A 57,671-nucleotide genomic window follows, 5' to 3' on the forward strand; every position below is an offset into this window, starting at 1 on the left:
TCGCCCTCGCTCGATAAGAAAACCAGTGTCGTCAGTTTAGTCTACGAATCGTGGCTGAGGTTAGGTGGTAATCAGGTGGCGTTTTGGAAGAGGTGCGCCGACAAAGTTTGCAGGGGAGTGAAATGGTTTATCGTAAGAGTTGTGGAGGTCTTCTATGCCGAGAGTCTTTCGATAATCTACATCAAGCTGGAACCCCTTTTCTTGCTCTACCTCATCATGATTTGCATCAGATACTGGAAAGAAAAGTTAGGCAAGTGCCTGTTCATAGAGGGTGTACGATACAACAGTTTCAGCTGGACTCTCGAGGTGTCGATGTAGTGCTGAATAACGGTGAAAAGTGGCATGGAGATTTGTTGTTGGCTTGTGATGGTATTCATTCACAAATCAGGCAAACGATTTATCCAGATATAACCCTGTCAGACTTGGGGCTGTTTTGCTGGCGATTTATAACTGAAAAGCCAGAAGGTATTCAAACGGATCCACAACTGTTTTTTGGACGAAACTCTGCCTTTTTGATTTACCCGATGATTAATAATCGTGTTTACTGCTATGGCCATATAGCTGATAGCTGCACGAAATCCCTTCCTGATGATAAGGCGAGAGAAGAATTACAGTCACGCTTTGACGGTTACTACTCTCCTGTTCGGTCTGTGTTAACAAACTTACCTCCAAGTATTCGCTTAATTTGTGGCCGTATGCAGGTAATGCCAAAATCTGTGTGGGGTGGGGAAAGAGCTTTGATTCTAGGGGATGCTGCTCACGGATGTGGTCCAATTCTGCAACAGGGTGTGGCTCAAGGGCTGGAAGATGCATCTCTACTGACTGAAGAGCTTAATAAAACTGAAGATCTTAATCAGGCTTTGCATAGCTTTATTTTCCGAAGAAGTGCCCGGGTTAACTGGGTCGGGAATTACTCAAATACTAAGCTTAAAGATTTGTCTTCAACAGAAGAGATAAGCAGAAATGAGTCGTTAAAACAGAATGGCCCTATTCATACATGTGGTTGGAAGCAGTTATTTGCAATGCCTTTATGAATTTAATCAGAGGTAGTTTTGTTTTGTCTTCGGTGGGCGCTTATTACGGGAAGTTCTCGATGTCGTCTTTTTTGCGGCTTTGGGGAAAAGAGTTTTATTTAACTCGTATACGGTTTGCAGATAATTTTCTATCGCTTTGGACAACCCGGGTATAGCTGTATCAAGGATAGCGACAAGGTTTTCAGTTTTGCCCTCACTTTTTTCAATGGCGTTTTCTATAGTGTGTTCAAAGCTTAAATCATCAACCACCAGTGCATTGATTTTTTTCTGCGCATTCTCTGCTTTTAAGGCTAAATAGCTGGCATCTTCCAGGCGTTCTTCTGGCCCTTTCTTTGTTGTTATTTCTTGTTGTAATAACCCTTCCATACCCAAAAGCGAAGCAAGAGCTCTAGCTTGTTTGAAATGGTTGGTCAATTGCTGACGAAGTGGGCTGTTTGAGGACATAATAAAGTTTAAAATATTTTTTTGAAGAATTTTTTAACTTTGTTTACTGGCTTGTGAATAACTTCATTTGCCACCTTTTCTGCGGTTTTCTCGGTCTCTTTCGCTACGTCCTTGGCAACATCCTTAATCTTTCCCTCAGCCTTTTTGGCAGCCTGTTCTACTGTATTAAACGTGTCTTTTATATCATTATGTAGTGATTTAAAGGAGGAGAAAATATCATCCTTGAAGAAATCTTCGACCTCCTCTGCACCTTCTTTTATGCCATAACCAACCATTGTTGCACTGTTTTTTAAACTATCTCCGGCTTTGGAGAATGCGTTGCCTATTTCTTGGCCAGCATCTTTGAAGGAATTCCCAACCTTTTGACCAGTTTCTGAAAATGCGTTGCCTACAGTATTTACTGATTGATTCACGCCGTTTTCAACATGAGAGTCAAACTGGGTGAAGTTTTCTTTAAGGCTATGGCCGATATTTTCAAACCCTTGTTTATAGTGATTTCCAACAGTTTTAATGCCTTCCAGAGAAGATTGTGCTGCATCGTTAAAAACTTTCTTAGTTTCATGGCTTATTTTCGAGAATCCTTGTGCAGCCAAATACAGGGCTACTTCTCCAAGACCAGGTTCTTCCGTTTGCACACCTTCTTCTGTATCGACTGACGTGCTGGGAGACGGTGATGATTGTGGACTCAGCTCTTCGCTGACGGCGGTAAACGTTTGGGACAGAGTATTACCTGTCTGGGTGTGACCGTTGCTTATCACTTGGGCTGAAGACTCCACACTGCTTCCTAGATCATTGATCCATGATTCAAAATCATTCCAGGAATTTTCATTGACCAGAGTTTGCGGTTGTTGCAGAGCCTGATTGATTTTTTCTCCAGTTTGGCGAGTTGTTTCAGCTAGAGAAGACATGTCTTTTTCAATCGCAAGCCCGCTCTGGCGAAAGCCATTTTCAACCTGAACCGCTACTTTTGAAACTTTTTCGCCAATGCTTGGTTGATCCTGAGCTATTGTCTGCGCGGCTTGCTCTATACCTTTACGCACATCATTGCCAGCCACCTTCAGGCCAGCATTCATCACGCGACTAGAGCTTTCGAAACCATCTGCCAGAGTTGTTGCCACAGCTCCAAACCTACCTTTTTCCACCTCTTTAGATACTTGACTGAGAGTAGTACTCATGATGTCAGCGGCTCGTTCAGCCGCTTTTTCCATTTTGTCGCCTGCCTTATGAAACCCCCCTTCTATTTGGCGAATTACCGTTTTCGGAGTGGCTTTAATGCTTTTGGGGGAGGCTCCTTGTGCGGAAGCCGTTTCCTGGGTTTTATTTTCCTCTGGCACTGATGCAGTGGCTTTTGCTTCTGCCCTCGCCGCAAACTGAGCCTGGGCTTCTTTAATATCTTTAAGAACCGGTTGGTATTTGAATGATCGGATTTGACTAAATGGCGTCAGGAAAGCCCGGAATGTGGCTTTCAGTGTGGAAGTGGTTTTCTCAGGGGATTCGGTATTCAGAACACGGGCTGAGAGGCTGGGGTTTATGCCCGATGCTCCCCGCGATGAACCGATATCCATGCTGCGCTTCCTTTGTCTGTACCCATTTTCAGGTTAGTACATTGAGCTATATGACTCTAACTTTTTAAGCCAAACCGAAAGATTCATCTAGACTTTCAAAGGTTGTAGGGCGCATCTCATTAAAGCAGAGCTGAGAACGCATGGTTTTGTTATGTGGATCCGCAATGCCTGTCGAAAACATAATCTTTCACTGAAATTTTTTATCAGTGCTTCCGGGGAGACGAATATGCAGGTGGAACCCGCTGTTCTCATTACATTTCTGGTGTATTTTCTGGGGATGCTTGGCTTGGGATTATTGGCCTGGCACAGAACCAATACCAGTGAAGATTACTTTCTTGGCGGGCGTTCACTAGGGCCATGGACAACAGCTTTAAGTGCCAGTGCTTCCGATATGAGTGGTTGGCTGTTACTCGGTTTGCCTGGGTATGCTTTTGCGGCAGGCATGGAAGCATTCTGGTTAGCGGGGGGGATTCTGTTGGGAACCTGGGCAAACTGGTCACTGGTTGCCCGCCGCCTTCGTGTTTTCAGTGAAGCCGCGGGTAATGCTCTCACTCTGCCAGAGTATTTTTCTAATCGGTTCCATGATAAAGGCCGTGCTCTGCAGGTCATTTCTGCGGGTTTCATTATTCTCTTTTTCCTGTTTTATACCAGTGCAGGACTGGTTGCCGGAGGCAAACTGTTCGAAACAGCGTTTGGGTTGGATTACCGCATAGCCGTTATCGTTGGGGCTATCAGCGTGATTTCCTACACGCTTTTTGGTGGTTACCTTGCGGTGTGCTGGACGGACTTTGTTCAGGGTTTGATGATGGCTGCGGCTCTGGTTGCGGTTCCTCTGGTTGTAATCGATCAGGTTGGCGGTTTTCAACAGATGGTGCAAACTCTGGATGACCATAATCCTGCACTGCTAAATCCCTTTACCGACAAAGCCGGTGAACCTCTGGATATGATTCTGGTTTTATCTCTCCTTGGGTGGGGGCTTGGGTATTTTGGTCAGCCTCATATTCTTGCTCGTTTCAAAGGAATTCGAAGCCAGAAGGATCTTCCCGTAGCCCGTGCTATAGCCGTGGGCTGGAGTGGGGTATGTCTTGTAGCAGCGCTGATGGTTGGTCTGGCAGGGCTGGTCTACCACCTTAACACTGGGGTCACCGTCAGTGATCCTGAGCAAATTTTTATGGTGCTTGTGGGGACCCTGTTTAATCCGGTGGTGGCCGGTATTCTGCTGGCAGCTATATTGGCAGCTGTAATGAGTACAGCTGATTCCCAGTTGCTGGTTTGCTCAACGGCTTTCGCGGAAGATTTTTATAAAGATGTTTTCCATCCAGAGGCTGATCAGCAACGAGTGCTCTGGGTGGGGCGGTTAGCCGTTGTGGGAATTGCGGCGATTGCCACAGCTCTGGCACTGGACCCAGAGAGCAGTGTTTTGGGAATGGTGGCTTATGCATGGGCTGGGTTTGGCGCTGCTTTTGGCCCGGCTCTTGTTATCAGTCTGTTCTGGGACAAAATGACCCGCAATGGTGCTCTGGCCGGAATTGTGTCCGGAGGCCTGACCGTTGTTATCTGGAATCAATTCAATGGTGGCATTTTTGAGTTGTATGAACTGATTCCCGGGTTTGTTGTATCCTGTCTGTCCATAGCTGTAGTCAGCCTGGCGGATCAGACACCATCGTCTGAGGCACAGAGCATCTTTACAAAAATAAAACAGCATTTGGAAACTGTTGATGCTTAAGGTATTGACCATTATTAGTAGTCTTGATACTTAATAGGCAACACCATGCCCGAGCGTCTGTTCGGGCTTCTTCATAAGAGAATGATAATACCGGCGCTCGTTGATGATGGCAGGCACCACAAGTGTCGCTGTGTCACAGGTAGCCAGACGGAGGAGTTATGACTGAGTATTCTTCATCTGAACTGATGGAACTTGAGCATAAATATGGCGCCCATAATTATCACCCTTTGCCGGTTGTTCTAGATAAGGGAAAGGGAGCCAAAGTCTGGGATGTTGAAGGGCGAGAGTATTTCGATTTCCTTTCTGCATATTCGGCTGTTAACCAAGGACATTGTCATCCAAAAATTATTCAGGCGATGACAGAGCAGGCTGAACGCCTGACACTGACCTCTCGAGCCTTCCACAGCAGTGCCCTCGGTGTTTTTGAGAAATACATGGCGGAGTATTTTGGCTTCGATAAGGTTTTGGCTATGAATACCGGAGCTGAAGCTGTAGAAACAGCAATTAAGCTGTGCCGGAAATGGGCATATCAGAAAAAAGGCATTGAGCCCCATAAGGCCAGAATCCTGGTCTGTGACGGCAACTTCCACGGTCGTACTACCACCATTATTTCCTTCTCTAACGATGAAGAAGCCAGGGCGGATTATGGTCCATACACTCCCGGCTTTACCCACGTCCCGTACAATGATCTGGCAGCCATGGAAGAAGCTATGCAGGCACCAGATATTGCCGGTGTTCTGGTAGAGCCTATTCAAGGGGAGGCAGGGGTTATCATTCCGGATGATGGTTTCCTGAAGGGCATTCGGGAATTATGCACTAAACATAATGCGCTGATGCTGGCCGATGAGGTGCAAACCGGGATTGCCAGAACCGGTAAATTGCTAGCTGTGAACCATGAAAATGTGCGTCCGGATGTTCTGATTCTGGGAAAAGCAGTATCTGGTGGTGTGTACCCGGTTTCCGCAGTACTGGCTGATGACGACATTATGCTCTGCATCAAGCCTGGGCAGCACGGTTCTACTTATGGCGGTAATCCCATGGCTTGCCAGGTTGCTATGGCAGCGCTGGATGTTGTTCGCGATGAACAACTTGCCGAAAATGCTGAAATTCAGGGGGCAGCTTTGCGAGCCGGGCTCAGGGAAATCCCCCATCCACTCCTGAAAACCGTTCGTGGTCGCGGTCTGCTTAATGCTATTGATATTGAGCCTGCTAACGGCATTGACGGTTGGCAGGTGTGTCTGAAGTTGGCGGAAAATGGCTTACTGGCTAAACCGACTCACGAACATACCATCCGTTTCTCCCCACCTCTGGTCATTTCCAGTGAAGAGGTTCAGGAGTGTATTGGTATTTTGAAAAAAACCTTCGCGGAGCTGTAAGAGCCTCTTTTTGAGCAGATAAGAGAAAAGGCCTCGATTGAAATGATCGAGGCCTTTATTTTTCTGGCTGGTTCTCCGTTACTCAAGAAGCATGTAGAAAGGCCAGTACAAAGCTCCTGCAACGAATACCCACAGGGCGACATCACCAATAACTTTCTCCATTTTCAAGAGACGACGGGATTGCTTCCGGTTCACAACGGCTTCCTTGCTGAATAAGTGAAATTTAAGGTTGATGGGAAGCCGCTTCAGAACGCCTGTCGGGCCGCCACAAACTTCATTTAAGACGACCCCTCAGGAATTGCGACCAGAAATTCATAATCATTTCTTATTGTTTTGAGCGTGATTATTACTTTCCTTGGGAAATACCCAAATTACAGGGGAGCTAACCAGTTTGGGTTGGAGAGCGGGCAAACGGGTTGGTTATCGTTGAGGAGTAGCCAGCCAGAATCACTCCCGGATGCCGAAACTGAATTTTTCTGCGAATCTGGGAAACCTTTCGCCGGGGTAGGTCAACCAGAACCAGGCAGGCTCCGGAATCAATATCTTTCTGAAACCGGGCAATATGGTAATTCAGGCGAGATATACCCATCAGGCCACCAGACCAAGCTCCAAATAGCGTGAAGACAAGAGTTGTAAAAACTACTTCAGCAATGCCGAAGCTGTTTGGGATCAATTGAAGTACGTGAACCACATATGACCACACCAGGCTGATGCAAAGACCAATAATGGCGCCACGTTCGCCAAGGTGAATGAGGTCATAGCGCTGGAAGAAATGGGCGGGATGAATATGGTGGTGATAGAGGCCAGCATCGTCAGTGCTGAGCCCGTGAATGTGCCATTCTCCAACACCAGCCCGGCGCAGATCACTGACCAGACAATCTGCTTCGTCAACAGAGTGAGTAAGATAGTAGAGCCGCTTCATTATCTGACCCCCGAACAGGAAGTGCATTCAGTATATGAAGCGTTCACGGAAGCAATAAACGGATTTGCTCTTTCTATATGTCTTTTGCTTATCAGGCGAGGGTGTGTTTCTTTTTCAATAGGGCCTTAAAGCGAGCCTGTTTTTCTTCTTCACTCAAAACCTCAGCGGGAGGTAGGTCAGGAACCAGCGGGCTGGTATCCAGTGAAGAGGGTGTAGTGTTTTCAGGTTCGCTGGTTTTGCCTTTTTCCATCCACTCATCCATCACATCCAGTGCTTCCAGAAACCCGGCTTCATCGGGGTGTTCTTCTGGCATAGCATCCAACTTGGTTGCTATGGCTGTTCGAATACGAAGCAGTTCTTCCTGAGAGGCAGTGCTTCCATTGTCAGCGAGCCACTGACGGGCCGATTCACCATTGGTGGCCATGTATCTACAAATCCTTGATCTTTTCAGGCGGGGAATTCTACCACAGCACCTGAAAGGTGCCTGCTGTTTCTCAACCTGTTACTACCGTTTATCGCTGTTTCGGTATATACCAGCCTGTGATCTGATCTCTGGCATCCTAAAATAGTGGCTCATCCTAGTCATGACGGATCATGAACGTAAACGCACATCAGTTTCCATCGGTTTTCACGATGGCTCGGGATCTTTTGGTCGAAAAAATTATCGACATTGAGCCAGGTACCGGCTGGCACAGGCTGGAACAGCAGGTTGATTGTCTAGTCAGTAACAACTGCATCGAACAGTTGGCCTGGCTTGCAGCCGGACGTGGCGTGCGTACTTTCTGGGCGAACAGGAAGAGTTCCCTGATCTCAGCCGGCCAGGGCGTAGCTCTTTCGATCCGTATTGGCGACACCGTTCCACCCTCGCAGGTTTTGCGTGAGAGTGAGCCTTTGATGCGGGAAGTTCTTGCTGCGTGCCCAAATGCCCGCTTTTACGGAGGAATGGCGTTTTCTGAGCAGGCTGGTGATCACTGGTCAGGTTTTGGTGGTGGACAAATCCTGCTGCCACGCTTTGAGTTACTCAGTTATCAAGGGCAACTGATTTTAGCTTGTAACCTCCAGCTTCCTCTAGGCTCTCAGGGTGTTGCTCTTAAAAAGCAGATAGCGATAGAGGCTCAGACTTTGGCCGTGATCGAAGATCTGAATCGGTTCCCTAAAACCCTGCCAGTTGCCACTGTTACGGGCAATATTCCTGTCTGGGCGACTTGGGAAGCTCAGGTTGATACGGTTCTTGAGGCTCTTGAAAAAAGGAACCTGGCTAAGGTGGTTTTATCCCGGGAGCAGACTCTCTCCATCGATGGCGAGTTGTGCCCCTGGTCAATGTTGATGCGCTGGCAAGCCATGACCCCGGAAACCTACCGTTTCGCGCTCTGGAACAATCACAACGAATGTTTTTTCGGAGCGTCTCCGGAGAGTCTTTATCACCGGCACAAACAGAACCTCGACAGTGAGGCTCTGGCCGGAACCGCACCAAGAGGCAGGACTCCTGTTCAGGATCGTAAACTGGCTGCCAATCTTTTAGCGGATGATAAAAATCGCCGGGAGAATTCGCTGGTTATGCGGGCTATTACCGATGCGTTGTCTGAATGCAGTGAGAGTGTGGAGTTCACCGCTGATACCAATCTGGTTAAGCTGCGCAGTGTTCAGCACTTGCGGAAAAAAGTGCGAGCCTATCTGAAACCGGATACCACCGATGCCGAGCTTATCGAGCGTTTACATCCAACACCTGCGATGGGTGGGGCACCTAAAGCGGAAGCGCTCTCGCTGATCCAGCGACTGGAAACGCACCAGCGGGGCTGGTACTCCGGGCCGTTCGGCATGATTGAGAAGGATGGGGCGGATATTTCTGTTGCCATTCGGTGTGCTCTGCTTCAGGGGCAAAGTCTGCGTCTCTACTCTGGCGTTGGCCTGGTTCCTGGTTCGCATGCGGATGAGGAATGGGCAGAACTTGATAGCAAGTTGAAAACCGTACAATCCCTGCTGAATGTTAAGTTGTGAGCACCTGATGCAAGAAGAAAAAGATTTTACCAGTGTGTGGTGCGATCTACTGTTTGAAGAACTGTATCGCAATGGTATTCGGCAGGTTTGCCTTGCTCCAGGCTCCCGTAGTGCACCGTTGACTCTGGCTGCTGACCGTCATAATGGTCTGACCTGCCACTGCCATTATGATGAGCGGGGGCTGGGATTTCTTGCTCTGGGAATAGCAAGAGCACTCGGAGAGCCGGTTGTTGTTATTACTACGTCAGGCACTGCAGTAGCCAACCTTTCCCCGGCTCTTCATGAAGCTCGGGAAGCAGGCGTTCCTCTGTTAACATTAACTGCTGATCGACCGCCGGAATTGCTGGGTTGTGGTGCCAACCAGACTCTGAATCAACAGGGAATCTTTGGCTCTTGCCCAGTGCACAGTGTTTACCTTCCCAATCCAGAACCATCTTTACCTGCTCGCTGGCTGCTCTCCACCATTGATGAAGCGGTTGCTGTGCTAAAACGGCCGAATGGTGGGTGTGTACATATTAATCAGCAGTTAAGGGAACCTCTCTACGGCAACGGGGTGAAGTTTGATCCGTTTTCCTGGCTTTTACCTGTTAAATACTGGTGCGAAGGGGATTCCCCTGTTTGTGAATGGCCTCTTCAGCCAGATCTAGTCACTGAGGATCTTGGGGGGCATAACAAGGTAGTCATTATTGCTGGTGTTTTATCTCCAGCAGAAAGCCAGTCGGTCAAGTGCTTGATAGAAAGAACAGGTGCTGTTCTGATCGCGGATATTCAGTCTGGGCTTCATGGGCACTCTCGGGCCTTAACCTGTTCTGATCTTCTGTTGGCTAACGAAACTATTCAGAAAGAGCTGCAACAAGCTGCATTAGTTATTCAATTCGGGCGACGTTTTGTTAGCAAGCACCTTGGGCTGTGGTTGACAGAATGGCAGGGCGAACATTGGTATATTGACCCTCGACAGGATCGTCATGATCCCTTTGGTTCTGTCACCCGCAGAGTGAGCAGTTCCATTGAAAGTTTTTGTCAGAATCTCAATGTGGACACTCAAGATAAAGAATGGGCCGACTCTTTGGTTCATTGTGGGCAAAAGCTTGGTGGTTATGTTGATACAGCCATCAGTACTGAGGGGGGGGTAACGGAACCCTGGGTCGTCAGGGAAATAAAAACTGCGCTGGATCAGCAGCAACTGTTTCTTGGAAGCAGTATGCCCATTCGGCTGTTCGACAGTCTGACAACCCAACCGCTGAATACCCATGTCGTCGCCAATAGAGGTGTCAGTGGTATTGATGGTTTGGTGGCTTCCGCAGCAGGACATGCCATTGGGGCTGGCCAGAAAACAGTTCTGGTGATTGGTGACCTGTCACTGCTCCATGACCTGAATTCCCTGCATCTGGCTGCTAAACATGGCTTGCTAGTGGTTGTTCTGAATAACAGCGGCGGTAGTATTTTTAATATTTTCCCTGTTTCCAGCGCTAATGCCCGATCACAGTATTTTCAGGTTGAACATGATCTGCAGTTTACCGGGGCTGCAAATATGTTTGGCCTTAATCATTACCGACCGGAGACGCGCGCGCGTTTCAAGGCGCAGCTCTATGAAACGCTGAAAAGTTCACAGGGTGCTCTGATTGAAGTGTGCACTCCTCCTTCTGAAGCCACTGATATGTTTGCTGGTTTTCAAACCCATGCCCGGGACATGTTATGGGATTAAATTGTATCGATCACGGAGGGCAGGGCCGTGCTCTGGTGATGATCCATGGTTTTTTGGGTTCAGGAGAAGACTGGTTGCCGGTAGTGCCTTCTTTGAAAGAGCACTTTCACTGTTACACCATCGACCTGCCTGGCCACGGAAAGAGTGATGGGATTAAAAGCCCAACAGTGAACAGAGTTGCAGATGTTGTTTACTGCACATTGAAGAATCACAACCTTCTTCCATCCATACTTGTGGGCTATTCCCTTGGTGGCCGGGTTGCTATGGCTCTGGCGAATCGTTGGGGCGAAGAACTCTCCGGTCTTGTTTTGGAAGGTGCTCATCCGGGCTTGACATCCTTCGAAGAAAAAGAGCAAAGGCTGGTGAGTGACAGGTGCTGGGCTGAAAGGTTTAAAGCCGAAGCTGCAGAGACTGTTTTGAAGGACTGGTATTGCCAGTCCGTGTTCAGTTCTCTATCGAGTGAGGAACGAGCGCTTCTAGTACAGAAACGCTGCACTCAAAATAGCGGTACTGAGTTAGCAGATATGCTGATGGGGTGCAGTCTGGGAGCGCAGGAAAATCTATGGTCGTTCTTTGAAAAGGCTTCCTGCCCGGTTGGCTATCTGGTTGGTGAATATGATCGAAAGTTTTCAGCACTGAAAGAACAGTTGAGTCACCTTGCAGATATTCGTACGGCAACAGTGATGGGGGCAGGCCATAATACCCATCGTGATAACCCTGAGGAGTTTACTGCTGCGCTTTTGGCATTGGGCTTTGTTATTGAGTTTTGTCAATAACAGGGATGAATACCGATAAGCCATTTCCTAAAGAGCCTGTTACTAGGTTTTTTAGGAAATTGTTGTTATCCCACCTGAAGTAAACTGAAGATAGATTTATGACCACATCTCCTGTTCGTGATGCTCTTGCCTGGAACTGCTGCACTGAAGACTATGAAGATATTCTTTACCACAAGGCAGAAGGCATTGCCCGAATCACCATTAACCGCCCACGGGTACATAATGCGTTCCGTCCGTTGACTGTTATGGAAATGCAGAAAGCACTGGACGACGCTCGTCGTGATAGTGATGTCGGCGTTATCATTCTCTGCGGTGCAGGTGGTAAAGCTTTTTGTTCCGGTGGAGATCAGAGGATTCGTGGTGATTCCGGCTACAAAGATGATAAGGGTGTTCATCACCTGAATGTTCTGGATTTTCAGCGTCAGATTCGCACCTGTCCTAAGCCTGTAGTGGCCATGGTTGCTGGTTATTCCATTGGTGGCGGCCATGTTCTGCATATGATCTGTGATTTAACCATTGCGGCTGAGAATGCTGTTTTTGGACAGACCGGTCCGAAGGTTGGGTCTTTTGATGGCGGTTATGGCGCCAGCTATATGGCTCGTTTGGTTGGTCAGAAGAAAGCCCGTGAAATCTGGTTCCTGTGTCGCCAGTATTCTGCCCAGGACGCACTGGATATGGGGCTGGTCAACACTGTTGTTCCTCTGGAAGAGCTGGAAGAAGTGACCGTGGAATGGTGTCGTGAGATGCTGCGTAATTCTCCACTGGCGCTGCGTTGCCTGAAATCTGCCCTGAACGCTGACTGTGATGGTCAGGCAGGGCTTCAGGAACTGGCCGGTAATGCAACCATGCTGTTTTACATGACTGCGGAAGGTCAGGAAGGTCGTAACGCGTTCGTTGAAAAGCGTGATCCCGACTTCAGCCGCTTTCAGCGCAATCCTTAATGACTGTTGGTATGCAAAGCTTTGACATGAAAGTGTCGGTATACCAATGGTCCCTGCCGCTGTCTGGTTCCCTGCCTGGGTGCCCAGACGGTGAGCGGCAGGGTCTGCTTCTGTGGCTGGAAAAAGATGAAGGTGATGGTCTCGGAGATTGTGCGCCATTGCCTGGTTTTAGTCAGGAAACTCTGACAGAAGCAAAGGATGCTTTGGTTACCTGTGCTCGCTTGCTCGCTGAAAATCCTGCGATGTTTAAGGATATAAGCGAGCATGGATTACAGAACACGATTGCAGATTCTTTAATGTGGCCGTCATCGGTTATTTTTGCAGTTGAGTCTGCGGTTGACGAACTTGATTTCACCGAGTCCAATAGTTTATATCACCCAGAACCGTCGGTTTGTCGGTTGCTTGCAGGGGATAATCAACAGGTTCTGTCTGTCGCGAAGTCTGTAGAGTCGGAAACAAAACTGGTTAAAGTAAAAGTATCCCGTCAGTCTGTCACCGACGACATAGCACTGGTTGAACAGTTGGATAGCTGTTTGCCTGATGATGTGGAAATCAGACTTGATGGAAACCGACGCTGGAATCTGAATCAGGCTTTGGAGTTTTCCAAAGCTATACCTCGCAACCGAATAAGCTTTATTGAAGAACCTTTGGCTGAGGTTGAGCAACTTCCAGAATATGTTTCCAAGGGGGGGCTGCCAGTTGCTCTGGATGAAAGTCTTCACACAGGAAATATCTGGGGTACGGGTTGCCCTGGCGTTTTCGATGGGTTAGCGGCACTTGTTGTAAAGCCAACACTGGCTGGTGGCGTTTATCGTTGTCGACAGCTTGCTGAGTTTGCCAGAATGCATAAACTTGAACTGGTTATCAGCTCATCCTATGAAAGTAATATCGGAATAGGTACCCTTGTTCGTCTGGCTGAAAGTGTGGCTCCATGCACAGCTTCTGGCCTCGATACACTGAGTGTTTTTCAAAAGCGGCTTGTACACGGATCTCAGGGGCCTTGTTCTGAAACAGCGCCATTGCTACTCCGTGAGCAACAAGAATTCTATGAGAAAGTAGTCCTTCGTGAACAACTGCAACTTATCTGGTCCAGCTATAACCCCTGAAGGGTGTCCACTTGCACGGCAGGTTTCCAAAAATCCTGATGCTGTCGCTATTATGGCCGGGGAGTTGTACTGGACATGGCAGGAACTGGATCACCGTGTGCAGGATATGGCCTGTGGCCTCATTGAAGCAGGAGTTGAGAGTGGTCAGGTTTTGGCTGTTTCATCGGCAAACAGCCCAATGCTGGTGGTTTTGACCCTGGCTTGTCTTCGGGCCGGCATTATTATTCTGCCTCTGAACCCTCGTTTTCCTGAAGACAAAATCCAGAACATTGCTGAACATGCAGGAGTTTCAGCCTTCTGGAGTGATGATAATGTCATGAAAGAGAGCTGGTCAGAAATTATGCTCCCTGACAACCTTCATAATCTGAAAGGTAAGGACCAGACATTTCAGTGGGATGATAATCGCGTATCCACTCTGGTTATGACATCCGGCAGTAGCGGATTGTCTAAAGCTGTTGCCCACAATTTTTCCTGTCACAGAGTCAGTGCACAAGCTTCTCAAGCGATTATTCCGTTAACTGAGAATGACAGCTGGCTGCTGTCATTGCCCTTGTATCATATTGGTGGCCTGGCGCTTTTGTTTCGTTGCCTGTTGTCTGGCGCTTCTATTGTATTTCCTGATCATCGTTCTGATCTCGCGCAGACTCTTATCAAGCGACGGGTAACCCATGTTTCCATGGTAAATACCCAGCTTTATCGTTTGCTCAATGATGACAGTTTTGCTTTCGGGAAAAGTGAAGTGAGTACATTGTTAATGGGAGGCGGATATGTTTCCGGTGCCCTTGCGGAGCAGGCTCAGGCTCACGGTGTGAAGGTTCTGACCACTTATGGCATGACAGAAATGGGCTCTCAGATTTGCACTGGACAACCGTCATTTCTTGCTTCAGGAGCTTTAACCTCTGGTTCTCCTCTTCCTCATTGTGAGGTGAATATTTCAGGGCGTGGAGAGATTCGTGTACGTGGTGCATCACTGTTTCTTGGCTACTGGCACAGAGGGGTATTGAATCGTCCGATAACAGACGATGGCTGGTTTTGTACCGGAGATACTGGTATCTGGTTTGGTGACCAGATACAAATTAATGGTCGTATTGATAACCAGTTTATTTCCGGAGGCGAAAATATTCAGCCGGAAACTATTGAGCGTGTGTTGCTGGAAATGTCTGATATAGAACAGGCCATAGTGGTTCCTGTTTCTAATCTGGAGTATGGTCGTCGCCCGGTTGCTTTTGTACAGAGCAAAAACAAACCTGAAAACGAAGTGTGGCGGTTATATCTGAAACGCCGGTTACCGGGCTTTATGGTGCCCGATCAATTTTTACCCTGGCCAGATTGTAAGGGTGATATGAAAAATTCTTCCCAGCTGAAAGTGAATAGGCGTAAGTTGGAAAAACTGGCTGAAAAATTGTCGTGTCATGAAAAATATCAAAGGTCATCTCAGCCTGTGTCGGAGCAAACTATGATGGAGGATTCTGATAACGCAGTGTCTGCCTCTGTTGATTTGCCAAAGAACGCAGCCCCAGTTACCCGTGCGTTTATTGCCTATATGTTGCCCCTTGATCTGGCGGCAGCTGTGCATAAAAAAGTGAGACGGTTCGGGCCGGCAGGTGATAATCGCCGTGTACGATGGACACCGCCTCAGAACTACCATCTTACGCTGCGCTTTTTAGGGGACAGCTCTCCTGAACAGTTGCATGCTGTTGCAGAACAGTTGCGCCAGCGTTTGACAGATTTCCAGCCTTTTGTCTGTATGAGCGGGGGAGTCGATTATCTTCCCAGCCACAATCATCCGCGGGTGATGACTCTCAAAATTCACTCCGGTCGGCGGATGGAAGACTTACATTCCCTTTGTGAAGACATTGCCTTGAAAGTAGGCTTCGGGCCGGATAAACGCCTGTTTCGCCCCCATGTGACTCTAGCACGTACTGGTGGTATTGAACGTAGTCATCTCGGAAGTTCTGCTTTCAGCATACCCTGGAGGTTACCGGGGTATCGCTTGCAGGTTGGCGAGGTTGCACTGGTTTCCAGTGAGTTGAGCAGGGATGGAAGCCGCTACAAAATACTGGAGTCTTTCCCTCTGGCTTAGGTTCTGTTGACGTTAGGTTATCGATCCCAGCATTCCCGAGCGTGTTTACAGCTAGGCGCAGCTCCGCTGGAATGCTGGCCCCTTTCAAGGGCTGCAACGACTCTGTAAATTCATGTAGGTTTTGGTGCGCTTGTTTCGGTTTCTACGCTTGTTTCGGTTTCTACAAGTGTTGACTGCTATCAATACTATAAAACTCCATAGCAGGTAAAGTGCTTTTTACTTATGCACTGAAATCTGGGGTTGCTCATGGAGTTAGTTTGTCCCGCGGGTAGTCTCCCGGCATTAAAGGCTGCTGTTGATCATGGGGCTGATGCGGTTTACATCGGCTTTCGCGATGATACTAATGCCCGCCATTTCGCGGGGCTGAATTTTAATGAGGCCAAAGCCCGCAAGGCACTGCAATACGCCCGGGATAAAGGCGTGAAAGTGCTGGTGGCGATTAACACTTTCCCCCATCCCGCTGGCTGGTCTCGCTGGACCTCTTCTGTCGATGCTGCCGCAGACCTTGGGGTGCATGCCATCATTGCCGCCGATCCGGGAGTGCTTGGTTACGCACGGGATAAACACCCTGAGATGCGGCGGCATCTCTCAGTGCAGGCTTCGGCCACAAATCTTGGCGCGTTGGCGTTTTATCACGAGAGATTTGATGTTACCCGTGCCGTATTGCCTCGGGTGTTATCGCTTTCTCAGGTGCAGGCTCTTGCTGAAAAAAGCCCTGTAGAGCTTGAAGTCTTTGCCTTCGGCAGTTTGTGCATTATGGCCGAAGGCCGCTGTTGGTTGTCTTCCTATCTCACCTCAGAGTCACCTAACACAGTGGGTGCCTGCTCGCCGGCGCGGTATGTACGCTGGGAGGAACAGGGAGCTTCCATGGATACCCGGTTAAATGGTGTGTTAATTGATCGTTTCGACCCTGAAGAACGGGCAGGGTATCCAACTCTTTGTAAAGGGCGTTATCAGGTTAAAGGGGAAACCCTGCACGCTCTGGAAGAGCCAACAAGTTTGAACACTCTTGGGCTCATTCCAGAGCTGGAGCGGGCAGGTATTACTGCGGTAAAGATTGAAGGGCGACAGCGTAGCCCAGCTTACACAGCAGAGGTGACGCAGGTATGGCGTGAAGCGCTTGATGCTTATAAAGCGAACCCTGAAACTTTCTCTCCCCAAGCCAGCTGGCAAAAATCTCTGGCTGGGTTGTCGGAAGGATGTCAAACAACGCTGGGTGCCTATCACCGGGCCTGGCAGTAGCTCAAAGGATTATACTTATGGAAATTACTCTTGGGCCACTGCTGTATTTCTGGCCGAAAGATCGTGTTATTTCTTTTTATCGGGATGTGTGTGAGTGGCCGGTTAACCGTGTTTATCTCGGAGAGACTGTTTGTAATAAACGCCGTCAGATGAAGCTGGGTGATTGGCTAGCCATCGGTGAGGAGCTCCAAAGCGCAGGGAAAACAGTTGTGCTTTCCACTCTGGCTCTGCTTGAAGCTGCCTCGGACCTGGCGGCTCTGAAAAAAGTCTGCGATAACGATCGCTTCCACGTGGAAGCGAATGATATGGCAGCTGTTCATAAACTCTCACAAGCAGGCATCCCCTTTACTACCGGACCATTGTTTAATATCTACAACGCTTACACTCTGAAAGAGTTGATTGATTGTGGATTGGAACGGTGGACGTTACCCCTTGAACTGTCGGCCACTGATTTGTATTGCATTCTTGGACAGGCTGATGAGCTGGGATTAACCGATAAGTTTTCTACAGAAGTGTTTGTCTGGGGCATGATGCCTTTAGCGGTGTCGGCCCGTTGCTTTACTGCCCGTGCTCACGATTTACCGAAAGATGATTGTCAGTTTGTCTGTATGCAGTACCCGGAAGGGTTGCCTGTATACAGTCAAGAAAACGACAGGGTGTTTACTTTAAATGGTATTCAAACCCAGTCAGGCCGTTGTCTGAATCTGCTTGGTGACGTACCGGCTATGGCCGCTAGCGGTGTTGATGCCGTACGTGTTTCTCCTCAGCCTGATGGTACCAAAGAGGTTGTACTATCTCTGGTAGACCAGGTTTCTGGTGTTGGTGAGCATGAATTGGTTCACCCTGCCGGCTGCTGTCAAGGGTATTGGCATGGTAAAGCTGGAATGGTGCCAATGGTTGATATCACACCGTAAAATACTTTTCTCCGGGCATTAAAAAGCCCCAACTTTCGTTGGGGCTACATACTCAATCGCATTCGAGTACGGAGATATGCAAAGCACTGTAAAGAAATAGCGGGCTACGACCCCCGGTCTTTCAATCTGTCGTAAGACAGTCTCCTTGGTTGCTTATCCTATCTTCAAAGAGATTCATTACAATAGCATTGTTGTATTTCAGAAATTCAGCTGGTGTATTTCTTGGCTACATTCTCCACCGACCAACTTGACCTGAATCTCCTACGCACTCTTATCGTGCTTCTGGAAGAAAAAAATACCCACCGGGTTGCAGAACGACTGGATATTAGTCAACCGAGCGTTAGTCGCGCTTTGGCTAAATTGCGAGAGCAGCTTAATGATCCTCTGTTCTTTAGAGAGAAAAGGGGGTTGCGACTGTCTGCCAGGGCAGAAAGCCTTGCTCACTCGCTGCCCGAGGCTTTTGATGCGCTGTTACAGACCCTTGAACCAGAGCATTTTGATCCGGGAATGTATCAGGGCAATCTTAAAATTGTTGTAAACACTTTCCTTGCAGAAACCTATGGTCGCAACCTCTATCAAAAACTGAAACAACAAGCTCCCGGAGCTGAGCTGGAACTGTTCAGCTGGGGAGATGATACCTGTGGCCTGATTGAATCCGGGCAGATTCACGCAGCCCTCAGTTACACCGCTATGAACCTGCCGCAGACATTTGTCCAGTGCCGGGTAGGGCGTGATCTGTTTGGTTTGATGGGCAGAAAAGAGTTGAGCATTCTGCAGAGAGAGGTGGAAGATCATGATCTAAGCCGTTACCCCGTTGCCGGCTTGATTAACCCGCCGGTTAATTCCCGGACTATGCCGTTGAGAAAATCTTTGGCCAAGCGTGGCATTCATATGAATGTTGCCATTCGAAGCCAGCACCTTCGTCCACTGTTGGAAGTGATTGAAGAAGAGGATGTACTTATGCTGGCACCGGAAAAGCTGGCAGAAAAGCTGGGGGAGCGGTTTGCTTTCGCCAGGTTTCGCAGCGAGCCGGAAGCCTCATTTGCGGATATCTGCATGATTTACAGTGGCAGAAATCGCTATTCCCCTATGTTTGAATGGCTGGAAAAGAATTTTATTGAGCTTTTTTCATAACGAAACTAATAAGTAAGGAACTGTTTGAGAGGTGCGCCGTCTAACGGCGCGTTGTGTCTGTCTGTCACAGGTTCCTTATGATATTTGTCAGATCGTTTCCCAAAATGACACTGGCTCCGGCCCTTACTATTTCAGTGTTATTTTTTGTGCCTTCCATTTCAGCGCAAACTGAGGAAATAAAACAGGATGAATGGTACGCCAGCCAGCATGGTGGCGTAGTGTCCTGTTATAACCTCAGTGCTGAAGTGGGTGGCAGTTTTCATTTAGATCGCTATTTGCTGATTCCTTCTGGCGGAGCAAAAGGTGGATCGCAATCATTTCTGGGAGCAGAAGAGAGTGCGACCACAGCGCTGCAGCGCAAAGGTGAGCTGCAGCGGGGCAATATTCCTTTCTACTATGAGCGATACCATCTGGATAACCAGTTCCATATTTTGAATGGACGGTTAATCAGTGGATCATTCAGCCAGAATGGCAGCTTGAGAGGGCTGGGCAAGGTTGAGCTATGCCAGTTTGTAGATGAGAAGCTTGATAATCTCAGTCAGCTTGAGCACTGTAACAGTTTTACTGCTCATGGTGTAGTAGTCGATGCCATAGGGGATGTGAACGGGCCTGGCCAGAAAGGTTCGTGCGAGCAGTTTGTTAATGTGCCCACAGATACGGCTCCATTGGTTTTGATTGCCCATGATACGGCGAAACACTATCGCCATGTTTATGACCCTATGCATCGCCTTTATCGGCACACCTTATTCAGTACCATTGATTTCGGCCATTACAACAATGCGGGAGCATCGGCGTCCATAGCAGTTGCTGGTGGGTCGGCCTTATTGACAGCCGCTGCACTGCCAGTGGCTCTCTTTTCAGCACCTCTGGCGTTGCCAATGGCGGGAATTGGTTTGGCGGGAATATTGGCCAGTACTTACTGGTTACGTGATTACTACGACAGCCCTTTACAAAAAGCACAAACTCGAAGTAAAGATCTTTCTTCAGAACGATCCGAGGTAGTGCGGAATATAAATACAGCGCGCGCGCGAACAGAGACTACCCAGAGAATGCTTTTTGATCGCTATGGCATTCAGGGGAGTTCTGAACAGCTGCGTGCTTACCTGACGGATTATGGTCAGCGTACTGACCGACATCGCCTCAATACCCTGACAGAGCGTTCTGATCTGGAAAGGTTTAGAGGAAAACTTCAGGATGCAGAAAGAAAACTCAAAGAGATTAATGGGAAAGATAAGCAGATTGCTGACCTGAACACTCACCTGCAGGATATCGACGGTAGAATTGCTCGAGTAGAGAGGAGTCTGTCCAGAGACATCGGCTTTGCAGATGCTCCGGCTCCTTCAGAAGGGCTGCCTTATCCAGATATGCCATCCCCTGGTGGCCCAGTACCTTCCGCGCCACCGCTTTCTGAAGTGAATGCTGAGAACCGCTTGCCTTATCCTGAAGTAGATAGAATGCCCTTGGCTAATGACCCCTATCCTTACGCGCCGCCTCAATCGGTGGGTCAGGTGAGCCCTCCAGTTTCCAAGTCTAAAGTGACTTCAACAGCAAGGCCGGAAGATCACCATGCGTCCACAAAGCTGAAGCGCTTGCAGGGAGAACGGCAGGAGATTGTTTCTGAAAGAGGTCGTTTGTTGCGGGAAAATAAGAACGCTTTTTACGAGCGGGAGCAGACGCAGGGAACAATTTTACATCTTGAACAACGTATTCAGGCTGTCCGTGAATCCCTGGATAGAAAGGATGCGATCTTTGAGCGGGAGGTTGGTGAGCCTAAACGTTTGCTGGAAAGCTATTTCGACGCTCAGAGTCTTGTTACGGTGAATCAGAACCATCGTGACAAACTTGATGCGAAGATTTCAGAAGTGACATTGCATAAGGAACTTATGGCTTTGGTCAGTCAATATCAGAATGCCCAGTGTCAGTCCCGTTAGTACTCGGTCGTAAATAACTTGGCGGACTTTTCGTTGCTCAGCACCGACCTGCAGTTGGGTAGGTCGATGCTGCACTCGTGGGGGGGCAATAAAGCGAAGTAAAGCCCGACAATTCTTTTTCAAGGGCCTTTTTAATCGGATGTTTTTGCCAGCGGGGAGTGTGTTTTCCAAAGCTGCTGAAATTCTTCTGTTCGGTTAACTGCCCACTGCAAAGCTTTGGGTAACTGGTCCAGCTCCAGGCTGTCCAACATGTTTTTTACCCCAAGTCCCAGTTCGGTATCACCTTCAATAGCAAGCTTTCTGTTAAAGAACAGTGTATCTGGATCTTCCTGCCGAGTTGCCAGCGTCAGAAAGCTGGTGCTTTCTCCCCGGAACGTCACATCGCAGGAGCGAGGGCCAGACATCACCATTTTGCGATCTGAAACGGTGACATAAAAATCCAGCTGCAGGTCAGACACAGTCACTTTTAGCCAGCGGCCTTCCAGTGCATCAAACTCATCCTCTTCAAGTGGTTGCTGAAAAGCGTGATTCAGTGCCAGTTCCAGAGGCTTATTGCGTATTTCCCAGGGAAGAATGCGGATGGGGTGGAACAACCAGGAACTGGGTGGGAGAGACAGTCGACTCAGGGTGTTGGCTAATCCCATTGTGAAACGTCCATGCGTAGATGTTGATCCAGTGTTTCCGGTGTGAGGTTGTAAAGCTCGTCCAGAATATTAAGTTGCAGGCTTCCAGGCCCCCGGCTGGTGTTGCTGGCGAGTTCTCCAGCAACACCCAAACAGGCGAGGGCTGTTGCTGCGGCAAGTAAAGGGTCCTCTACACCAAGGAATGCTCCAACAAGTGCCGAAGACGTACAACCTGTTCCGGTTACCCGAGCCATCATGGGATGGCCATTGCTCAAGCTGATGACTTGGCGGCCATCGGTAATAATGTCTGTGGCGCCCGTTATCGCAATAACGGTATTGTGCTGGCGAGCGGCATTCACTGCTTCTTCAATAATGGCCTGACTTTCCGTGAGGCTGTCCACCCCACGACCGCCAGACTCCCCTACGAACAGTGCAAGAATTTCAGAAGCATTGCCCCGGACAACAGAAGGATTATATTCCAGAAGCTGTTTGGCTGTATCTAAACGGAATTGTGTGGCTCCAGCACCAACAGGATCAAGAATCCATGGTTTACCAATTGCTTTTGCGTGGTTGGCTGCATCGTTCATTGTCATTGTTGTGCGCCCGGTCAGGGTACCAATGTTAATAACCAGACTATTGGTAATGCCGGTCATGGAAGAGATTTCTTCTGCCGCATCCGACATGATTGGTGAAGCGCCAATAGCCAGCAGGGCGTTGGCGGTATTGTTCATGACTACCGAGTTGGTAATGTTGTGAACCAGTGGGGTTGTCTGGTGTAGTTTTGCCAGACTATTTAACAGATTTTTTTTCAGAAGCATTATTGAGGATCCATTTACTCCGTGAGGATTGTAGCAGTCGTGATTGAGGGCTTTTTTTGATATGGGTCAGAGATGATCTTTTTTGTTCGAAAATATGAGAAATTAGTATTGTTTTTGATTGGTGATAATTCCTGTCCGTTGTCTTTTTTTGGTTTTAAAATGCATGTTTTTCATCTTGTTTGGTTGTAAATACTTTATTTGGTTTGTGCGGTAATTAATATACCTTCCACTGTTGTTAGGGCTGTTGGTTGCTTGTAAAGTGCCTCGCACTAGCACTGATAATGCCTGTTCTGGCTTATTTTTTTGCCTGTTCTTGTTGAGTTGACCTGTTCCCAAGTTAATTGGGCAGGGAAGTATTGTTCTGATTTTATTATAAAATGGTGGTTGCGGTGTCTGCTTCCAAGCGTATTATTGCTGCGGATATCTTTTCTCTGATTCTTTTTGGCTTTGTTGTTGGCGGTTCTGTTGAGCTTTTGATGGGGTTGACGATTCCCCAGAGTTTGCAGTCGAGGCTATTAAGTATTCCGGTGAATCTGGTTATTGCCCGTCCTTACGGCGTATTTCGAGACTGGGTACTGGATAAAGGCAATGCCGAAAAAGCTGGGCAATTCCACAGAACCCTGTTGGATATTCTCGCTTTTATAGTGTTTCAGATGCCAGTTTATATGGCCATTCTTGCGACAACAGGTGCAGACATCGAAACGATTCTGGCCTCGGCCGTTGGGCAGATTGGTGCGATGGTATTTATGGCTCGCCCTTATGGACTCTGGATGCAGTTTTGCCGTAACCGGTTTGTCCCCGAATTCCGCTTTGCTTGATACAACTGTTATGTCATGCAGGTGTTGCGTCATGCAGGCCCCTGAATTGTTAAATTTCCGGAGGTTCAGGGTGCCTGCTTGGTTGAGTTTTAACGTTTTAGTTTATCAATAATAAATTTTACAAAGGTGATGAAACCATAAACAGCAATACTTGTACCAGCAGCAACACTTGTATCAGCGACCGTTCCCACGATCACACCACTCCCAGCTGCGCCTGCTGTACCCGCCAAAAACAGGGCTTTACCACTGTAGCCCTGATTAACAGTTAATGCCGTAATGTAAAAATCTCCAGAGGGAAAGCGAAGAGAGCCATTTTCGCTGGGTATCACGCATTCTCCAGTTTCTCTGCTGATAACACCAGGTTGAACCTTTTTCCCGCAATATGGGCTACAGAAAATCGGCCTGTTTGCCAGTTGGTCACTTTTTTCTGGTAGTGAAAAAAACTGCATGTTTGTTGATGTCTTAGTGTTTTTAACCCAAGACAGAGCCATGACATCGGATGGAAGCAGCACAACTGGTATCCGGCAGTTGTCTTCTACTTTTGTAAAGGCTGATGCGGTGTCAGTCCATATCCAGCAGGACTCCGGTGAGGTACCAATTTTGATACCTGGCAGCGATACCTTTTCTTCAGTTTCATCTGAATAGGCGAGGCAGAAAGGCAAAAAGACTCCTCTTTTTCTGTTTTCCAGAGAATACCTCCAGAACTGTATTCAGGAATTGTTTCAGAAGAATTTGTAGTAGGCACAAAGAAATGGAAGAATGCCACTAATGTTGTAGATAGGAATTTTTTTATGTCTCTGTGTTTTGTAAGTAATTGATATAGAAGAGGAAAGGTAGATTTCCGAAGCGACTTTTTTTTCTGGTATAGTCAAAAAAAGATCGTGTTTAGATGAAAAGCCTGCATTTTGTATCGTTCTAAATAAATAAAAGCATGAAACGACTGTGGGGCAGGAAATAGAGCTTTTCGGTCGTTTTTTTATTGAATTAGCTCTGGCTGCATAACACTGTACAAAAAAGACCGATTGTCATCATGATCTCTATATCTACACATCGGTTTGAATCACATAAAAACAGTTGTTAGAGCTTGCTTTAATGAGAGGGGAAGAGCATGTCACTGCTCTGTGTCGATGATCTGATAATTGAGTTTCCATCCCGTCACGGGGTTGCTGTATCGGTTAAGGGAGTTTCCTTTCAGGTAGAAAAGGGAGAGATTCTTGGGCTGGTGGGGGAATCTGGCGCAGGGAAGTCCACTATCGGCAATGGTATTGTGAATCTATTGAGTTCGCCGGGGCGTGTTGCTGATGGCTCTATCAAATTGGCCGGAGATTCCATTCGTAACCTAGATGATGAAGCCATGCGTAAAGTGCGTGGTCGCCGCATTGGATTTATTTTCCAGGATCCAATGACATCACTGAATCCTCTGCTCACCATCGGCACTCAGCTTATGGAGACAGTTCAGGCGACTCTGGGTGCTGATAAAGAAGCCGCCAGAGCGCGCGCTCTTGAACTACTGGATGCTGTTGGTATTCCAGAGCCGGAATTGCGTTTGGAACAGTATCCCCATCAATTTTCCGGAGGTATGCGTCAGCGGGTTGTTATTGCTATCGCTTTGGCCGGTGAACCTGAATTGATTATTGCGGATGAACCTACGACCGCTCTTGATGTGTCCGTTCAGAATCAAGTGTTGGAGCTGATCCGTAAACTGTGCAAAGAAAGGGATGTAGGCTGCATTCTTATCACCCACGATATGGGTGTTATCGCCAATACCACGGATCGGGTTGCGGTTCTCTATCAAGGAGAGTTGATGGAGTGCGGGCCAACTATGGATGTTCTTGAGCGTCCGCAGCATGCCTATACCCGCAGTCTGATCAGTGCAGTTCCCCGGGTTGATGTTAAAGTGCATCGCTTCCCTCGTGTGGAATATATTGAGAAGGCGGAAAGCAAACCCATTGATGTAAAAAACCATTGGCTGGGTGTTAAGGAAAGCTTTGGCTCCGTAGAAAATGGAGAATTACTAAAGGTTGAGAATCTGGACTTGCGATTTGTTACCAAATCTGCGTTTTTGGAAAAGAACCGCAAGTATGTTCAGGCTATTGATAATGTTTCCTTTACCGTGAAGGACGGCGAAACCTTTGGTCTGGTGGGGGAATCCGGTTCTGGTAAATCCACAACAGCCCGGGTTATTGCTGGCCTTTATCGGCCTGATAATGGTCGAGTTATGTTTGCCGGCCAGGATTTGGGAGCATTGTCTGAAAAGCAGCGTCGTCCATTACGTCGACAGATTCAGATGGTATTCCAGAACCCGTATTCCAGCCTGAACTCCCGGATGACCGTGTCTGATATTATCGCTGAACCTATTCGGTTTCATGATCTAGCGGAATCAGAAATGAAAATCCGTCAGATTGTCAACGATCTTCTTGATCATGTAGGGCTGGGGGCTGCCGCTGGTAAACGTTTTCCTCACGAGTTCTCTGGAGGTCAACGACAGCGGATTTCTATTGCCCGTGCTCTGGCCACCCGACCCCGCTTCCTGATATGTGATGAACCGACATCGGCGTTAGACGTGTCTGTGCAGGCACAAATTTTGAATTTGTTAAAAGACCTGCAAGATGAATTGGGTTTAACCATGCTGTTTATCAGTCATGATCTACCGGTTATTCGACAGATGTGTGACCGAATCGCCGTGATGAAGCAGGGCGGGATTGTTGAAATTAACGACTCTGACTCGTTATTCGCCAATCCGCGGCAAGAATACACGCGCAACCTTATTGAAGTAATGCCGCATCTTGATCATTTGTCCCGTGACGGGCTGGATGTTGAAATGCCCCTTAATAAGGCAGTGGTGTAATTAAGTAGTGAATAAAAATAACAAATTTTTGAATAAATAGTAGAAACAAAGCCCGTAGGGGGGAATCATCACAATGAAGACTAATCAAATATTGGCCGGTGTGGTTGTAGCCGGTGCAATCGCCGCAGGTGCCTATTACTTTTCTGGCACAGGCGAAAAACCGGAAGTGGCTAAAACTGATCCGGCTCCGGTAACTACGGCTGCCTCTCAGGATATTGTTTTGAAGATGGCTTACGATGCTGATCCGGTTTCTCTGGATCCTCATGAGCAGCTGTCTGGTGGTACTCTGCAGATGTCCCATTTGGTGTTTGACCCGCTGGTACGGTGGAATAATAATCTGCAGTTTGATGGGCGTTTGGCAGAAAAGTGGGAGCGGATTGATGATCTGACTGTACGTTTCCATCTGCGGAAGGGTGTGAAATTCCATTCTGGCAATGAGCTGACTTCAACAGATGTGAAGTGGACGTTTGATCGATTGTTGTCCAGTCCGGATTTCAAAGGTGTTTTTGAACCCTTTGAAGGCATGAATGTTGTTGATGAATACACAATAGACCTGGTAACCAAGCGTCCATTCCCTCTGGTTCTGAACGCTGCTACTTATGTGTTCCCAATGGATAGTGCGTTCTACACTGGGCAGGACGACAAGGGTCAGTCAAAAGATCTGCTGAAGAAGCATGCGGATACTTATGCGTCTCGAAACCATTCAGGTACAGGTCCTTACCGTGTAACTGAACGTCAGCAAGGCGTGAAAGTTATATTTGATCGCTTTGACGGTTACTGGGATAAGCAGTCCCCTGGAAACGTTGACGAAATTGTTCTCACTCCTATCAAGGAGGCGCCAACTCGTGTTGCTGCACTGTTGTCTGGCGATGTTGACTTTATTGCACCGGTTCCGCCTACTGATCACAAGCGGGTTGATGGTACAGATGGCACAGATCTGGTAACCATGTCAGGAACTCGTGTCATTACGTTCCAGATGAACCAAGAGCGGGTAGAGGCGTTTAAAGATAAACGCGTTCGTCAAGCTATTGCCTATGCTGTGAACAACGAAGGCATCGTTAAGAGTGTCATGAAAGGTTTTGCATCAGCTGCTGCTCAGCAAGGTCCTAAAGGGTACGCTGGTTATGTAGAAGAGTTGAAGCCGCGCTTTGATCTTGAAAAAGCCAGGCAGTTGATGAAAAAAGCTGGTTACGAAGATGGGTTCAGTATCACCATGGCGGCGCCTAATAACCGCTACGTGAACGATGAGAAAATTGCTCAGGCGGTTGCCAGCATGCTGGCCAAGATCAAGATCAAAGTTGATCTGAAAACCATGCCAAAAGCGCAATACTGGCCAGAGTTTGATAAGCGCTCCGCTGACATGATGATGATTGGCTGGCACGCAGATACAGAAGATTCTGCCAACTTTACCGAGTACCTGACTGCTTGTGCTGATGAAACAACTGGTTGGGGACAGTACAACTCTGGTAACTACTGCAACCCTGAGGTTGATGCTTTGGTGAAAGCCGCTGGTAGTGAAACTGATCCAGCCAAGCGTGCTGCTATGTTGCAACAGGTTGAGAAGACGCTATACGACGAAGCGGCCTTTATTCCTCTGCATTGGCAGAACCTGGCTTGGGGTGCAAGCTCCAAGGCTGGTGTCAGCAAAGTTGTTAACGTGATGGACTTCCCATACCTGGGTGATCTGGTCGTTAAAGAGTAAGAGAAGCAGTTGGTGGCTGGCTGTGGGCAGAGTTCTGCTGCAGCCACCCGCAAACAGCAAACTGCCCATTTAATAGTGAAATAATTCATGCTTGCATTTCTTGCCCGGCGTCTTGTGCAGGCGCTGATTGTTATGTTCGTGATCAGCCTGATCAGTTTTTCGATCCAGGATAATCTGGGCGATCCGCTGCGTGAGATGGTTGGTCAATCTGTTTCCGAAGCTGAGCGTCAGCAGTTACGTGATGAGCTTGGCTTAAATGATCCATTTCTCACACAATACGGTCGCTTTTTAAGTAGTGCTGTTCAGGGAGATCTGGGGCAATCCTATTTCTTTAAGGAACCGGCTCTTGAGGTGATTCTTGCCAAGCTGCCAGCCACTCTGGAGCTGACCTTTGGCGCCACCCTGCTCATTATTGTTATTTCTATTCCGGCGGGTGTTTATGCGGCTATTCGCCCTCACAGCGTACTGACAAGAGCTATTCTTGGTTTCAGTATTCTGGGTATATCGGTTCCTGTTTTTTTAACGGCTATTTTCTGTATCTATCTGTTTTCAATTGAACTCGGCTGGTTACCGTCTTATGGGCGGGGGGAGCTGGTTCCCGTGTGGGGAGTCTGGGAAACCGGGTATTTGAATAAAGATGGTTTGCTGCATTTGATCCTGCCCTGTGTGTCTTTGGCCAGTATTATGTTGCCGCTGTTTATTCGCTTGATTCGTTCCGAAATGGTTGAAGCTTTACATACAGAATATGTGAAATTCGCCAAGGCCAAAGGTTTGAGAAAGGCTCGAATCTATTTTCTTCATGCGTTAAAAAATACGATGCTGCCTGTGGTAACTGTGGGTGGTGTGCAAATAGGCACCATGGTGGCGTACACGATTCTGACTGAAACAGTATTCCAGTGGCCAGGAATGGGCTTCCTGTTCCTTGAGGCTGTAAACCGTGTAGATACACCGTTGATTGTGGCTTACCTGATTGTTGTGGGGGCAATTTTCGTTGTTGTAAATACCCTTGTTGATTTGATTTATGGGTTGATTAATCCAACTGTGCGCCTGGCTGGAGGTGATAAATGAGCACTGACACCTCGGCTAGGAATGATGTTGTTGTCCCGGGGCGGCTGGAGAGATTCCTGCAGTCCAATTTCTGGTACAGCTTTAAGCGAGACAAGGTTGCCATAGTTTCCTTTGTGGTTTTGGTGTTAATGGCGGGTTCAGCTTTGTTGGCACCCGTTATTGCACCCACTAATCCTTATGATCTGGCCACAATTGATATTATGGATTCAGAGCTTCCTCCTTTCTGGGCGGAAGAGGGTGAAGAACGGTTCATATTGGGTACAGATGATCAGGGTCGTGACCTCTTCAGTACCATTCTCTATGGTATGAAAACGTCCCTGACCATTGGTCTCTGTGCTGTGATGTTGCAGATGTGTCTGGGAATCATCATCGGCCTGAGTTCCGGTTACTTTGGTGGGCGGATTGATAGCTTCCTCATGCGAGTGGCAGATATCCAACTTTCCTTCTCAACTATGATGGTTGCCATCATTGTGCTGGCAGTGTTTCAGGCATCATTTGGTTCGGAGCTCTATAGCCAGTTAGCCATGCTGATGTTGATACTGGTAATAGGTATTGCTGAGTGGCCGCAATATGCACGGACGATTCGTGCTTCTGTACTGGCAGAGAAAAAGAAAGAGTATGTTGAGGCCGCGCGAGTTATGGGCTTTGGTAGCGGCCGGATTATGTTCCGCCATATATTGCCGAACTGCCTGTCCCCAATTTTGGTGATTTCTACCGTTCAAATTGCGAACGCCATTATCAGTGAAGCGGCTCTTTCATTCCTTGGGTTGGGGATGCCAGTATCGCAGCCCTCGCTGGGAGCACTGATATCCAGTGGTTTTGAATATATCTTCTCTGGCAGCTGGTGGATTACAGTTATTCCTGGAATCGTGCTGGTGGTTTTGGTATTGGTAATGAATCTTCTGGGTGATTGGTTGCGGGATGTAATGAACCCGAAGCTTTATAAAGGTTAACCCTTCATTGCCCGCAGAGCTTGAAGCAAAAAAACCGCCGATATTCGGCGGTTTTTTGTGCTTGCCAAATGGTATTCGCAAACAGGGTGAAAATTGGTTACTTTCAAAGATAGGTGAATGTCTGAGTATTCTAAACGTGTTTTCTGAATCTTTGGCTTTAAGGATAAAGCTGCATGGTACATGATTCCATGATTCTTCCCGTTATTCTCTCCGGCGGCACAGGCTCTCGCCTCTGGCCGCAATCCCGTGCTTTGTGTCCCAAGCAGTTTCAGCCTTTGGTTAATCAATACACTCTGTTTCAGAATACGATTCAGCGGTTAGACAAGTTAGACAATCTGCAGCCTCCCATGGTGATTGCCAATGAAGAGCATCGTTTTCTGGTCGCAGAACAACTCCGCCAACTGAACTGTGAGACAACATCTATAGTGCTTGAGCCAGAAGGGCGGAATACTGCGCCAGCTGTTGCCCTTGCGGCTTTTCAGGCTTTGGCTGATGAAAATGATCCTTTATTGTTGGTGCTGGCTGCTGACCATGTGATTCAGGATGAACAGGCGTTTCATCTATCAGTGAGAGATGCTGTATCTGCCGCAGAGAAGGGAAATCTTGTGACTTTCGGCATAACGCCTGATCGTGCTGAAACAGGGTATGGCTATATCAAGGTGAGTTCTCTGTCGTCCGCTGACATGAGTCCGTTAATGGCTGTTGCTGAGTTTGTTGAAAAACCAGATAAGGCAACAGCTGAGGAATATGTGTCCAGTGGTGGCTATTACTGGAACTCCGGTATGTTTTTGTTTCGTGCCTCTGTTTATCTGGAAGAGTTAAAGCGGTTCAGGCCAAACATTTATGCAGCCTGTGAGCAGGCAATGGCTGTTCAGACCTCCGACCTTGATTTTACCCGTATAAACAAAGAAGCATTTCTGGTGTGTCCGGCGGTATCGGTTGATTATGCGGTTATGGAAACAACAGAGAAAGCTGTGATGGTTGGTTTGGATGCAGGCTGGTCGGATATCGGCTCTTGGTCAGGGCTTGCAGATGTTCTTCCAAAAGATAGTGATAATAATTCTGTTGATGGTGATGTGATCAGTCTGGATTCCCAAAATTGTTTATTGCGCGCAGAAAAGAAACTGCTGGCCTGTATTGGGTTGGAAAATCTGGTAGTTGTCGAAACCGATGATGCCATTCTCGTTGCGGATAAAGATCGTGCTCAGGAGGTGAAACCGCTTGTAGAAAACCTTCAGCGCCAGAAACGCTCAGAAGCGCAACTGCATCGTAAAGTGTTTCGCCCCTGGGGGTTTTATGACACGGTCGACAGTGGTGATCGGTTTCAGGTAAAGCGTCTTACAGTGCATCCCGGCGCCAGTCTTTCCCAGCAGAAACATTTTCATCGTGCTGAACATTGGGTTGTAGTCTCGGGCACGGCAAAAGTTACGTGCGGAGAAAAAACCTTTCTTGTGACAGAAAATGAATCCACGTTTATCCCTATTGGAGAGGTTCACTGTCTAGAGAATCCCGGCAAGGTTCCCCTGCACCTGATTGAAGTGCAGAGCGGCAGTTATCTTGGAGAAGATGACATTGTGCGTTTTACGCACTCTTGCGGACACCCGTAATCCGCACTGGGTGAAATCAGATATCTTCCCCTATGCTTGCCAATGATGGTTGGGAGGCATAATGAAAACAGTTCTGTGTTTCGGCGATTCCATAACTTGGGGTTTTAATCCTCTGATTGGCCATCGGCATAATTACGAGAATCGTTGGACTACGGTTTTGCAAAGCCAGCTAGGAGACTGGAAACTCATAAATCAGTTGACCTGCTGGTTCTTATGTTGGGTGGGGCAATGGTTTCTGAGGTTCTCAAGGCGCTCAAACCCTAATAATTTGAGCTTCAAGAACCCAGAGAATAACAGTGAGTGCGAAGGCAAATGCCGTGAGTACAAGGTGACTTGACCGTGTATCGATTACGGCAGCAAGACTTGAGGTATTTTCGTTATTGCTTTGGCTTAGTAAATCGTCATAGCCAGACTTATGAGTAAACAGACAAAGAGCGATGCAAATTGCAGTGGTAAAACCTGTTAGATTCCAGAGTATCCAGTGCACAGAGTGGCTGCACCACAAACCGATATTCAGAGCTATGCCTGCCAGAATACCTGTAAGGATTCCTTTGGCTGACACTCTTTTAAATAAAATACCGGCAATAAATGCTGCCAATATCGGGCCATAGAAAATCGACCCCGCTTTGTTGATCGCTTCAATGACAGTGTCAGCAAAATATTTAGTTGTAAGTGCCAGAAGAATAATCAGCCCGCCCCAAAGAGCTGTTGTTAAGCGACCAGCCCATAGTATTTGTTGCGAACTGAGTTGGTTTTTCCGAGGAAGAAAATCTTCTATTGTAACGGCAGATAAAGAATTAATGGTGGAATCAAGGCTGGACATAGCCGCAGCCAGAATAGCGGCAACAATACATGCTCGAATACCTTCTGGTAGATAATGGATGATGTACAGGGGAACCAAAGCATCACTGGTTTCATAGATAGCTGTTTGAAGCAGGGGTTCTTTCTGGAGAAAAATACCCAAGGTTATGCCTAAAGCGATGTATAGCATGTGCAGAGGAAGTCGGCCAAGGGCATTAAAGTACAGTGATTTTCGAGCATGTTGGTCATTTTGGGCGGAAAGCTGTCTTTGAGCCTGACTTTGATCAACACCGTAATAAGACAGGTAAAGAAATAAACTGCAGACAATAAAAACCCACAGGGGAACCTGATTTGTTGAACTTTGGTTCAGGGTTGTCTGATGCTCTGATGAAAGAAAGTGATTGATCTCCGCGATTCCGCCATCTGGCATGGTGTAAACAAGGCAAATAGCCAAGCCTGCTACCAGAATAATCATTTGAATAACATCTGAGTAAACAACGGCCGTCATTCCGCCAATCACATCATAAAGAACCGTGACAATGCCGATTAATAAAACCATCTGCCAGATGGGCAGTTGCAAACATGCAGAAAGAACTATAGAAGTGGCATAAGTGCTAATACCGGCAGCAAGACCCCGGCTTAACAGAAACAGGGCACTGACAAGCTTTCTAACGGTGCGATTAAAGCGAAGTTCCAGGTATTCATAAATACTGATTAAAGAGAGCTTGCGAAACAAAGGAACCAGCAGGGCGGCCACGATTATCAAAGCCAGCGGTACAGCGGGCTCCATGCGCAGGAGTGTTAAGGCGCCACCTTCATTCAGAGCCACAAATGCCGGAATAGAAATAAAACTGATGGCAGAGGATTGGGTAGCCATAGTGGAAGCGCCTACGGCCCACCAGGGAAGATTACGGCCACTTAAAAAATAATCTTCTTGGGATTGGTGTTTCTTACCGAGTATTATGCTGACAACAATCATCAACACTAAATACCCACAGATGATTGTCCAATCCAGTGAAGACATAAAAAAAGCCGCAATCGATCAACTGCGGCAACTATAGAAGATATGGCAGTGTTTACTCGTATTCCACAATGGTAGAAACATTCAGGCCATAAAGCGTGTCGGTATACTGGGAGGTGTTTTTCTCAACATTAATTGTGCCTTCTATCCAGTAAGGCGTGTAGCCAGCTTCGGTTACTTTGATGCCTTTGTCATAGCGCACATAAATAGTTTGGTTAGGTGGCGGTGGTGGTGTATGGACACAGGCCCCCAGAGTAGGCACCAGCAGCAACTCTGTCGCCATCTGGTTTTTATCCAGATTCAGGGGAACAAGAAAGCCGGGAATTTTCACCTGAGATTTATCAAGGGTTTTTACTGGTGTATTCCCCAGGGTTTCCATGTAATCCATAACGTCTTCACGGTCCATCTCTCCCGCTTCATATTTTTTGACCACGGCTTCATCAACCGGCGGCATAAGAGCTTCCCAGCTGATTTCTTCGAAAATGGTTTTTTTTCCAGTGTCTTTTGCCTGGGAAAACATAGGGAACCCGGCTATAAGCAGTACTGCGAAGAATGCTGTTAAACGTTTAAACATATTTTGTCCTCAACCTTATTATTATCTTACAGACGTACTGTCAGGCCGTCAGCTAATGAATTTCTGTATGCCCGCCACGCTGGAATAGCACCAAGAATGGTGGCGCTGATAACAATGATTCCTGCAAGAACAGCCTCGAATTGTCCTGGCAGAGTAATGTTAAGGTGCAGGCCAAGGTTGCTCTGGAGAATGGGCTGAACGGCAAATAGCAGGCCGTACATCAATACAAAGCCCAACAGTGTACCTATCAGTGCATAGACCAGGGACTCTGTGATCATCAGCGCAAAGATATGCCAGGGGCGGGCGCCAACAGAGCGTAAAATAGCCATTTCCCGTCGTCTTTCATTGAGAGATGTAAGGATCGTGGTCAGCATTCCCATCAACCCGGCAATCACTACCATAACCGAAACGGCCAGCAGGGCTTTCTCTGCAGAGCCAACGAGTTGCCAGAGTTCACCTAAAGCGACACCGGGAAGAATGGCTGTTAAAGATTCCTGGGGGAACTCATTGACTTTACGTTGATAACGAAATGCCGCGATACGGGATTTTAAACCCACAAAGTAAGCAGTTACGCTGGTGGGCAACAGGTTCATGGCTTCGGCTTTGCCTGCGGAAACCGAGAAAGCGGCGATGGGGGGCGCCCCATTAACCCAATCAATATGAAGCGCTTCAATACCCGCCAGAGAAATCATAATAGCTCTGTCCATGGGTGTGCCTGTTGGTGCAAGAATACCGGACACACGGAAAGGCTTATCATCATGATTCTGCAGGCTACGGCTTTCTACACCGTGACTGAGAACAACATCCTGTCCGATGATGTACCCCAGTTCCTGCGCAACCGTTGACCCCAGTACGGCATCATAAAGTTTGTTAAATGGTTTTCCTTCTACGAAAGACAGGAGCTGTTTGTTGCCGTAGCGGAAATGCTGGAATATGGCATCTGAAGTCCCTACAACGCGATAACCTTTGTGGGAATCTCCGAGAGCAATAGGCACCGCCCAGGCAACAGCTGGGTCGGATGAAAGATCCTGATAGGTTTCCCAAGTGAGATTGTTGGTCGCATTGCCAATATGGAACACTGAGTAGAGCAAAAGATTCAGGGAGCTGCTGCGTGCCCCCACCACCAGATCAGTGCCAGACACAGTGCTGGTAAAACTGTTCTTGGCTTCAACGCGAATCTTCTCAACTCCCAGCAATAGCGCCACGCTTACGGCTATAGAGAAGATTGTTAACAGAGCCGTGACTCTTCGGTTTTTCAGGCTTTTCAGTGCCAGCGCCATCACAGTCATCAGGCTGTCTCCTGCTCATTCGAAGATTCCGCGAGCCAGTGCTGGCTCATTCGGTTGATCGTATGGAGGGGAATGGATCGGTCAAACAGTGGCTCCAGAGTTGGATCATGGCTGACAAAAACTAACGTGCTGCCTGCGGCCTCGCACTCTTCGAATAACAGTTTGATGAATGCTTCTCTGGTATCGGTATCCAGTGCAGACGTCGGTTCGTCAGCAATAATAATATCGGGTTTGCCAATCAGAGCCCGGGCCGCTGCAACCCTTTGTTGTTGACCAATACTGAGTTCAGTCACACTGCGTTTTATAAGTTCAGGATCAGTCAGGCCCAGATGATTGAGTAATCGTATAGCTTCCTGCTTTTCTTCAACGCCTGTTTGAATAATGTTGTATTTCCTTGCGTCAGCAAAGCCTAAGGGCAACGTCACATTCTCAATAACTGAAAGGTAAGGAATCAGATTAAACATCTGGAAAATAAAACCAATATGTTCCGCACGGAAGTGATCTCGTTTCGACGGAGACAGGTTATTAAGATCTGCCCCCAGCACGGCAACCTGCCCTCGCTCAGGGGTGAGTACTCCGCCAAGAAGACCAAGTAATGTGGTTTTACCGGAACCTGATGGCCCGCGAATAAAAACCTTTTCTCCTTGACGGATTATCAATTCCTGAATATCTAGTACAGGCGTGCCTGCTTTCCAGCTGAACTGAATATCCTTCAGAGCAATAACCGGTGGGTGAGAGCTGAGCATTTTAGAAACGCACCTCCGGCTTATCCTGGGTCAGATGGCTGAATACCTGACCTTTAGGAGCAATGCCCTGAATCTTTAACTCTTCGCTATTGGGGAAGGTGGTGAAGAATGTTGTCCCCAGACTGTTCAGCTTTTTGATGTCGGAACACTGATAAACGTAAGTGGCTTCAATATCCATGTGTTGACTCTCATCATGTTCGTCAGGCTTTTGGGCGTGATGTTCATCGTGTTCGTGTTCATCATGCTTCTCGGCATGGTGCTCATCGTGGCCGTGCTCATTATGTGTCTCAGCATGACCGTTCTCGGCTCCGGGGATTTTGGCTTCTACCAGCTTACAGGACGCAGCGGGAGTGAACCTCCACAGATCAGCAGAGCCCAGCTGCTTGTAGGCTTCCTCCAGTTTGTGGTGTTGTTCTTCTGTGGTAATTGTTTCAAAACCAAGAATATCAAAGCCCGGAGTTTTGAGTTCCAGATAAATCTGGTTGCCCTCGATAGCGAAATTCAATCCACCTTCGCCATGGATATGTGCGTCAGCATGGCGGGTGTGGCTTTCAGCCGATGCGCCCATAGATACTGTGGCCCATGCAATAACTGCTGCCAGACGGGCAGCCTTTGGGGAAAAGTGTCCCATGTTTCACTCCAGATAATTTTAAGGTCGTTTTAATGAATCAGGTGACCGTAATCGGAGGTGCACGGGTGACCCTGCTGGTCGGTGTTTTTGCTGAGAGTGGTGTGCGCTCCACCTCAACCTGTTGGGGGGGGCGTAAAACGACATGTGTACCCACGCCGTAAACAACGGGGGATGTTTGAGCAAATAGTTTACAGGTTGTGCTGTGATGCTGATCCGAGTGCCAGTGCTCGGCGTGATCTTCAAGGCTCAGCGATTGATAGAGTTCAACAAAGGCGGGTGCAAAACTTGTTTCCGGTGTATTGGAATCGTTATGGCTGTGGCTAACGGAATAGAGGGCAACACATAGATAAACAATCACAAGCAGCGAGCCTTGGAAAGGACGCTTATATAAGTTGTTTGCCGTTTTCTCTATGCTGGAAATCATGAAACCTGCTTTGTTCTGTTCCGCTCTGAATAGAACTCGCAGTCATAGGCTGTGAGTTGATCAGAATGCGGATGTTACAATATAACAGGTTTCATTTTGATGAAAGTGGGTTATGCCTCAGTTTGGGCTTCAAGTTGTTGAAGTAACATATCCAGCTTTGGTGTTTTTATGCCAGCCTGTTTTGCGACCTTCAAAGGGTTTCTATAGATATATTCCAGTTCCAGCGGTTTTTGAGAGCGATAATCCAAAAGCATACTGGGCAGGTAATCTTTCATTTTGTCGGTATTGTCCAGCATGTTGTCAGCCAAAGAGGGATCAAGGCTGATGCCTTCGCTTTGTGCGCAAGCAATGACTTCCAGCATCAGGTCTTTAATCAGGGCACGGCTGGAGGGGTGGGCCATAATGGGGCCGGTGGATTGATCCAGCATCACAGACAGTCCGTTGTATGGCATATTCCACACAAGCTTTTCCCAGCGAGCCCGGGTCAGGTTGTCGGATTTCTGAATGGGAATGCCGGCTTGTTCCAGCTTGTTGCTCCAGATCTCATAAGAGGGCTGATCTTCTGGCCGAAAAGCTCCAAGACGAATGGCGCCATAATCCAGGTGAGAGATATGTCCGGGACCAATCTTGTTACTGCAGACAAAACAGAGTCCACCGAGAATATTGACAGCGGGAAATTTCTCCGCAATTTGCTGCTCAAGCCCAAGTCCATTTTGCAGGATTAAAACTGTCAATCCTGGATGAGCCATTTTTTCCAGGGTGTCGAATAGCACAGATACATGGGTTGTTTTCAGTCCAACGAGCAGCAGGTCACATTCTGGAAGTTGTGCCACGTTGGCATAAACGTCTGGATTTGAAATACGAAAGTCACCAAATACGGAATCAACTTTCAAACCGTTTTGTTGCACATGATCTCTGTCGCTATTAAGCAGCCAGCAGACCTGCTCTCCCGCTTGAGCCAGCATACCACCATACAACCCGCCAACAGCTCCGCCACCCAGTACTGCAACTGTCATAGTTATCCTGTCATTTCGATTCTTGGATTTATTAAAGGCTGACACTTCTTTACTGAATCGGCAAGTTCATAAGCTGGTTCGGAGTATCAATAATAAACGTGGGGTGGTGTTCATCCGTGGTTGCCTATTCGGTAAAGAATTCATACAGCGGTGAGCCGATATGTTTGCCCAGTTGTGATTTCGGTTTTGGTATGTGGTTAAAATGGTTCAAGGCATGGTTAAGGGAAAAGAACAGTCAGTCTGTCATTTCTCGTAAATGACTCTGAGCCTTTAATGCTTTATAAAACACGGATCAAATCGAATAATAAAAAGGTATATTCATGAACAGGCGTTGGTTTCTGGCAACAACAGCATTGGCTGTTTCCGGATTTGCCACATCTGTTATTGCCCGTCTGGGGCAGGATCAGAATGCCCATCTTGCTCTGGGGCCATCGATTACCGAGCAGCCGCAGTCTTTTTTCTCAGATGATCAACGGGCACTGGTTGCTCAAATTACAGAAACAATTATTCCTCGCACAGATACCCCCGGTGCCATTGATGCTGGTGTTCCGGTTTTTGTGGAGTCTATGGTTGCTGAATGGCTGGTAGAGAAGGAAAAAAATATATTTCTTCAAGGACTGGAGCAGGTTACCCGTTTAAGTCAGCAGGATTATCAAAAGAGTTTCACCGAGTTGGATGCAAGCCAGCGCACTCGTATTCTCGAAATACTGGAGAAAGAAGCCAGTGATTCGCCATGGTACAACTTTGGGAATGTACAAAGGGATTTTGTAGAGGGTGCACCGTTTATCTGTCAGATCAAAGAACTGACCATCTTTGGTTTTTACTCATCGGAAGTTGGAGCCAAGGAAACCTTGCGGCATAACCCCATGCCAATGTCGTTTGATGGTGAATATGGGCTTGATGAAGGTGAAAGCACCTGGTCAACAATTCGTGTGATGTAGGGACTTACCATGATTGCTGATAAAAATCGTATGTATGATGCCATCGTCGTGGGTTCCGGAATTACCGGAGGCTGGGCAGCAAAAGAACTCACTGAAAAAGGCTTAAATGTTCTGGTACTGGAACGTGGGCCAGATAAAAAACATGGTCTTGATTATATTGGTGAGCACGCGCCTCCCTGGCAGGTGCCGTTTGCTAATAAAGCAGACCGGGAAGAGAATCAGCGGGATTACCCAATCCAAAGTCAGTGTTACGCCTTTGATGCCACTACCCGGCATTTCTTTAATAATGATCGTGACAATCCATACATTTACGATGAGAGCAAACCTTATCGCTGGACTCGTGCCAACGGTGTAGGCGGGCGCTCAACTATCTGGGGCCGGCAGACCTATCGCTGGAGTGACATGGACTTTGAGGCCAATGCCAGGGATGGACACGGTACTGACTGGCCTATTCGCTATAGTGATATCAAAGACTGGTACAGCTATGTTGAAAAATTTGTTGGTATCAGCGGTCAGAAGGAAGGTTTAGCTGAGTTGCCTGATAGTGAGTTTCAGCCGCCCATGGAAATGTATGCTCTGGAAAAAACGATAAAAGCCAGATTAAAGGATAAAATGCCGGAGCTGACCCTGACTATGGGGCGCACAGCTATTCTCACAGAAAACCTTGGGAGCAGAGCGGCCTGTCATTATTGCGGCCCTTGTCCACGGGGGTGTTCCACCGGCAGTTATTTCAGTTCCCAGAGTTCAACTTTGCCTGCGGCGCAAGCCACCGGTCGTTTAACCTTACGCTCTGGCAGCGTGGTTGAACGTTTGGAGTATGACTCAAAAACCAACCGGGTTTCTGGTGTAAGAGTCATTGATGTGGAAACGAAAGAGCCGATCACTTACCGTTCCAAACTGGTTTTCCTCTGTGCTTCAACGCTGGCCAGTACCCAGATTTTGTTGAACTCTAAATCTGAACACTTTCCTGATGGTATGGCTAATTCCAGTGGTGTTTTGGGTCATTATCTGATGGATCATATCAAGGTGCAGCACTTTGGAGTGTTTGCCGATGATATCGATAAATATTATCTTGGCTTTCGTCCAACGGGTTCCTATATTCCTCGCTTTAAAAATCTGGGCAATAGACGAGAGGAAAATTTTCTAAGAGGTTATGGCATCCAGACTGATGTTGTTCGTCCGGACTGGCGTTTTCACTTCAACCAGAAAGGTTTTGGTGTTGATTTGAAGGAAACGCTGCGTAAACCAGCTCCATATTGGGTTTGGGTATTGGGTGCCTTTGGAGAGAACCTTCCCAGTTATAACAACCGGGCATTAGTGGATGAAACTCGCCCCGATCGGTTTGGTATTCCGCAGCTGCGCATGGATATGGCCTTTGGAGATAATGAGCAGCGTATGGCGAAAGATATTCAGCGGTCAGCAGATCGTATTTATCGTGCAGCGGGTGCCGTGTATATGGAAACCAATGCCAACCTCAGTACGCCAGGCAGCAGTATTCATGAAATGGGGACGGCCCGCATGGGGCGTGATCCGAAAGTTTCTGTGCTGAATGGTTGGAATCAATCTCACGATATTCCCAATCTGTTCGTCACTGATGGTGCTTGTATGGCGTCATCATCTTGCGTAAACCCATCACTGACTTATATGGCATTGACCGCCAGAGCTTGTGATTATGCAGTGAAAGAGTTGCGTAAGGGTGTTATCTAAAGAGTTATTTTAAGAGCTATTTTAAGAGCCAGGAAAATGATAAAAACAATTGCCTACAAACTCTTGATTGTACTAGGGCTGCTTGCTCTGACAGCAGCTTTATTTGTTGTGTATCAGCTATGGAAATATGAGCTGTTCAAAACTCCGGTTTATGAAACTGAGGCACCACAACTGCCTGCCTTTGAGCAGGATGTTCAAGTCCTGATGTTTTCCAAGACCAATAGCTACCGTCACTTGGAAGCAATTCCTGCTGCTGAAAAGTTATTTGATGAATTTGCCAACAGTAATGGCTGGGATCTTTACATTACCGAGAATGCTGCGGTTCATAATCCGGAGTTGTTAAGTCATTTTGATTTAATTATCTGGAATAACGTCACCGGCGATGTCTTAACTCAAAATCAGCGTGTTACGCTTCAATCCTATATGGAGAAGGGCGGTAAGTTTCTTGGGCTTCACGGTACGGGCGGTAATGAAGAGTATGAGTGGCAGTGGGTGCCCGATAACTTGATTAGAGCGCAGTTCACCGGTCATCCTGTGTTTCCCCAGTTTCGGGATGCCACATTAATTACTGAAGATCTGATTCATCCGGCCACAGCGCATATGCCGAAAACCAAACTCTGGTATGAGGAATGGTACAGCTTTGAGAAAAGTCCTCGGGGATATGGCGCAGACATTCTGATTACTGTAGATGAGACTGAGTATCAGGTGCCTGAAAAATTAAAGATGGGCAGAGATCATCCTCTGGTCTGGCACCATAAAGTTGGTAAAGGTACGGTCTTTTACTCAGCGCTGGGGCATAGGGCTGAGGCTTATCAGGATAAAGACTATCGGGCTTTACTTGGTTCCGCTTCGCTTTGGTTGCTTCAACAGCAATAAAATAGCTCTTATGTTAACTGAGATTGGTTTGTATCAGCGACACTCTCACGACGAGAGTGTCGCAGAATACGCCAAAGAATCATTGTCCCACCTACAAAACACCCACTGGCAATAATCGCTAGCTCATAGTGTTCCCAGCGAGGCAAATAAACGGATGCGACCTTGAAGCCAGAATAAAGCCAGTAAATGAACTCGATTTCTACAGCATGGTAAAGCTCGAAAAAGAAACTGCTGGTGGCGGGTAGAAGGAAGTACAGGTAGCAGGCTGTTGCAATGGTGACAGCAAGCGGAAGTTTCAACGATATTTGACCAGCCATTATAAATTCTTTTGTTATTATTGGTTTCTGGAGAGATTCTTATTATCACTTGTCTGCCCTTATGAAACTAGGGGGCGTTCTCAATTAAGCATACGACGCAGTGGCGCTGAAAGCTGCCAGGTCTCTTACAGCTGGCTGCTTTTATAGCCACTGAGCCGAAGACAAAACCTCAACCGGCTCTAGCCTCGTGGTTGTTTAGCTTCCCCCTCCAACTTCATACCCGTCACTGCCAGCTTCAATAATTTAACAGGACTTTTGGTAAACAAGACCTCGATCAATTTATCGAAAATTCGGTACTTTTTCATGGTGTACGGATACCAGTTCGGCTCGATGATACCGCTCTGCTTATCAATCAGAATGGATTTGCTGCGGGTAAAGGCCCGTAAGCCTTCAGCGCCTTTTGCGCGGCCAAATCCACTTTCTTTTTGACCACCAAAGGGCAGGGCGGGGTTACCCTCAGTAAGCATTACGTTGTTGATAGAAACTGCGCCTACTTCGATAGCCCGAGCAACCCGCTCAGCACGGTTCAGGTTTTTACTCCACACGCTGGCAGAGAGGCCGTACTGAAAACTGTTGGTTTCCCGGATTACATCCTTTTCACTGCTGAAACGATAAACAGGGATCAACGGGCCAAATGTTTCTTCGGTATGCAGCTGCATATCGGGGGTAATGTCAGTAATCACAGTGGGCAGGTAGAAGTTATCTCCCAGGCGTGCGCCTCCGGTAAGAATCTTTGCCCCTTTGCTGCGGGCATCTTCCACATGCTGTTCAATAATATTCAGCTGGAAACCCGCAGTTATAGCACCGATATCGGAATCACCACGATCTCCAGTGTTAACGACCAGCTTCTCGGTTTCAGTAACGAGCTGTTTTACAAACTCATCGTAAATGGAATCGTGGATGTAGAGTCGCTCAACGGATGTGCAGGATTGTCCGGCATTGGTCAATGCGCCCCAGAGAGCACCTGCAACGGTGCGCTTAAGATTCACATCGTCAAAAACAATCATCTGGTCTTTGCCACCCAGTTCCATTTCAGCAGGAATCAGCAGGTCAGAAGCCTGACGAAGAATGCGTTTTCCTGTGCGGGTTGAGCCGGTAAAGAATATTTTGTCTGGTCGGGCTGCAATCAGCTGCTGGGCAGTTATGCCGGTTCCATAAGCTACCTGAACCGCACGTTTGATCAGCGGAGAAGCAGCAAGAACCTCTTCAAGTAAACCTTGCAGTGGGGTTTGCTCAGAAGGTTTTAAGATCACCGCATTGCCAGCCAGAAAAGCACCGAGAGAGAACGTCATCGCGATATGGAACGGATAATTCCATGGGGCGACTTTCAGTATTACGCCGTAAGGTTCGTGGAAAATTCGTGACTTTTTGCCAAGCAGGGTAATGGGGGTGGCGACCTTTTCGTCTTTAAGAATTTTCGGGGCGTTATGAACATTCCACTCAAGATTGTCTAATACTCCCATGATTTCTGAAACCAGGGCATCAGTACGGGTTTTGCCGGTTTCGTCGCAGATGCGGTCAACAATATGATCCCGGTTGTCACGGATGTAATCCATCACCTGTTCAACAGCATGTTGGCGCTGTTTCAATGGTGTTTGCCGTAACTCCCTGGCAACGGTACGAGCCTGCTCAAACAGGGTGTTGACCCCTTCTTGCCCGGATTCCTGGAGCTGGTAAACAGTTTGTCCGGTGACTGCTGAGCAAACAGGAATGGATGATGTGTCGTGTATAAGGGTTGTCTGTTCGCTCATAGCGGGCGTTCTTCCTGAGTTTTATTTTTGGCGTTAGGTATATCTGGTTTACATGACACGTGGTAATCCATGACGTGATGGACGCGATTGGGCCGGTAAGGGTTGCCCTGCCCTGCGTAATAAAGCGTGAAAACGATCCCCCGTAACCCGAATAACAGAAGACGTAGCTGAGAAGCTAAAGCGTCACTCCACTTTGGCATATTGTCTGCCTTCTGCAGAGATTCCAGTAACCACCGCAATGCTGAGAGAGGTAGAAAGCTCAGTAAGGTCAGAACCAGTTTTAAGGATTTCAGGTCACTTTCTGGCGTGGGTTCCAGCATGGTATCGATATTGTACAGGCACCCCGATTCAGAAAAGGATGGGAAGTCATTATCTGAGGGAACCATAATGTCGCCAATACGACAGACTGCCTGTAGCTGTCGTTGGTTCAGGTGTTGGGAGGTTGTGTATGTTGTGGTGCTCACAGGCTGACCTCCTGACCTATTGCCTCACTGGGGAAAGTTATTTCTGATGCGCCGCCGAGGGTTTGCCCAAACTCTGCCAGAAGAGCCTGACTGGCCCGGTGGCTCTGGGCCATGATCGAGAGTGAAGGGTTAATACCAGGAGCCATCGGATAAATGGAACCATCGGCAATGGTCAGGTTTTCAAAGCCATGTACCTGGAAGCCTTCGTTAACAACAGAATTTGCCGCCTTTTGGCCAATATTGCAGCCGCCCATCAGGTGCAGGGCGATACACAAGGGGGATTCAATGATTTCCTGCGCATGCACCGTTTCGAAAATATCACGAACTTGCTGTTTACCTGCCTCAGCTTTCTGACGATCTATATCTGACAGTGGCTTATCAAGAACCAGACGGCCATTGTTGTTGAGTTTGATGGTGCCGGGAACTTCATCACGTACCGCAACCTCAATGCAGGCCATATTGCGAAACTTGGACATGAATTCCTGATGATGAGAGCCGAAACCGGTTTTCAGCATGGCAACTGCTGCAGGGCCAGCAAAAACATTTTCCAGCTTAAAACCCTGTTTGCGGAAGCGAGGGTCATCGGATTTCAGCGACTGAAAAGCACCTTTGTGAGAATCCACAATCTCATCCATAAGGGCAATAGTCATAAACTGGGGGTGGCAGTGAAAACCATGCCCCAGTGCAGGTAAGTCTTCCGCAAATCCAGACTTTAACAACAATTCAGTAGAACCCAGGCTTCCAGCAGCAAGTATGCACTTGCGGGCGTAGAGCACCTGATATTCACTTTTATGGGAACCGTAAACAGCAACCTGCTGCGGGCCGTGAACAACCTGATGAACATGAAACTGATCTTTTAACACTGCGCCCTTGGAAAGAGCAGACGGCAGGAAAGACACCGCCATACTTTGTTTGGATTCCCGTGGACATCCGCCGAGACAAACAACGCAGTCATTGTTTTTGTTGTCGCAGTTTTTCTGACCGCGACGCAGAGCCGCTCGCTTCAGGTTAAGTTTGTCGAATCCTTCCGCGTACAGGTGGGCGTTACCGTTCCAGTCTGACTCTGGAATGTATTCGAGATTCAAGCGGTTTTCGATCTCGCTGTAATGTTCATCCATTGTCATTCGGTTGTAGAAATCCGCACCGGATTTATTACGGAAATCATCCAGAGCGATATCGTCAAAGCGATCCAGCAAACAGTTATTAATGATAGTGCCGCCGCCAGCCACCTTGCCGCGCAGGAATACTGTGTGAGCATCTTTGCTGGGGTCCATACCGCCATTCCACATCAGTTGAGTGTTGGCATGAAGTTCATTAGCAGGGAATTCATCCGCACGGTAATGTTTTCCTGCTTCCAGCAGGCAGACATCCGCTCCGGCGGCGCTCAGGTAATGTGCTAATACACTGCCTGATGCTCCTGTACCGATAATTATGAAGTCGTAAAATCGTTTTATTGTTGTCATCTTCAGGCTCAGGTCCCAGCTAAAAACGGCGGCTGTCGGTGCAGGATGTTCTGTCCACAACAGGCGACTGGATTAGTGTAATGAGCTAAAAGGTACTCACGTACCAATAAGGCTCCAATTTTACACCTTTCTGATCAAAGGAACAGCCCTCAGGGATACCCATAGAAACTCTTGTGGAAACTCTTGTGAAAGTAGAGTTGGGTATTGAATGGAAAGCGCCCCCTAATCCATTGATTCCGGTTGATCTGGCAGCAATACAGGGTAGCTGACAAAAGAACCCTGTGGGTCGTTACCTTTACGGATATGCATAATCCTCTGGGGAAGTTCCATAACAATAGTGGCAATGGTTCCAAACTCTCCGTATCCGGGAACCAGTGAGGTATGCCAGGTCTGGTGAACAGGCCAGGTGCTATTGGAGCGATCTGAGAGTAGCCGCTGCATAGTGGCAATGTTCTGCTGGCGAAGAATTGTGGTTAGCCCGGCCAGTGTTTTCAGGCGCTCATGGGAACTGGCGTGAATGCCCCCCTCTGGGGTTAAACGTCGGCCCAGATAATGATTGGTGTGCAGGCTTATCTGGCCGGGTGGTGAAAGGAACCAGCAGTTGTTACCGGCAAATTCCACACAGAATTCCTGACCGGTATTACAGGCCATGGTCAAACATCCAATACGCGCGCCGGGAGTTGAGCTTGCCAGATCCCGAGCTTGCTCAAGTGATGATGTTTCCAGCAGTGCCCGCATAAGAATATGAAGGGGGACACCTTCACAGCGGCGGCGAAGACGTAGCATATTCAGGCATAAGCCAAGGCCGCAGTTGTTTAACCCGATTTTTCCAATAATGCCTGGCTCGGTAAAGGTGAGAATCTGGAGGTTATTATCCAGAGTGATATGGAGAAGAACTGCCAGATCCAGCAAGGGTCTACTGAAATCCCAGTTCTGGCCGAGCAGGCCGTTGTCCCGAAAAGTGATGGTGCTGCACTCCATCTGCTGGCTGATGAGTTCAGAGCGGGCGTTGAGTACATAAATCCAGTCTGCCGGTTGGTGAGCGGCATCAGCAAGAGCATCAATTTCCTCACAGTAACCCGGATGGAATTTGTGGATCTGCTCACGGAAGTAGCGGCCGGTTGTGTGAACGTCCGCTTCAGTCATCCGTAAAAGACCGGCGTAAAAGGCGATAGTACTGGCAATATTTTCTGCCAGACGTGCACCATGTATTGCTCCCCGGTTCTCAGCAGAGCCAGACAGGGTGATCATTGGGAAACAGTCAGTCATTTTCAAACTCTTGACAATCTGTTGCCATGGATCAATGGCAGAACGCGGATCTGTGGTGCAGACTGAAACAGATACTGTCCGTCATCAGGATTTACCAATGAAAAGAATTACCATTTTCGGTCGCTCCGGTTGTGGCTTTTGTGCCCGAGCCAAGGAAGTTTGCGAGAGCAAAGAGCTGGAGTTTCGGTATATCGATGTGCATGAAGCAGGCATCGGTCAGGCCGATCTGGAAAAGACCATTGGTAGAAAAGTAGAAACTTTACCGCAGATTTTCCACGGTCAAGATTACATTGGTGGTTACGTTGAGCTGGAAGCGTTCCTGAAAAAGGAAGGTGTTATTCCTGTCTGATTTCCCTGTTAGCCCGGTATCGCCGGGCTACCGCATTTATCTTTCCCTTTGCATTTTCCCCTGTCGTTCACGTTAAAATACTTTTGTTTGAAGTAGAGTTGTACGACATATTCAATGACGCAAATAAGAAAAAAATTCCGATCTCTTGTTATTCGCGGTGGACACAATGCTGCAAAGCATCTTGCTGAACATGGTTTTCAGCAACAGCATGTGAAAGCCATGCTGGGGGCTTCCGGTGGGCCAAAGTGGTTTGTGTTAAGTGGTCTTGATAAAGCACTGCTGGGGGAAACCTTCAAAGAGCGAACGGATCCTCTCCATTTGCTTGGTAGTTCAGCAGGCTGCTGGCGTTTCACCTGTTACAGCACGGCTGCTCCTGTGGCGGCCATTCATCGGTTTCAGGAAGCGTATATCGCTGATTCCTACGAAAAACGGCCTGCAGCAGCTGAAGTGACAAGACATGTAAAAGGTATTCTGAAAGAAATCCTTGGTGATAACGGACCGGCCGAAATTCTTAATAATCCGGTTTTTCGTTTGAATCTTGTGGTTGATCAGGGGCATGGGCCGTTAGCTTTTCAAAATACGGCTTTGCAAATGATGGGGTTAATGGCTGCATCAGTCGGTAATGCTGTTCATCAGAAGCTTCTTGGAGCGCTATTTTCCCGGGTTCTGTTTCAACACCCCTCAGGGGGCTTTCCCTTTGGCAGTTTGAATGATCTGCCGACCCGGAGTGTAAAACTAGCGGAAGACAATGTGGCTGATGCCGTGCTGGCTTCCGGCTCTATTCCCATGGTACTGGAGGGTGTGAAGGATATTGCCGGAGCAGGGAAGGGGCTTTATCTGGATGGTGGAGTAACGGATTACCATTTTAATCTTCCCCTGACTGTTGATGATGGCCTGGTGTTGTATCCCCATTTTCGGGAGCAGCCTGTTCCTGGCTGGTTTGATAAAGGCCTACCTTGGCGCAAACCCGATGCTGAAAATTATCGTCGGACATTAATCGTGGCGCCTTCTGCAGAATTTGTCAGCAAGTTGCCTTACGGAAAAATTCCCGACCGTAAAGACTTCACAAAGTTAGATACTGAATCCCGGCAGAAGTACTGGCGTATTGCTGTCCAGGAAAGTGAACGGCTTGGGGATGAATGGCTGGAGTTGGTAGAGAAACAACTGTTGTCAGAGGTACTTCAACCGTTGACTTTTTAAAAATCTGACAAAACTGTTGGGGCTGCGAACATTTCGCCAACAGATTTCTTTGCAGAGACTCTAAAAGGTTTGAAACTTTATTAGATCATGTGGAGCAGCGTAATGGAGCAAGCCAAATCAAAAAATCTATGTCACAGCGGCTTTCTGCCCTTTACTCCAAGTGGTGGCGGTATGGTGCCATCTGAAGAAACTGCGACGGTTTCTTTACTTTCTCTTCCGCTAATGGGCACGGCTGCTACGGAAAGGAAATCACTGGATGATTACAAGATTGTTGCTGCTGAAGATGAGGCAACGTCAACGGTTTGTCAGCCTCTGACGCTCAATGGCAAACCCTTCATTCTTGGGCTTGATGAAAAAGGAAGGCTAGACCGCAAGTATACTGAGTTGATTCAGCTGGCTATTCAGGAAAATGGTAATGCTGCAACATTGGATACAATCTTTCAGTGGATAAAGGAGAAGTTTGTTGATGTTTTTAGACGGCACTGGCAAAAAAGGCCAATAAAAGAGAAAGGGAGGCCGGTCGATAACCCGAGTGATGAAAGATGTTGGAAGAGTGTGAATAATAGTTTGCGTCATACGTTAAGTTCGAATAAATGTTTTGTGAAAATACCGAATTCAGGCGAGTCACCAAAAAAAGGCCAAAAGTGGCGTTATGATGCCAGTCAAAGGTGTCCACTCGAACGCAAACGTAAGACGCAGGCTGAAACTCTTTATCTAACCCTGCCTGTCAGCAAAGTGAAGCTGAAGGGAGAGGGAGACGTGCGCCATTCTCATGATGATGATGACGAGGAGGATTGTTACAAACCACCGCACTCTCCATCAGGATATCTTACTCCTCTAGATAAGCACCCATGGGATATAAGTGGGGAGGGACGCTAAATTCACATTTCTGGCCGCTTGATTTAGTATCAATAGATAGACTATTTCAATCTCCATCAGGGATTTATGGAGCGACTGCAGAGTTGCAGTCGATAGCGCAAAGGATGCCGCTTATGGACTTCCGTTCGACGGCCAGTCATATCATTCAGTCCTTTCCTGGTTTGCAGGAGATTCTGTAATGGCTTTGCGTACACCATTCAGTTACCAGGTTTCAGCCTACGACTGCGTTCCCATATCGTTTATTAATGCGCTGGCCTATCTTTTTGATCGGGATGATATTCCCCCGCTGGTGATTCAAAAAATCTATCTTTATTGTCTGGATACCGTTACCACTCAGGGTGATCTAGGTCACGGGACTACCGGGCTGGCCGTGGCTCTGTTGGGAAACTGGTTGCAGAAATATCGTGATGAAAGTTTTTCTTTATCGACAACTTATCTTGAGCGGGATCGTTTTTCGGTCATTGAGAAAAGTCCTCTGTCAGAATGCTTGAACCGAAAAGGCACTGCGCTGGTGCGGTTGCATACCGGCAAAAACCTCTGGCATTACGTTCTGGCATTGAGCATGGATGATGACTGGCTTTATGTGTTCGATCCCTGCCGAAGAAAGCAACGCAATATCGTTCGTGGGCAAGTGGAATATCTGCCCGAGGCCAACGAACAACAACCGAATCTTCGCATTCGCCGCCAGTGGCTGGATACCCTTTCAAATCGGAAGCGGTTTTGTCTGGGGACACTTCGTGAGCGGGAATGCCTGCTGATAGAAAAACCCATGCAGATACACTGAACCTTCTTGATTTGATTGACATCTACCGCGGCAGGCTGCCGAAAAACCGGTTTCTTAAAGATCAAGCTCTTAAAGATTTCATTGTGAAGACATCTCTGACCATGTCCTGGGTCATTTATCCTGGTATCGCTTTGTTGGTTTGGGTGTCGCGATGTTTGCTCTTTTGTTATGACTCACAGGATTGAGCTGTAAAAGAAAAGCCCCGAACAACTTCTGTTGTTCGGGGCTTTTTAATAGCCGCAGGGTCTACGGATATTTAAACAGCTTCAGCAGCGGTCAGACCTTCAGTCTTTTCCAGCTCGTCAGCTTTCTTCAGCATGTTGCGGATCATCACGGAGGAGCCCATAGCAACAATAACCATGGCGGCAGCTGCAACAGTCAGCATACCGAAGTAGTCACCATATACAGTCTGTACGAACTGCTGGGTGATTTCCTGGCCTTTCTCCATAGCGATAGAGCCAGAGATGACCGCACCAACGATGCCAGACAGGGCCATGGCAACGGAGAACAGAGATACAGAGAAGCCTTCGATGTGCTTGGGAGTCACAGACAGGATGAAGGCAACAACCAGAGATCCAACGATAACTTCCCCGAATGCCAGAAAACCGTGGATAGCCAGGAACAGATCCGGGCTGGTGGTAACATCTTCACCGATGTTCTTCACAGCTATGGTCAGCAGGCCGAAGGCTGCAACAGTCAGTACGAAGGAGATCGCAATTTTGCTGGCAGTGGTCAGGTTAATGCCGCGCTTTTCCAGAGCAGTAAAGGTTCCGGTGATTGCAGGACCTGCAACGATACACCACAGTGGATTCAGAGCCATGGAGGCTTCAGGAGCCAGTGGGATGAAGCCCAGCAGGTCTCCACGCATGGTGTTGATGGTTACCATGGTCATGGAAGTCATCATCTGACCGTAGTATACGAAGAACGCAGTTGTCAGCAGCCCCATGATCAGGATAGTGCCCATGCGCAAAGCTTCTGCCTTGGTTGCTTTGGACATCAGGAATACAAAGTAAACAACGGCGGCGGCAGCGATGGCGTATACAACGTACTTACCAGTTTCCATGTCGTTGAACATGAAGAACACCATTCCCAGCATCGCAACAGACAGACCCAGGAAGATACCTTTGTTCTTGGCGGACACTGGAGCCTGGTCGATTTCTGCGCCCACTTCTACCAGAGGCTTATGGAAGATGATCAGAGTAGCGGCACCCAAAGCGGCCAGAGTAGCAGACAGTGCGAAACCACCATTAAAGCCGATAGCCAGGATGAACATTGGATACAGGTACTGGCCCAGCAGTGCACCAACGTTGTTCACGGAGTAGTTGATTGGGTAGCAGTTCTCGAAGTCTTCCTGAGACTTAAAGGTACGCTTGTACAGGCTTGGGTAGGATGGAGACATCAGACCGCGGGCGTAAGAAGCCAGTGCGATACCAAACAGAGACATAGCTATGTTCAAGGTCGATGCGCCGAGAGCCAACAGGCCGTAACCAATAGCGAAGCTGATGTAAGCCAGAGTCAGGGAGCGCTTGGAACCCAGAAATTTATCGGCAATGAAACCACCGGCAATGGCGAACAGAGGGCCAATAGAAGAGAACGCACCCACGATCATCATGGTTTCGGCTTCGCCGTACTTCAGCTCTTCAAGGAAGAAACGGGTGAGGATAATCATCACACCGTAAAAAGATAAGCCAAACATCATTTGGCAGAACATCATTGACTTGTTCAGTCTATTCCACATAAAGGCACCGTAAATTGTTTAATTTGCTTTGTGGGATGCAATACGCCTTACCTCTGTAAAGAAACTGTATTCACAGGGAGGGTGATCCAGGCAGCAGAGGCCAGATGTATTGAATCTTCCGGTCGCAAATTTGATCAGTGAATTTTGCGGGAGTTTTATAACAAAAACTATCGTCGAAAATGCTGTCCCAGAGCAGGCTTTTTTACGATAAAAAACGCAAAACTACGAATTATATAGGGATTTTACGCTGCTTTTTCATGGTTTGAAGGGTTTATCTATGCAGGAAAAAAGACCAAACTTTTTTAATAAAACAGAGATTTGATCTTTCTTTCTGTTGGGGTGGGTTTATTCCGAAAAATAATCTCTTAAAGGTATGTCAAGAGTATGTGAATAAACTGATGATTGGGGTTTAATTTTTCTGTTTGTTTTTTATTCCTGTCAGGATATGTTCTGAAGAATTAATCTTGCAGACATTATTAAACAAACTATCACTATCATTGGGCGAATCAGTTTCTGTCCTTTAGTGAGGACCATTTTCGATCCCATGCGAGCGCCGATGAACTGACCTGCCATCATCACCAGACCAATGCTCCATAAAACATGCCCCCCGAACAGGAAAAACATCAGGGAAGCGATGTTACTGGTGAAGTTAAGAATTTTTGTATGTGCTGTTGCTTTGGGCAGAGACATCCCCAGCAGAGTGACGCAGGCCATGGCAAAGAAAGAACCCGTGCCGGGGCCAAAGAAACCATCATAGAAGCCAATGCTAAAACCAATGGTAAGAGCAAAAGTATTCAGAGTGATGCGTTGCTTACCTCCCGCCAGATTTTTAGCAAACATAAAGTAGCCAGCAATAGTTACCAGCATCACCGGCACCATGGATACCAGAATGTCAGAATCAATTCGCTGTACCAGCAGTGTTCCTACTGCACTGCCTATAAAAGTGCAGAGAATGGGAAAGCGCATCTCTTTTAGATTCACAACACCAGCGCGAACAAAATAAAAGCTGGCGCTAAAACTGCCACCGCAGGCCTGAAGCTTGTTTGTGGCCAGAGTTTGCAGAGGAGGAATACCCGCGGATAACATGGCAGGAATGGTAATCAGCCCACCACCGCCAGCCATAGCATCAATGCAGCCGGCAATGGCACCGACAGAAAACAGCAGTAAAAGAATTTCCGGAGAGAAAATCTCCATTAAAGTACCTGCTTCAATTAAAAATCAAACACACCCTAAGCGGCCGGCAATCATAGCGATGAATTGAGAACGCCCCCTAGTGAAAATCAACACATGTTAAAAATGTGTCGCTTTTTAGATGGTAAAACCTGCGGCTTGCATACCTGCCTGATGAGCTTGCTCCATAAAGGGAGGTTTTCGTTTTGGTTTGCCAGACACCAGGTCGATGCAAACATAATGAATATCTGCCCGCAGCAGGGTGATGTTGTCCCTGACTCGGATAATCTGGAAGTGTCGGGTCATACGCAGACGGTCACCGCCAGTAAGCCAGGTTCCTATATAAAGAAGGTCGCCGGCTCTGGCGGCCGCAAGATATTCAATGTGAGATTCTCTGGTCGCCATACCCACACCAGACTTTTTCCACTCATCCCATGGCGCCCCCAGTTGGGTAATATGTTGCCATCCGGTTTCCTCAAGCCAGTGCAGATACTGCACATTATTAACATGGGCAAGGCGGTCTTCGTGCTCGATGCCGCAGGAGATGCGCCAGGTAAATGGATTGGGTAAGTCCCAACTCAGTGAAGATTGAGGCATGTCGGCTCCGAAAGGCTTTTGGTTAATATTAACGGAAAGTCGTTTCTTCGGCCTTCTCAGTTTTGTTACTGGCTGTATAATTCTTCTCATTATGTCAGTTGATGAAAAAACAGATCATGAGTTCCTTACGAGACCAGTTACTGAAGTCCGGTGTTGCCAGTAAGAAGCAGCACCAGCAAGCCCGTACCCAGAAGAAAAAGCAAAAGAAGCAGGGCGTTGATGCTCAGGCTGAACAGCGCAAGCGGTTGGATGAAGAGCGCAAACAGCAGATTGAGCGGGATAAAGAGCTCAACCGAAAACTCGAAACCGAGCGTGCCGAGAAAGAAAAGCAGGCTCAAATTCGTCAGATTATCCAGACCAATACTATCAAGCGGGAAGATGGCGAGAACAGCTACAGCTTTGTTGATAACAAGAAAATCAAGAAGTGGTATCTGGCCGACAATCAGGTTGAAGAGTTAAGTAAAGGTCGTCTGGCTCTCGCCAAGCTGGGTGACGAAGAGTACGCCCTGATCTCCGGTAAGGTTGCGGAAAAACTGGCGGAACGCTTGGCTGATGAAGCGGATAAATATCTGCTGGTAAGTAATAAGGGCAAGCAGGAAGAAGTGGATGAAGATGATCCTTATGCAGATTACCAGATTCCTGATGACCTGATGTGGTAATGAATGAGAGATACGCCTGAGCCGGTATATTGCCGGCTCTTTTTGACCCGCCTGCTCCACGCCTTCTGGAAGCCCCATAATCAAACGCCTTATTGGATTATATTTTGGACACAGACGTTTCCATCATTTAAACCTATTAATTAGGTATATCAATTTTCAAGGTTAATTAAAGCAGGGAGATCGCATGGCTTTTCAGGAAGGGGAGTCGTTACCGGATTATTCTGTTTATGAGTTTGATACTGATAAGGGACCCGTTGAACGCCGGTTGCCAGACTTGGCATATAAAAAGAAAGTGGTTGCCATTGGTGTTCCTGGCGCCTTTACTCCGGTTTGCAGCGAAGGTCATTTGCCCGGCTACCTGATGCACCATCAGGATTTTATGGACATGGGGGTTGATGAAATCTGGTGTATAGCTGTGAATGATGCTTTTGTGCTGAATGCCTGGGCGAAAGATCTGCATGTTGACGGTAAGGTTCGCATGCTGGGAGATGGCTCCGCAGAGCTGGTCAGGGCAATGGATATAACTCTGGATTTAACCGCTAAAGGAATGGGGGTGCGCTCCGATCGTTTTGCCATGGTGATTGATAATGGCCAGATCACCCACTTCCTTAAAGAAGAGCCTGGGCATTTTATGCATACCGATGCAGCTTCTGTTCTCGAAATTCTGAAAGAAGAGGTGGATATTTAGAAAATCAGGGCTGTATTGCCTGCAGGTTAAGATTCATGCTGTTATTAACCTGCTCCTGTCGGGCACACTCCTGCTCCATGACCAGACTGGGTTGTAGATGGTCAGCAATCTCGACAATATTTCCAATCATATTGTCGAGCTGTTCTGCTGACGTTGTTTCAGCGGTGGTTCGGTAAGTCAGGGTAATACGCTCACCCACTGTATCCCAGCCTAAAACAGCTCCGCGGGTTTCCAGGGCGTAAGCATTCAGTTGCATGGCCGCCTCAAGCCGCTTTCGGCGAACTTCTCCGGTACCCACAGGGGTAATTTCCACCACAATAAAAAGGTCATCGCTGTAGGCAGGGGCTTCGATGCTGACTGGCAAACGGTTATCAAAGATAAAGGCGCAGACTCGGCCGCTTTTATCCAGTGCTGCATTATCAATTCCGGCAACATGCACCCAGTTTTTTAACAGTTCGATGGCAGTCATCATCATTCCTTGATCAGGCCAGCATGTAGCGGCGGTGATATCTTTGAGAATAGAAGTGATTTAAGTCGTGTTGGAGTTGTTTGATCGGTTTAGCTTTTTCTGGTTGGAATTGATAAACCGATTTTGCACTGAGACTGCTACCAAACTGTGCCACATAGAAAATGGTTTTAGTCTTTAGTGCCGACAGCTTTTGAGCTGCAGTTGTCAGCTTACCGCTCAACCACAGCGAGCCGGCCAGAACTCTTTTCCCCAGCGTAGTCAGGCCGCTAACATGTAGAAGGGTTTTTGCCGTCTGCTTCAGCATCAAACCTTTGAACTTCAGCTTGTCGTTATAAATCACTGTCTGAAGTGTTTTCAGGGCCGCGCCTTCTGGTGCCAGCTGCAAACGTTTGATGGTATTTTCTGCGACTCCGAGGTTTCTTAAGAAGGTTACAGACTCCTTTAGCTCTTCCCCATTAGAGGACCGTAGTCGCTTTAGAAAAGCTCGTTCGGCCACACCAATATTGTCTTTTGACATGGATTCCAAAGGTTTACCCAGAGTCATCAACTGGGATGCTTTTTCTCTGGTTTTAGCCAGTTTACGATTATGTAGACCGTCAAAAGCCATAGTACCGATTGCAGTTGCTGTACCAACAGCTCCAGCGGCCACTAAAGCCGCTGGTGCACCGACACCGGAAGCGGCCAGAGCAATACTGGCCCCAGCGCTGAAAGTACTGACGGCAGTATTCACCAGATTTTTTCGGGCACGAATGGTGCGCTCTTTCTTTATGTGGCCAGCAAGAGCTTTCAGCAGCGGGTCATTAGTTCTCTTTTCCGCGGTTGCCAGGTTATTCAGTGCTGCCACCTGAATGCCAGTTTTAATACCGGAATGAATGGCGCTAATGGTGTTGGCTGCGATGGCCACACCAGGAAGTGCCTTGGCTGCTGTAGAGCTGACACTGTCTGCAATAAGAAGAGAAGAGGTGGTGATCCCAAGTCCGGTAATAGCCAGATCTTTGAGATTTGTTAACCGGTCTACAGCTGTTTTTTTGCGGGAACGGGTCAGGTCTGTTTTATTGCTGGCCAATTCTTGCAGGCGTTTATCATCCTTTACCGATCCCTGAAAAGAACGGGTTTCAGCATCCCAGTCTTTCAACAGTTTCTGGGTTTCTCCTCGTTTTTTATGGGCAGCGATATCTTTTATAGCTGTCCATGTTCCCGTGATAGCATCTTTAGCAAAGGTCAGCCCCTGAGTAGCCAGAGCGACTCCCTGTAACGCTTGCAGTGAGCGGGTGTACCTAGTGGTTTTTGTTGCCGCACTTCCAGATAGTGCAGCCGCTCGTTTGGTAAATAACAGAGCCGAATTCAGCACACCGCCCGCAGTGCGCACTTGCCCGGCGACAGTAGCTACTTTCTCAGCCTTGGAGCTGCCTTTGGCAAAGTGAAACGTGTTGGAGCCAAAGGCGATGTTCTTGGCAATCTTCAAACCCGATGAGGAAAGGTCAGAGAGGCTTCTGCTCTGTTTACCTTGAGGGTGGATTTGGGCAACTGGCTGAAGGTGAGCAGGTGTATGGAAATCCGCTCCGGGCCAGCTCTGGGATCGCTGCAAGCGCCCCGTTGGGGCGGCCTGCCGGTGTTGGATGGTTGAATTCACTGCGCCGGTGCTTGTTGATCCTGTTCAGCTCCCGGACCCTGTAATGCCTGCATGGCTGTCACCATGGCCTGTTGCATGGGAATTTTGCTGGCGGCCAGATCAACAATGCGAGTGAATACAGCAGAGATGATATGCCGGGAAATCAAAATGCCCTCGTCCAGAAGTCCACCAATAGAGTTGGCATCGCCTCTGAGCATCAACCGTAGAGTCAGTACATCATTCATCATTACGATAGATGCTGGAGCCAGAGCTGGAGATAGGGCAGCGGCAAGAGTCGTGGCATTATCGTTAGGAGTGATTTTCACAGAGGTGAGCATAATGGCGGTCAGGTCACCGACCTCCTGCTCGTAGCAGAACAGTTCACTCTGCAGGTCTTCAGCGATATTAAAAACCCAGCTGATGGCGGGATCTTCAGCCTGTTGCTCTTCAGGAGAAAGTTGCTGTGTGGTGAGATGGCTGACAATGGCCTGTCGTGTCTGTGGGTTCATTCTGTCAGGGCTCCGTAGAAACTTTCTGAGAGAAGGTCAGCCATTTTGCGGGCATCTTCCGGGGCTGGATTCATTTTGCAGATGGATTTGATTGTTTGTTGAATCAACGGAATGAGAATCTGCACGGCGTTGAAAAAGGGAATGCAGGATATAGGGTAATTGATCCCCATCAGCTGGCTCTGCCGCAGAACTATCTGGCTGGTGCGCATATCGACCAGCATGGCCATAGGGCTGAGCAAGGCTGTGGACTGCTGCATAAAAGCACTCAGAGCGTTCAAGTGCTCCTCAAGATTTGGGCTTTCAGGCAGGGTGGCGTCCAGAATCAAGTTAACATTTTTATCGGGACTTACACCGGGAGTGATTAAAGCGGTCAGAACTGCCTTTTCATTATTC

The 57,671-nt window shown here is 47.9% G+C and carries 54 protein-coding genes (1 of these 54 running past the window's edge); 28 read left to right on the forward strand and 26 right to left on the reverse strand.

Annotated elements, in window-relative coordinates; genetic code table 11:
* Positions 1-92 precede the first annotated feature (92 nt).
* On the forward strand, positions 93-1,034 hold the full coding sequence (locus tag QMA35_RS04480) for an NAD(P)/FAD-dependent oxidoreductase (protein WP_281645999.1): 942 nt from the start codon (positions 93-95) through the stop codon (positions 1,032-1,034).
* A 6-nt stretch (positions 1,035-1,040) separates the two neighbouring features.
* Here the strand turns inward: QMA35_RS04480 and QMA35_RS04485 are convergent, their stop codons facing one another.
* The gene (locus QMA35_RS04485; RefSeq protein WP_281645934.1) at positions 1,041-1,448 is read right to left on the reverse strand and encodes a hypothetical protein; all 408 of its coding nucleotides are present in this window, start codon (positions 1,446-1,448) and stop codon (positions 1,041-1,043) included.
* Between the two features lie 38 nt (positions 1,449-1,486).
* A complete protein-coding gene (locus QMA35_RS04490; protein ID WP_281645935.1) occupies positions 1,487-2,686 on the reverse strand; it encodes a hypothetical protein in 1,200 nt (399 codons plus the stop codon).
* A gap of 583 nt (positions 2,687-3,269) precedes the next feature.
* On the opposite strand from QMA35_RS04490, the gene putP reads away from it, so the two are divergent.
* A complete protein-coding gene (gene putP / locus QMA35_RS04495; protein ID WP_281645936.1) occupies positions 3,270-4,769 on the forward strand; it encodes a sodium/proline symporter PutP in 1,500 nt (499 codons plus the stop codon).
* Positions 4,770-4,927: 158 nt separating this feature from the next.
* Positions 4,928-6,145 carry an ornithine--oxo-acid transaminase gene (gene rocD / locus QMA35_RS04500; protein ID WP_281645937.1) on the forward strand — a complete coding sequence of 406 codons (1,218 nt, stop codon included), beginning with the start codon at positions 4,928-4,930 and terminating at the stop codon, positions 6,143-6,145.
* Positions 6,146-6,527: 382 nt separating this feature from the next.
* Here rocD and QMA35_RS04505 read toward each other — a convergent pair whose 3' ends face one another.
* Both QMA35_RS04505 and QMA35_RS04510 read right to left on the reverse strand, forming a co-directional pair.
* Positions 6,528-7,067, reverse strand: a complete 540-nt coding sequence (locus tag QMA35_RS04505) for a hypothetical protein (RefSeq protein ID WP_281645938.1) — start codon at positions 7,065-7,067, stop codon at positions 6,528-6,530.
* A gap of 91 nt (positions 7,068-7,158) precedes the next feature.
* On the reverse strand, positions 7,159-7,491 hold the full coding sequence (locus QMA35_RS04510) for a hypothetical protein (RefSeq protein ID WP_281645939.1): 333 nt from the start codon (positions 7,489-7,491) through the stop codon (positions 7,159-7,161).
* A gap of 170 nt (positions 7,492-7,661) precedes the next feature.
* Between QMA35_RS04510 and QMA35_RS04515 the strand changes: the two genes are divergently transcribed.
* The 10 genes from QMA35_RS04515 (at position 7,662) to QMA35_RS04560 (ending at position 20,897) form a co-directional block, all read left to right on the forward strand.
* On the forward strand, positions 7,662-9,065 hold the full coding sequence (locus QMA35_RS04515; protein ID WP_281645940.1) for an isochorismate synthase: 1,404 nt from the start codon (positions 7,662-7,664) through the stop codon (positions 9,063-9,065).
* A 7-nt stretch (positions 9,066-9,072) separates the two neighbouring features.
* Complete coding sequence (menD, locus tag QMA35_RS04520; protein WP_281645941.1) at positions 9,073-10,770, forward strand: 2-succinyl-5-enolpyruvyl-6-hydroxy-3-cyclohexene-1-carboxylic-acid synthase; 1,698 nt, start codon at positions 9,073-9,075, stop codon at positions 10,768-10,770.
* On the forward strand, positions 10,761-11,546 hold the full coding sequence (gene menH / locus QMA35_RS04525; RefSeq protein ID WP_281645942.1) for a 2-succinyl-6-hydroxy-2,4-cyclohexadiene-1-carboxylate synthase: 786 nt from the start codon (positions 10,761-10,763) through the stop codon (positions 11,544-11,546). The genes menD and menH overlap by 10 nt, the downstream gene beginning before the upstream one ends.
* Positions 11,547-11,644: 98 nt before the next feature.
* Positions 11,645-12,487, forward strand: a complete 843-nt coding sequence (gene menB / locus QMA35_RS04530) for a 1,4-dihydroxy-2-naphthoyl-CoA synthase (RefSeq protein WP_281645943.1) — start codon at positions 11,645-11,647, stop codon at positions 12,485-12,487.
* Between the two features lie 11 nt (positions 12,488-12,498).
* Entirely contained in the window at positions 12,499-13,593 is a 1,095-nt protein-coding gene (menC, locus tag QMA35_RS04535) for an o-succinylbenzoate synthase (protein WP_281645944.1), read from the forward strand.
* Positions 13,553-15,676, forward strand: a complete 2,124-nt coding sequence (gene menE, locus QMA35_RS04540; protein ID WP_281645945.1) for an o-succinylbenzoate--CoA ligase — start codon at positions 13,553-13,555, stop codon at positions 15,674-15,676. The genes menC and menE overlap by 41 nt, the downstream gene beginning before the upstream one ends.
* A gap of 246 nt (positions 15,677-15,922) precedes the next feature.
* Complete coding sequence (locus QMA35_RS04545; protein ID WP_281645946.1) at positions 15,923-16,918, forward strand: peptidase U32 family protein; 996 nt, start codon at positions 15,923-15,925, stop codon at positions 16,916-16,918.
* Positions 16,919-16,935: 17 nt separating this feature from the next.
* The gene (locus QMA35_RS04550) at positions 16,936-17,832 is read left to right on the forward strand and encodes a U32 family peptidase (protein ID WP_281645947.1); all 897 of its coding nucleotides are present in this window, start codon (positions 16,936-16,938) and stop codon (positions 17,830-17,832) included.
* Positions 17,833-18,054: 222 nt separating this feature from the next.
* Positions 18,055-18,966, forward strand: a complete 912-nt coding sequence (locus QMA35_RS04555; protein ID WP_281645948.1) for a LysR family transcriptional regulator — start codon at positions 18,055-18,057, stop codon at positions 18,964-18,966.
* A gap of 77 nt (positions 18,967-19,043) precedes the next feature.
* Complete coding sequence (locus QMA35_RS04560; protein WP_281645949.1) at positions 19,044-20,897, forward strand: hypothetical protein; 1,854 nt, start codon at positions 19,044-19,046, stop codon at positions 20,895-20,897.
* 131 nt (positions 20,898-21,028) lie between these two features.
* Here QMA35_RS04560 and QMA35_RS04565 read toward each other — a convergent pair whose 3' ends face one another.
* A complete protein-coding gene (locus QMA35_RS04565; RefSeq protein ID WP_281645950.1) occupies positions 21,029-21,541 on the reverse strand; it encodes an SCP2 sterol-binding domain-containing protein in 513 nt (170 codons plus the stop codon).
* Positions 21,532-22,338: a hydroxyethylthiazole kinase gene (gene thiM, locus QMA35_RS04570; RefSeq protein WP_281645951.1), complete on the reverse strand. Its 807-nt coding sequence runs from the start codon at positions 22,336-22,338 to the stop codon at positions 21,532-21,534. The genes QMA35_RS04565 and thiM overlap by 10 nt, the downstream gene beginning before the upstream one ends.
* A 389-nt stretch (positions 22,339-22,727) precedes the next feature.
* On the opposite strand from thiM, the gene alaE reads away from it, so the two are divergent.
* A complete protein-coding gene (gene alaE, locus QMA35_RS04575) occupies positions 22,728-23,156 on the forward strand; it encodes an L-alanine exporter AlaE (RefSeq protein ID WP_281645952.1) in 429 nt (142 codons plus the stop codon).
* A gap of 89 nt (positions 23,157-23,245) precedes the next feature.
* Here the strand turns inward: alaE and QMA35_RS04580 are convergent, their stop codons facing one another.
* Positions 23,246-23,647, reverse strand: coding sequence for a hypothetical protein (locus QMA35_RS04580; protein ID WP_281645953.1), 402 nt, complete (start codon positions 23,645-23,647; stop codon positions 23,246-23,248).
* Positions 23,648-24,264: 617 nt separating this feature from the next.
* Here QMA35_RS04580 and QMA35_RS04585 point away from each other — a divergent pair.
* From QMA35_RS04585 to QMA35_RS04605, 5 genes are all read left to right on the forward strand, one after another.
* Positions 24,265-26,004, forward strand: coding sequence for an ABC transporter ATP-binding protein (locus tag QMA35_RS04585; RefSeq protein WP_281645954.1), 1,740 nt, complete (start codon positions 24,265-24,267; stop codon positions 26,002-26,004).
* A gap of 73 nt (positions 26,005-26,077) precedes the next feature.
* Positions 26,078-27,706: an ABC transporter substrate-binding protein gene (locus tag QMA35_RS04590; RefSeq protein WP_281645955.1), complete on the forward strand. Its 1,629-nt coding sequence runs from the start codon at positions 26,078-26,080 to the stop codon at positions 27,704-27,706.
* Positions 27,707-27,793: 87 nt separating this feature from the next.
* Entirely contained in the window at positions 27,794-28,774 is a 981-nt protein-coding gene (locus tag QMA35_RS04595) for an ABC transporter permease (RefSeq protein WP_281645956.1), read from the forward strand.
* Positions 28,771-29,727, forward strand: coding sequence for an ABC transporter permease (locus QMA35_RS04600; RefSeq protein WP_281645957.1), 957 nt, complete (start codon positions 28,771-28,773; stop codon positions 29,725-29,727). Before QMA35_RS04595 ends, QMA35_RS04600 begins: the two co-directional genes overlap by 4 nt.
* Positions 29,728-29,900: 173 nt before the next feature.
* A complete protein-coding gene (locus QMA35_RS04605; RefSeq protein ID WP_348650927.1) occupies positions 29,901-31,334 on the forward strand; it encodes a mannose-1-phosphate guanylyltransferase/mannose-6-phosphate isomerase in 1,434 nt (477 codons plus the stop codon).
* 253 nt (positions 31,335-31,587) lie between these two features.
* Here the strand turns inward: QMA35_RS04605 and QMA35_RS04610 are convergent, their stop codons facing one another.
* The 7 genes from QMA35_RS04610 to QMA35_RS04640 form a co-directional block, all read right to left on the reverse strand.
* On the reverse strand, positions 31,588-33,159 hold the full coding sequence (locus QMA35_RS04610) for a sodium/solute symporter (RefSeq protein ID WP_281645958.1): 1,572 nt from the start codon (positions 33,157-33,159) through the stop codon (positions 31,588-31,590).
* Positions 33,160-33,211: 52 nt separating this feature from the next.
* The gene (locus tag QMA35_RS04615) at positions 33,212-33,730 is read right to left on the reverse strand and encodes a DUF3299 domain-containing protein (RefSeq protein WP_281645959.1); all 519 of its coding nucleotides are present in this window, start codon (positions 33,728-33,730) and stop codon (positions 33,212-33,214) included.
* Positions 33,731-33,756: 26 nt separating this feature from the next.
* Complete coding sequence (locus QMA35_RS04620) at positions 33,757-35,019, reverse strand: ABC transporter permease (RefSeq protein WP_281645960.1); 1,263 nt, start codon at positions 35,017-35,019, stop codon at positions 33,757-33,759.
* Positions 35,019-35,765 carry an ABC transporter ATP-binding protein gene (locus QMA35_RS04625; protein WP_281645961.1) on the reverse strand — a complete coding sequence of 249 codons (747 nt, stop codon included), beginning with the start codon at positions 35,763-35,765 and terminating at the stop codon, positions 35,019-35,021. The genes QMA35_RS04620 and QMA35_RS04625 overlap by 1 nt, the downstream gene beginning before the upstream one ends.
* 1 nt (position 35,766) lies before the next feature.
* Positions 35,767-36,396 carry a DUF2796 domain-containing protein gene (locus QMA35_RS04630; protein WP_281645962.1) on the reverse strand — a complete coding sequence of 210 codons (630 nt, stop codon included), beginning with the start codon at positions 36,394-36,396 and terminating at the stop codon, positions 35,767-35,769.
* A gap of 37 nt (positions 36,397-36,433) precedes the next feature.
* A complete protein-coding gene (locus QMA35_RS04635) occupies positions 36,434-36,820 on the reverse strand; it encodes a hypothetical protein (RefSeq protein WP_281645963.1) in 387 nt (128 codons plus the stop codon).
* A gap of 110 nt (positions 36,821-36,930) precedes the next feature.
* Positions 36,931-37,836 (reverse strand): putative 2-dehydropantoate 2-reductase, encoded by a 906-nt coding sequence (locus QMA35_RS04640; RefSeq protein WP_281645964.1) that lies wholly within the window; start codon positions 37,834-37,836, stop codon positions 36,931-36,933.
* Between the two features lie 320 nt (positions 37,837-38,156).
* Between QMA35_RS04640 and QMA35_RS04645 the strand changes: the two genes are divergently transcribed.
* From QMA35_RS04645 to QMA35_RS04655, 3 genes are read left to right on the forward strand one after another with little or no spacing between them, the layout of a single operon-like run.
* Positions 38,157-38,777, forward strand: coding sequence for a gluconate 2-dehydrogenase subunit 3 family protein (locus QMA35_RS04645; RefSeq protein WP_281645965.1), 621 nt, complete (start codon positions 38,157-38,159; stop codon positions 38,775-38,777).
* Between the two features lie 9 nt (positions 38,778-38,786).
* Positions 38,787-40,484: a GMC family oxidoreductase gene (locus QMA35_RS04650; RefSeq protein ID WP_281645966.1), complete on the forward strand. Its 1,698-nt coding sequence runs from the start codon at positions 38,787-38,789 to the stop codon at positions 40,482-40,484.
* A gap of 36 nt (positions 40,485-40,520) precedes the next feature.
* Positions 40,521-41,360 (forward strand): ThuA domain-containing protein, encoded by an 840-nt coding sequence (locus QMA35_RS04655; protein WP_281645967.1) that lies wholly within the window; start codon positions 40,521-40,523, stop codon positions 41,358-41,360.
* An 8-nt stretch (positions 41,361-41,368) separates the two neighbouring features.
* On the opposite strand, the gene QMA35_RS04660 is transcribed toward QMA35_RS04655, so the two are convergent.
* The 5 genes from QMA35_RS04660 to QMA35_RS04680 all read right to left on the reverse strand — a co-directional run bounded on the left by QMA35_RS04660 (position 41,369) and on the right by QMA35_RS04680 (position 46,624).
* A complete protein-coding gene (locus QMA35_RS04660) occupies positions 41,369-41,677 on the reverse strand; it encodes a hypothetical protein (protein WP_281645968.1) in 309 nt (102 codons plus the stop codon).
* 179 nt (positions 41,678-41,856) lie between these two features.
* Positions 41,857-43,428 carry an aldehyde dehydrogenase family protein gene (locus tag QMA35_RS04665; protein ID WP_281645969.1) on the reverse strand — a complete coding sequence of 524 codons (1,572 nt, stop codon included), beginning with the start codon at positions 43,426-43,428 and terminating at the stop codon, positions 41,857-41,859.
* On the reverse strand, positions 43,425-43,892 hold the full coding sequence (locus QMA35_RS04670) for a hypothetical protein (RefSeq protein ID WP_281645970.1): 468 nt from the start codon (positions 43,890-43,892) through the stop codon (positions 43,425-43,427). The genes QMA35_RS04665 and QMA35_RS04670 overlap by 4 nt, the downstream gene beginning before the upstream one ends.
* The gene (locus QMA35_RS04675; protein ID WP_281645971.1) at positions 43,889-45,355 is read right to left on the reverse strand and encodes a GMC family oxidoreductase; all 1,467 of its coding nucleotides are present in this window, start codon (positions 45,353-45,355) and stop codon (positions 43,889-43,891) included. Before QMA35_RS04675 ends, QMA35_RS04670 begins: the two co-directional genes overlap by 4 nt.
* A 222-nt stretch (positions 45,356-45,577) precedes the next feature.
* The gene (locus QMA35_RS04680; RefSeq protein WP_281645972.1) at positions 45,578-46,624 is read right to left on the reverse strand and encodes a C45 family peptidase; all 1,047 of its coding nucleotides are present in this window, start codon (positions 46,622-46,624) and stop codon (positions 45,578-45,580) included.
* Between the two features lie 97 nt (positions 46,625-46,721).
* Between QMA35_RS04680 and QMA35_RS04685 the strand changes: the two genes are divergently transcribed.
* The 4 genes from QMA35_RS04685 to QMA35_RS04700 all read left to right on the forward strand — a co-directional run bounded on the left by QMA35_RS04685 (position 46,722) and on the right by QMA35_RS04700 (position 49,836).
* Entirely contained in the window at positions 46,722-46,973 is a 252-nt protein-coding gene (locus QMA35_RS04685; protein ID WP_281645973.1) for a GrxA family glutaredoxin, read from the forward strand.
* A 114-nt stretch (positions 46,974-47,087) separates the two neighbouring features.
* Positions 47,088-48,173, forward strand: coding sequence for a patatin-like phospholipase family protein (locus tag QMA35_RS04690; RefSeq protein ID WP_281645974.1), 1,086 nt, complete (start codon positions 47,088-47,090; stop codon positions 48,171-48,173).
* A 102-nt stretch (positions 48,174-48,275) separates the two neighbouring features.
* Positions 48,276-49,052 (forward strand): hypothetical protein, encoded by a 777-nt coding sequence (locus QMA35_RS04695; RefSeq protein ID WP_281645975.1) that lies wholly within the window; start codon positions 48,276-48,278, stop codon positions 49,050-49,052.
* 178 nt (positions 49,053-49,230) lie between these two features.
* Positions 49,231-49,836 (forward strand): hypothetical protein, encoded by a 606-nt coding sequence (locus QMA35_RS04700; protein WP_281645976.1) that lies wholly within the window; start codon positions 49,231-49,233, stop codon positions 49,834-49,836.
* Positions 49,837-50,092: 256 nt separating this feature from the next.
* Here the strand turns inward: QMA35_RS04700 and QMA35_RS04705 are convergent, their stop codons facing one another.
* From QMA35_RS04705 to QMA35_RS04715, 3 genes are all read right to left on the reverse strand, one after another.
* On the reverse strand, positions 50,093-51,574 hold the full coding sequence (locus QMA35_RS04705; protein WP_281645977.1) for an MFS transporter: 1,482 nt from the start codon (positions 51,572-51,574) through the stop codon (positions 50,093-50,095).
* Between the two features lie 438 nt (positions 51,575-52,012).
* On the reverse strand, positions 52,013-52,768 hold the full coding sequence (locus QMA35_RS04710) for a TSUP family transporter (RefSeq protein ID WP_281645978.1): 756 nt from the start codon (positions 52,766-52,768) through the stop codon (positions 52,013-52,015).
* A gap of 114 nt (positions 52,769-52,882) precedes the next feature.
* Entirely contained in the window at positions 52,883-53,341 is a 459-nt protein-coding gene (locus tag QMA35_RS04715; RefSeq protein WP_281645979.1) for a thioesterase family protein, read from the reverse strand.
* Between the two features lie 116 nt (positions 53,342-53,457).
* Here QMA35_RS04715 and QMA35_RS04720 point away from each other — a divergent pair, with 116 nt between their 5' ends.
* Together QMA35_RS04720 and QMA35_RS04725 are read left to right on the forward strand one after the other, a co-directional pair.
* Entirely contained in the window at positions 53,458-54,000 is a 543-nt protein-coding gene (locus tag QMA35_RS04720; protein WP_281645980.1) for a DUF2058 domain-containing protein, read from the forward strand.
* Between the two features lie 184 nt (positions 54,001-54,184).
* Positions 54,185-54,688 (forward strand): peroxiredoxin, encoded by a 504-nt coding sequence (locus QMA35_RS04725; RefSeq protein ID WP_281645981.1) that lies wholly within the window; start codon positions 54,185-54,187, stop codon positions 54,686-54,688.
* Positions 54,689-54,692: 4 nt separating this feature from the next.
* On the opposite strand, the gene QMA35_RS04730 is transcribed toward QMA35_RS04725, so the two are convergent.
* The 4 genes in view from QMA35_RS04730 to QMA35_RS04745 are tightly spaced (at most 13 nt apart) and all read right to left on the reverse strand, a layout consistent with a single transcriptional unit that may run on beyond the window.
* Positions 54,693-55,157, reverse strand: coding sequence for a CesT family type III secretion system chaperone (locus tag QMA35_RS04730; protein ID WP_281645982.1), 465 nt, complete (start codon positions 55,155-55,157; stop codon positions 54,693-54,695).
* Between the two features lie 13 nt (positions 55,158-55,170).
* Positions 55,171-56,790 carry a hypothetical protein gene (locus tag QMA35_RS04735; RefSeq protein WP_281645983.1) on the reverse strand — a complete coding sequence of 540 codons (1,620 nt, stop codon included), beginning with the start codon at positions 56,788-56,790 and terminating at the stop codon, positions 55,171-55,173.
* A complete protein-coding gene (locus QMA35_RS04740; RefSeq protein ID WP_281645984.1) occupies positions 56,787-57,278 on the reverse strand; it encodes a hypothetical protein in 492 nt (163 codons plus the stop codon). Before QMA35_RS04740 ends, QMA35_RS04735 begins: the two co-directional genes overlap by 4 nt.
* On the reverse strand, positions 57,275-57,671 hold the 3' portion of the coding sequence (locus tag QMA35_RS04745) for a hypothetical protein (protein WP_281645985.1). 143 nt of this gene lie beyond the right edge of the window; the window shows 397 of its 540 coding nt (coding positions 144-540); its start codon lies off the right edge, out of view — the gene reads right to left on this strand; the stop codon is at positions 57,275-57,277. The genes QMA35_RS04740 and QMA35_RS04745 overlap by 4 nt, the downstream gene beginning before the upstream one ends.

The organism is Parendozoicomonas sp. Alg238-R29, from assembly GCF_947331445.1.
Classification (GTDB): Bacteria; Pseudomonadota; Gammaproteobacteria; order Pseudomonadales; family Endozoicomonadaceae; genus Sansalvadorimonas.

Excerpts from the sequence above, each read along its gene's own strand:
- QMA35_RS04730 (WP_281645982.1), bottom strand. The coding sequence starts at position 55,157 with ATGACTGCCATCGAACTGTTAAAAAACTGGGTGCATGTTGCCGGAATT.
- QMA35_RS04630 (WP_281645962.1), bottom strand. The coding sequence starts at position 36,396 with ATGGGACACTTTTCCCCAAAGGCTGCCCGTCTGGCAGCAGTTATTGCA.
- QMA35_RS04665 (WP_281645969.1), bottom strand. The coding sequence starts at position 43,428 with ATGAGCGAACAGACAACCCTTATACACGACACATCATCCATTCCTGTT.
- QMA35_RS04660 (WP_281645968.1), bottom strand. The coding sequence starts at position 41,677 with ATGGCTGGTCAAATATCGTTGAAACTTCCGCTTGCTGTCACCATTGCA.
- QMA35_RS04635 (WP_281645963.1), bottom strand. The coding sequence starts at position 36,820 with ATGATTTCCAGCATAGAGAAAACGGCAAACAACTTATATAAGCGTCCT.
- thiM (WP_281645951.1), bottom strand. The coding sequence starts at position 22,338 with ATGCTTCTGAAAAAAAATCTGTTAAATAGTCTGGCAAAACTACACCAG.
- QMA35_RS04710 (WP_281645978.1), bottom strand. The coding sequence starts at position 52,768 with ATGGAGATTTTCTCTCCGGAAATTCTTTTACTGCTGTTTTCTGTCGGT.
- QMA35_RS04655 (WP_281645967.1), top strand. The coding sequence starts at position 40,521 with ATGATAAAAACAATTGCCTACAAACTCTTGATTGTACTAGGGCTGCTT.
- QMA35_RS04715 (WP_281645979.1), bottom strand. The coding sequence starts at position 53,341 with ATGCCTCAATCTTCACTGAGTTGGGACTTACCCAATCCATTTACCTGG.
- QMA35_RS04675 (WP_281645971.1), bottom strand. The coding sequence starts at position 45,355 with ATGACAACAATAAAACGATTTTACGACTTCATAATTATCGGTACAGGA.
- QMA35_RS04720 (WP_281645980.1), top strand. The coding sequence starts at position 53,458 with ATGAGTTCCTTACGAGACCAGTTACTGAAGTCCGGTGTTGCCAGTAAG.
- QMA35_RS04600 (WP_281645957.1), top strand. The coding sequence starts at position 28,771 with ATGAGCACTGACACCTCGGCTAGGAATGATGTTGTTGTCCCGGGGCGG.
- QMA35_RS04580 (WP_281645953.1), bottom strand. The coding sequence starts at position 23,647 with ATGGCTCTGTCTTGGGTTAAAAACACTAAGACATCAACAAACATGCAG.
- QMA35_RS04545 (WP_281645946.1), top strand. The coding sequence starts at position 15,923 with ATGGAGTTAGTTTGTCCCGCGGGTAGTCTCCCGGCATTAAAGGCTGCT.
- QMA35_RS04560 (WP_281645949.1), top strand. The coding sequence starts at position 19,044 with ATGATATTTGTCAGATCGTTTCCCAAAATGACACTGGCTCCGGCCCTT.
- QMA35_RS04680 (WP_281645972.1), bottom strand. The coding sequence starts at position 46,624 with ATGACTGACTGTTTCCCAATGATCACCCTGTCTGGCTCTGCTGAGAAC.
- QMA35_RS04510 (WP_281645939.1), bottom strand. The coding sequence starts at position 7,491 with ATGGCCACCAATGGTGAATCGGCCCGTCAGTGGCTCGCTGACAATGGA.
- QMA35_RS04700 (WP_281645976.1), top strand. The coding sequence starts at position 49,231 with ATGGCTTTGCGTACACCATTCAGTTACCAGGTTTCAGCCTACGACTGC.
- QMA35_RS04740 (WP_281645984.1), bottom strand. The coding sequence starts at position 57,278 with ATGAACCCACAGACACGACAGGCCATTGTCAGCCATCTCACCACACAG.
- QMA35_RS04615 (WP_281645959.1), bottom strand. The coding sequence starts at position 33,730 with ATGTTTAAACGTTTAACAGCATTCTTCGCAGTACTGCTTATAGCCGGG.
- QMA35_RS04565 (WP_281645950.1), bottom strand. The coding sequence starts at position 21,541 with ATGGGATTAGCCAACACCCTGAGTCGACTGTCTCTCCCACCCAGTTCC.
- QMA35_RS04605 (WP_348650927.1), top strand. The coding sequence starts at position 29,901 with ATGGTACATGATTCCATGATTCTTCCCGTTATTCTCTCCGGCGGCACA.
- QMA35_RS04640 (WP_281645964.1), bottom strand. The coding sequence starts at position 37,836 with ATGACAGTTGCAGTACTGGGTGGCGGAGCTGTTGGCGGGTTGTATGGT.
- QMA35_RS04645 (WP_281645965.1), top strand. The coding sequence starts at position 38,157 with ATGAACAGGCGTTGGTTTCTGGCAACAACAGCATTGGCTGTTTCCGGA.
- rocD (WP_281645937.1), top strand. The coding sequence starts at position 4,928 with ATGACTGAGTATTCTTCATCTGAACTGATGGAACTTGAGCATAAATAT.
- QMA35_RS04620 (WP_281645960.1), bottom strand. The coding sequence starts at position 35,019 with ATGACTGTGATGGCGCTGGCACTGAAAAGCCTGAAAAACCGAAGAGTC.
- QMA35_RS04585 (WP_281645954.1), top strand. The coding sequence starts at position 24,265 with ATGTCACTGCTCTGTGTCGATGATCTGATAATTGAGTTTCCATCCCGT.
- QMA35_RS04695 (WP_281645975.1), top strand. The coding sequence starts at position 48,276 with ATGGAGCAAGCCAAATCAAAAAATCTATGTCACAGCGGCTTTCTGCCC.
- QMA35_RS04550 (WP_281645947.1), top strand. The coding sequence starts at position 16,936 with ATGGAAATTACTCTTGGGCCACTGCTGTATTTCTGGCCGAAAGATCGT.
- menB (WP_281645943.1), top strand. The coding sequence starts at position 11,645 with ATGACCACATCTCCTGTTCGTGATGCTCTTGCCTGGAACTGCTGCACT.
- QMA35_RS04705 (WP_281645977.1), bottom strand. The coding sequence starts at position 51,574 with ATGTGGAATAGACTGAACAAGTCAATGATGTTCTGCCAAATGATGTTT.
- putP (WP_281645936.1), top strand. The coding sequence starts at position 3,270 with ATGCAGGTGGAACCCGCTGTTCTCATTACATTTCTGGTGTATTTTCTG.
- QMA35_RS04685 (WP_281645973.1), top strand. The coding sequence starts at position 46,722 with ATGAAAAGAATTACCATTTTCGGTCGCTCCGGTTGTGGCTTTTGTGCC.
- menD (WP_281645941.1), top strand. The coding sequence starts at position 9,073 with ATGCAAGAAGAAAAAGATTTTACCAGTGTGTGGTGCGATCTACTGTTT.
- QMA35_RS04505 (WP_281645938.1), bottom strand. The coding sequence starts at position 7,067 with ATGAAGCGGCTCTACTATCTTACTCACTCTGTTGACGAAGCAGATTGT.
- QMA35_RS04490 (WP_281645935.1), bottom strand. The coding sequence starts at position 2,686 with ATGGAAAAAGCGGCTGAACGAGCCGCTGACATCATGAGTACTACTCTC.
- QMA35_RS04595 (WP_281645956.1), top strand. The coding sequence starts at position 27,794 with ATGCTTGCATTTCTTGCCCGGCGTCTTGTGCAGGCGCTGATTGTTATG.
- QMA35_RS04725 (WP_281645981.1), top strand. The coding sequence starts at position 54,185 with ATGGCTTTTCAGGAAGGGGAGTCGTTACCGGATTATTCTGTTTATGAG.
- menC (WP_281645944.1), top strand. The coding sequence starts at position 12,499 with ATGCAAAGCTTTGACATGAAAGTGTCGGTATACCAATGGTCCCTGCCG.
- QMA35_RS04690 (WP_281645974.1), top strand. The coding sequence starts at position 47,088 with ATGACGCAAATAAGAAAAAAATTCCGATCTCTTGTTATTCGCGGTGGA.
- QMA35_RS04625 (WP_281645961.1), bottom strand. The coding sequence starts at position 35,765 with ATGCTCAGCTCTCACCCACCGGTTATTGCTCTGAAGGATATTCAGTTC.
- menH (WP_281645942.1), top strand. The coding sequence starts at position 10,761 with ATGGGATTAAATTGTATCGATCACGGAGGGCAGGGCCGTGCTCTGGTG.
- QMA35_RS04610 (WP_281645958.1), bottom strand. The coding sequence starts at position 33,159 with ATGTCTTCACTGGATTGGACAATCATCTGTGGGTATTTAGTGTTGATG.
- QMA35_RS04650 (WP_281645966.1), top strand. The coding sequence starts at position 38,787 with ATGATTGCTGATAAAAATCGTATGTATGATGCCATCGTCGTGGGTTCC.
- QMA35_RS04515 (WP_281645940.1), top strand. The coding sequence starts at position 7,662 with ATGAACGTAAACGCACATCAGTTTCCATCGGTTTTCACGATGGCTCGG.
- QMA35_RS04590 (WP_281645955.1), top strand. The coding sequence starts at position 26,078 with ATGAAGACTAATCAAATATTGGCCGGTGTGGTTGTAGCCGGTGCAATC.